The organism is Pseudomonas sp. FW215-R2 (assembly GCF_058789255.1).
Window position 1 is genome coordinate 1 of record NZ_JBYTBO010000030.1, and the last position, 56458, is coordinate 56458.

At 61.2% G+C, this 56458-nt stretch carries 56 protein-coding genes (1 of these 56 cut by a window edge); 33 read left to right on the forward strand and 23 right to left on the reverse strand.

The window, feature by feature from the left end:
• On the reverse strand, positions 1-281 hold a 281-nt coding region (locus AC3WRD_RS27750; RefSeq protein ID WP_102650873.1), incomplete at its 3' end, for a general secretion pathway protein GspC.
• 133 nt (positions 282-414) lie between these two features.
• Between AC3WRD_RS27750 and gspH the strand changes: the two genes are divergently transcribed.
• Positions 415-867: a type II secretion system minor pseudopilin GspH gene (gspH, locus tag AC3WRD_RS27755; RefSeq protein ID WP_011334577.1), complete on the forward strand. Its 453-nt coding sequence runs from the start codon at positions 415-417 to the stop codon at positions 865-867.
• Positions 864-1472, forward strand: a complete 609-nt coding sequence (locus AC3WRD_RS27760; protein ID WP_102650872.1) for a type II secretion system protein GspJ — start codon at positions 864-866, stop codon at positions 1470-1472. The genes gspH and AC3WRD_RS27760 overlap by 4 nt, the downstream gene beginning before the upstream one ends.
• Here AC3WRD_RS27760 and AC3WRD_RS27765 read toward each other — a convergent pair whose 3' ends face one another.
• The 3 genes from AC3WRD_RS27765 to AC3WRD_RS27775 are packed head-to-tail and all read right to left on the reverse strand — an operon-like array spanning position 1473 to position 3667.
• A complete protein-coding gene (locus AC3WRD_RS27765) occupies positions 1473-2411 on the reverse strand; it encodes a FecR family protein (protein ID WP_102620987.1) in 939 nt (312 codons plus the stop codon).
• A gap of 33 nt (positions 2412-2444) precedes the next feature.
• Entirely contained in the window at positions 2445-2996 is a 552-nt protein-coding gene (locus AC3WRD_RS27770) for an RNA polymerase sigma factor (RefSeq protein ID WP_102620981.1), read from the reverse strand.
• On the reverse strand, positions 2993-3667 hold the full coding sequence (locus AC3WRD_RS27775) for an STN domain-containing protein (RefSeq protein ID WP_102620980.1): 675 nt from the start codon (positions 3665-3667) through the stop codon (positions 2993-2995). Before AC3WRD_RS27775 ends, AC3WRD_RS27770 begins: the two co-directional genes overlap by 4 nt.
• Before the next feature lie 195 nt (positions 3668-3862).
• Here AC3WRD_RS27775 and AC3WRD_RS27780 point away from each other — a divergent pair, with 195 nt between their 5' ends.
• Entirely contained in the window at positions 3863-4177 is a 315-nt protein-coding gene (locus AC3WRD_RS27780) for a hypothetical protein (protein WP_102620979.1), read from the forward strand.
• A 159-nt stretch (positions 4178-4336) separates the two neighbouring features.
• On the opposite strand, the gene AC3WRD_RS27785 is transcribed toward AC3WRD_RS27780, so the two are convergent.
• A complete protein-coding gene (locus AC3WRD_RS27785) occupies positions 4337-4777 on the reverse strand; it encodes a carboxymuconolactone decarboxylase family protein (RefSeq protein WP_096820026.1) in 441 nt (146 codons plus the stop codon).
• 197 nt (positions 4778-4974) lie between these two features.
• Here AC3WRD_RS27785 and pdxR point away from each other — a divergent pair, with 197 nt between their 5' ends.
• The 4 genes from pdxR to AC3WRD_RS27805 all read left to right on the forward strand — a co-directional run bounded on the left by pdxR (position 4975) and on the right by AC3WRD_RS27805 (position 8367).
• On the forward strand, positions 4975-6408 hold the full coding sequence (gene pdxR, locus AC3WRD_RS27790; RefSeq protein WP_102620978.1) for a MocR-like pyridoxine biosynthesis transcription factor PdxR: 1434 nt from the start codon (positions 4975-4977) through the stop codon (positions 6406-6408).
• 123 nt (positions 6409-6531) lie between these two features.
• Entirely contained in the window at positions 6532-6825 is a 294-nt protein-coding gene (locus AC3WRD_RS27795; protein WP_096820028.1) for a putative quinol monooxygenase, read from the forward strand.
• 185 nt (positions 6826-7010) lie between these two features.
• Positions 7011-7412, forward strand: coding sequence for a cupin domain-containing protein (locus AC3WRD_RS27800; protein WP_102620977.1), 402 nt, complete (start codon positions 7011-7013; stop codon positions 7410-7412).
• A gap of 241 nt (positions 7413-7653) precedes the next feature.
• The gene (locus tag AC3WRD_RS27805; RefSeq protein WP_102620976.1) at positions 7654-8367 is read left to right on the forward strand and encodes an ATPase; all 714 of its coding nucleotides are present in this window, start codon (positions 7654-7656) and stop codon (positions 8365-8367) included.
• Between the two features lie 414 nt (positions 8368-8781).
• On the opposite strand, the gene AC3WRD_RS27810 is transcribed toward AC3WRD_RS27805, so the two are convergent.
• Positions 8782-13668, reverse strand: coding sequence for an NAD-glutamate dehydrogenase (locus AC3WRD_RS27810; RefSeq protein WP_096820031.1), 4887 nt, complete (start codon positions 13666-13668; stop codon positions 8782-8784).
• A 504-nt stretch (positions 13669-14172) separates the two neighbouring features.
• Here AC3WRD_RS27810 and AC3WRD_RS27815 point away from each other — a divergent pair.
• From AC3WRD_RS27815 to AC3WRD_RS27845, 7 genes are all read left to right on the forward strand, one after another.
• On the forward strand, positions 14173-14526 hold the full coding sequence (locus AC3WRD_RS27815; RefSeq protein WP_096820032.1) for a hypothetical protein: 354 nt from the start codon (positions 14173-14175) through the stop codon (positions 14524-14526).
• 211 nt (positions 14527-14737) lie between these two features.
• Positions 14738-15697, forward strand: coding sequence for an AAA family ATPase (locus AC3WRD_RS27820; protein WP_007913915.1), 960 nt, complete (start codon positions 14738-14740; stop codon positions 15695-15697).
• A 5-nt stretch (positions 15698-15702) separates the two neighbouring features.
• Entirely contained in the window at positions 15703-16647 is a 945-nt protein-coding gene (locus tag AC3WRD_RS27825; RefSeq protein ID WP_096820033.1) for a DUF58 domain-containing protein, read from the forward strand.
• Entirely contained in the window at positions 16644-17141 is a 498-nt protein-coding gene (locus tag AC3WRD_RS27830; protein WP_102620975.1) for a DUF4381 domain-containing protein, read from the forward strand. The genes AC3WRD_RS27825 and AC3WRD_RS27830 overlap by 4 nt, the downstream gene beginning before the upstream one ends.
• Positions 17134-18213, forward strand: coding sequence for a vWA domain-containing protein (locus AC3WRD_RS27835; RefSeq protein WP_102620974.1), 1080 nt, complete (start codon positions 17134-17136; stop codon positions 18211-18213). The genes AC3WRD_RS27830 and AC3WRD_RS27835 overlap by 8 nt, the downstream gene beginning before the upstream one ends.
• Complete coding sequence (locus AC3WRD_RS27840; protein ID WP_102620973.1) at positions 18210-19946, forward strand: tetratricopeptide repeat protein; 1737 nt, start codon at positions 18210-18212, stop codon at positions 19944-19946. The genes AC3WRD_RS27835 and AC3WRD_RS27840 overlap by 4 nt, the downstream gene beginning before the upstream one ends.
• Positions 19943-21583 (forward strand): BatD family protein, encoded by a 1641-nt coding sequence (locus AC3WRD_RS27845; RefSeq protein WP_102620972.1) that lies wholly within the window; start codon positions 19943-19945, stop codon positions 21581-21583. Before AC3WRD_RS27840 ends, AC3WRD_RS27845 begins: the two co-directional genes overlap by 4 nt.
• A 103-nt stretch (positions 21584-21686) precedes the next feature.
• On the opposite strand, the gene AC3WRD_RS27850 is transcribed toward AC3WRD_RS27845, so the two are convergent.
• The 4 genes from AC3WRD_RS27850 to AC3WRD_RS27865 form a co-directional block, all read right to left on the reverse strand.
• The gene (locus tag AC3WRD_RS27850; RefSeq protein ID WP_102620971.1) at positions 21687-22118 is read right to left on the reverse strand and encodes a HEAT repeat domain-containing protein; all 432 of its coding nucleotides are present in this window, start codon (positions 22116-22118) and stop codon (positions 21687-21689) included.
• Positions 22119-22137: 19 nt separating this feature from the next.
• Positions 22138-22560 (reverse strand): hypothetical protein, encoded by a 423-nt coding sequence (locus AC3WRD_RS27855; protein WP_102620970.1) that lies wholly within the window; start codon positions 22558-22560, stop codon positions 22138-22140.
• An 85-nt stretch (positions 22561-22645) separates the two neighbouring features.
• Entirely contained in the window at positions 22646-23014 is a 369-nt protein-coding gene (locus AC3WRD_RS27860) for a hypothetical protein (RefSeq protein ID WP_102620969.1), read from the reverse strand.
• Positions 23015-23263: 249 nt separating this feature from the next.
• Positions 23264-23476 (reverse strand): zf-TFIIB domain-containing protein, encoded by a 213-nt coding sequence (locus AC3WRD_RS27865; protein ID WP_102620968.1) that lies wholly within the window; start codon positions 23474-23476, stop codon positions 23264-23266.
• A 295-nt stretch (positions 23477-23771) separates the two neighbouring features.
• Between AC3WRD_RS27865 and AC3WRD_RS27870 the strand changes: the two genes are divergently transcribed.
• Genes AC3WRD_RS27870 through AC3WRD_RS27880 form a run of 3 tightly spaced genes read left to right on the forward strand, consistent with a single transcriptional unit; the run spans position 23772 to position 29235 of the window.
• Positions 23772-25016: an exonuclease SbcCD subunit D C-terminal domain-containing protein gene (locus AC3WRD_RS27870; RefSeq protein WP_102620966.1), complete on the forward strand. Its 1245-nt coding sequence runs from the start codon at positions 23772-23774 to the stop codon at positions 25014-25016.
• Positions 25013-28654, forward strand: a complete 3642-nt coding sequence (locus AC3WRD_RS27875; RefSeq protein ID WP_102620965.1) for an AAA family ATPase — start codon at positions 25013-25015, stop codon at positions 28652-28654. The genes AC3WRD_RS27870 and AC3WRD_RS27875 overlap by 4 nt, the downstream gene beginning before the upstream one ends.
• The gene (locus AC3WRD_RS27880) at positions 28651-29235 is read left to right on the forward strand and encodes a glutathione S-transferase (protein WP_102620964.1); all 585 of its coding nucleotides are present in this window, start codon (positions 28651-28653) and stop codon (positions 29233-29235) included. The genes AC3WRD_RS27875 and AC3WRD_RS27880 overlap by 4 nt, the downstream gene beginning before the upstream one ends.
• Positions 29236-29239: 4 nt before the next feature.
• Here the strand turns inward: AC3WRD_RS27880 and AC3WRD_RS27885 are convergent, their stop codons facing one another.
• The 8 genes from AC3WRD_RS27885 to AC3WRD_RS27920 form a co-directional block, all read right to left on the reverse strand.
• Positions 29240-29497 carry a hypothetical protein gene (locus AC3WRD_RS27885; protein ID WP_096820052.1) on the reverse strand — a complete coding sequence of 86 codons (258 nt, stop codon included), beginning with the start codon at positions 29495-29497 and terminating at the stop codon, positions 29240-29242.
• Complete coding sequence (locus AC3WRD_RS27890; protein WP_102620963.1) at positions 29494-29706, reverse strand: hypothetical protein; 213 nt, start codon at positions 29704-29706, stop codon at positions 29494-29496. The genes AC3WRD_RS27885 and AC3WRD_RS27890 overlap by 4 nt, the downstream gene beginning before the upstream one ends.
• 254 nt (positions 29707-29960) lie before the next feature.
• Positions 29961-30140 (reverse strand): hypothetical protein, encoded by a 180-nt coding sequence (locus AC3WRD_RS27895; protein ID WP_011334602.1) that lies wholly within the window; start codon positions 30138-30140, stop codon positions 29961-29963.
• Between the two features lie 156 nt (positions 30141-30296).
• Entirely contained in the window at positions 30297-31472 is a 1176-nt protein-coding gene (locus AC3WRD_RS27900) for a lactonase family protein (RefSeq protein WP_102620962.1), read from the reverse strand.
• The gene (locus tag AC3WRD_RS27905) at positions 31469-31777 is read right to left on the reverse strand and encodes a DUF5629 family protein (RefSeq protein ID WP_102620986.1); all 309 of its coding nucleotides are present in this window, start codon (positions 31775-31777) and stop codon (positions 31469-31471) included. Before AC3WRD_RS27905 ends, AC3WRD_RS27900 begins: the two co-directional genes overlap by 4 nt.
• A gap of 196 nt (positions 31778-31973) precedes the next feature.
• Positions 31974-33554 carry an aldehyde dehydrogenase (NADP(+)) gene (locus tag AC3WRD_RS27910; RefSeq protein ID WP_102620961.1) on the reverse strand — a complete coding sequence of 527 codons (1581 nt, stop codon included), beginning with the start codon at positions 33552-33554 and terminating at the stop codon, positions 31974-31976.
• A gap of 9 nt (positions 33555-33563) precedes the next feature.
• Entirely contained in the window at positions 33564-34556 is a 993-nt protein-coding gene (gene araD1 / locus AC3WRD_RS27915; RefSeq protein WP_102620960.1) for an AraD1 family protein, read from the reverse strand.
• 35 nt (positions 34557-34591) lie between these two features.
• Positions 34592-35914, reverse strand: coding sequence for an MFS transporter (locus tag AC3WRD_RS27920; RefSeq protein ID WP_096820057.1), 1323 nt, complete (start codon positions 35912-35914; stop codon positions 34592-34594).
• Positions 35915-36107: 193 nt separating this feature from the next.
• On the opposite strand from AC3WRD_RS27920, the gene AC3WRD_RS27925 reads away from it, so the two are divergent.
• Complete coding sequence (locus AC3WRD_RS27925) at positions 36108-37844, forward strand: IlvD/Edd family dehydratase (RefSeq protein ID WP_102620959.1); 1737 nt, start codon at positions 36108-36110, stop codon at positions 37842-37844.
• 200 nt (positions 37845-38044) lie between these two features.
• Positions 38045-38764: a FadR/GntR family transcriptional regulator gene (locus AC3WRD_RS27930; protein WP_102620958.1), complete on the forward strand. Its 720-nt coding sequence runs from the start codon at positions 38045-38047 to the stop codon at positions 38762-38764.
• 261 nt (positions 38765-39025) lie between these two features.
• On the opposite strand, the gene AC3WRD_RS27935 is transcribed toward AC3WRD_RS27930, so the two are convergent.
• On the reverse strand, positions 39026-41410 hold the full coding sequence (locus tag AC3WRD_RS27935; RefSeq protein WP_096820060.1) for an efflux RND transporter permease subunit: 2385 nt from the start codon (positions 41408-41410) through the stop codon (positions 39026-39028).
• Between the two features lie 28 nt (positions 41411-41438).
• On the reverse strand, positions 41439-42467 hold the full coding sequence (locus AC3WRD_RS27940) for a WD40/YVTN/BNR-like repeat-containing protein (protein WP_102620957.1): 1029 nt from the start codon (positions 42465-42467) through the stop codon (positions 41439-41441).
• Between the two features lie 326 nt (positions 42468-42793).
• Here AC3WRD_RS27940 and AC3WRD_RS27945 point away from each other — a divergent pair, with 326 nt between their 5' ends.
• Genes AC3WRD_RS27945 through AC3WRD_RS27975 form a run of 7 tightly spaced genes read left to right on the forward strand, consistent with a single transcriptional unit; the run spans position 42794 to position 48014 of the window.
• Positions 42794-43384, forward strand: coding sequence for an amino acid synthesis family protein (locus AC3WRD_RS27945; RefSeq protein WP_102620956.1), 591 nt, complete (start codon positions 42794-42796; stop codon positions 43382-43384).
• Positions 43385-43415: 31 nt separating this feature from the next.
• Positions 43416-44249: an alpha/beta fold hydrolase gene (locus AC3WRD_RS27950; protein WP_102620955.1), complete on the forward strand. Its 834-nt coding sequence runs from the start codon at positions 43416-43418 to the stop codon at positions 44247-44249.
• Positions 44246-45727: an aldehyde dehydrogenase gene (locus tag AC3WRD_RS27955; RefSeq protein WP_096820063.1), complete on the forward strand. Its 1482-nt coding sequence runs from the start codon at positions 44246-44248 to the stop codon at positions 45725-45727. Before AC3WRD_RS27950 ends, AC3WRD_RS27955 begins: the two co-directional genes overlap by 4 nt.
• Positions 45728-45739: 12 nt before the next feature.
• Complete coding sequence (locus tag AC3WRD_RS27960) at positions 45740-46225, forward strand: flavin reductase family protein (RefSeq protein ID WP_085711335.1); 486 nt, start codon at positions 45740-45742, stop codon at positions 46223-46225.
• Positions 46226-46236: 11 nt separating this feature from the next.
• Positions 46237-46626 carry a carboxymuconolactone decarboxylase family protein gene (locus AC3WRD_RS27965; protein ID WP_096820065.1) on the forward strand — a complete coding sequence of 130 codons (390 nt, stop codon included), beginning with the start codon at positions 46237-46239 and terminating at the stop codon, positions 46624-46626.
• A 58-nt stretch (positions 46627-46684) separates the two neighbouring features.
• The gene (locus tag AC3WRD_RS27970) at positions 46685-47449 is read left to right on the forward strand and encodes a GntR family transcriptional regulator (RefSeq protein WP_096820066.1); all 765 of its coding nucleotides are present in this window, start codon (positions 46685-46687) and stop codon (positions 47447-47449) included.
• Between the two features lies 1 nt (position 47450).
• Positions 47451-48014, forward strand: coding sequence for an NUDIX hydrolase (locus AC3WRD_RS27975; RefSeq protein WP_096820067.1), 564 nt, complete (start codon positions 47451-47453; stop codon positions 48012-48014).
• A gap of 9 nt (positions 48015-48023) precedes the next feature.
• On the opposite strand, the gene AC3WRD_RS27980 is transcribed toward AC3WRD_RS27975, so the two are convergent.
• Complete coding sequence (locus AC3WRD_RS27980) at positions 48024-48317, reverse strand: DUF1330 domain-containing protein (RefSeq protein WP_102620954.1); 294 nt, start codon at positions 48315-48317, stop codon at positions 48024-48026.
• Positions 48318-48382: 65 nt separating this feature from the next.
• Here AC3WRD_RS27980 and ribBA point away from each other — a divergent pair, with 65 nt between their 5' ends.
• From ribBA to AC3WRD_RS28005, 5 genes are all read left to right on the forward strand, one after another.
• A complete protein-coding gene (gene ribBA, locus AC3WRD_RS27985) occupies positions 48383-49492 on the forward strand; it encodes a bifunctional 3,4-dihydroxy-2-butanone-4-phosphate synthase/GTP cyclohydrolase II (RefSeq protein WP_085711338.1) in 1110 nt (369 codons plus the stop codon).
• 165 nt (positions 49493-49657) lie between these two features.
• On the forward strand, positions 49658-50683 hold the full coding sequence (locus AC3WRD_RS27990; RefSeq protein WP_096820069.1) for an ABC transporter substrate-binding protein: 1026 nt from the start codon (positions 49658-49660) through the stop codon (positions 50681-50683).
• Positions 50680-51627 carry an ABC transporter permease gene (locus AC3WRD_RS27995; RefSeq protein WP_173861402.1) on the forward strand — a complete coding sequence of 316 codons (948 nt, stop codon included), beginning with the start codon at positions 50680-50682 and terminating at the stop codon, positions 51625-51627. The genes AC3WRD_RS27990 and AC3WRD_RS27995 overlap by 4 nt, the downstream gene beginning before the upstream one ends.
• 6 nt (positions 51628-51633) lie before the next feature.
• A complete protein-coding gene (locus AC3WRD_RS28000) occupies positions 51634-52443 on the forward strand; it encodes an ABC transporter permease (RefSeq protein ID WP_096820071.1) in 810 nt (269 codons plus the stop codon).
• A 17-nt stretch (positions 52444-52460) separates the two neighbouring features.
• The gene (locus AC3WRD_RS28005) at positions 52461-53615 is read left to right on the forward strand and encodes an ABC transporter ATP-binding protein (RefSeq protein WP_102620952.1); all 1155 of its coding nucleotides are present in this window, start codon (positions 52461-52463) and stop codon (positions 53613-53615) included.
• Positions 53616-53862: 247 nt separating this feature from the next.
• Here AC3WRD_RS28005 and map read toward each other — a convergent pair whose 3' ends face one another.
• Complete coding sequence (map, locus tag AC3WRD_RS28010) at positions 53863-54654, reverse strand: type I methionyl aminopeptidase (protein WP_102620951.1); 792 nt, start codon at positions 54652-54654, stop codon at positions 53863-53865.
• Complete coding sequence (locus AC3WRD_RS28015; protein WP_085711344.1) at positions 54651-54911, reverse strand: ParD-like family protein; 261 nt, start codon at positions 54909-54911, stop codon at positions 54651-54653. Before AC3WRD_RS28015 ends, map begins: the two co-directional genes overlap by 4 nt.
• A gap of 296 nt (positions 54912-55207) precedes the next feature.
• On the opposite strand from AC3WRD_RS28015, the gene AC3WRD_RS28020 reads away from it, so the two are divergent.
• Positions 55208-56143 carry a Ppx/GppA family phosphatase gene (locus AC3WRD_RS28020; RefSeq protein WP_096820075.1) on the forward strand — a complete coding sequence of 312 codons (936 nt, stop codon included), beginning with the start codon at positions 55208-55210 and terminating at the stop codon, positions 56141-56143.
• 259 nt (positions 56144-56402) lie between these two features.
• A protein-coding gene (locus AC3WRD_RS28025) for a pyridoxal-phosphate dependent enzyme (RefSeq protein ID WP_102620950.1) crosses the window boundary here: on the forward strand, positions 56403-56458 show its beginning. 1321 nt of this gene lie beyond the right edge of the window; only the first 56 of its 1377 coding nucleotides appear in the window; the start codon lies at positions 56403-56405; the stop codon falls past the right edge of the window.

Consider the following 56458-nt stretch of genomic DNA (forward strand, 5'->3'; position numbering starts at 1 on the left):
CTCCTCGGCGGCCCATCGTTCAAACTCAAAATCGCCACCGCCCCGCGACTCCCCGCCATCACGCCACTGACCTTGATCTCCACCGGTGCCGTGCGGTTGGAAAACCACTGCAACGCCGGGTTATCGCTGCGCGCCGCGAGCAATTGCGGGGTGGCCGCCGGGGTGTGGGATTCGGCGGTGGTCAGGAGCAGGGATGACCAGGTGGCGATGCCGACCAAGGCGGCCAGCAGTGCGGCGGCCTGGATGAGTTGGGGGGGTGAAAAGCGTGCGGTGAATCTCATGGGCTGAATCTCCTTTTAGTCCCGTTGACCAGACTACGCGGCAATTCTCACGGTTTTATTTCACACGCCTTACATGTTGGCCGTGCAGGATGGTTTTTTGGGACGGGACTGGACGCAAAGGAGTGCGCATTCGATGAACCGGTGCAGGCAGCAGGGTTTTACGCTGATCGAGTTGATGGTGGTGCTGGTGATCATCGGCATCGCCAGTGCGGCGATCAGTCTGAGTATCAAGCCCGATCCGTTGCAGTTGTTGCGCAAGGACGCCGAGCGCGTGGCGCAGTTGCTGCAGATTGCCCAGGCCGAGGCCCGCGCCGATGGCCGGCCGATTGCGTGGTTGAGCGATGGCAAGGGGTTTCGGTTCAGTCGGCGCAGTGACAGTGGCAAGGGGTTTGATCATTTCGATCGGGACCCGCAGTTGCGGCCGCGTCCCTGGCAGAGTCCGAAGCTGGAGGTTCGGGTGGAGCCGAAGCAGAAAGTGGTGCTCAACGCGGAGTGGATCAATCCGCCGCTGCAGTTGACGCTGTCTGACGGGCTCAATCGGTTGAGTGTGCTGCGGGATGCTTCGGGCCGGATTAGCGTGCAATGAACAGACAACAAGGTTTTACGCTGATCGAGGTGATGGTCGCGATTCTGTTGATGGCGGTGGTCAGTCTGATTGCCTGGAAGGGGCTGGACAGTGTCACCCGCGCCGACAGCCATTTGCAGGCCAGTGGTGAGCAGAGCGACAGCCTGTTGCGGGCGTTGAATCAGATGCAGCGGGATGTGGAGATGCGCGCCGGGATCGAGTTGACGGAGCCGAAGAAGGTCGGCACGGAGGATGAACCGGCGACGGCCCCGCCTGCCGTTACGGTGCGCAGCAGTGACAGCAAGGGGTTTCGGCTGGACATTATTCGTAGCGCGGCGGATCAGCCGGGGGCGTTGCAGCGGGTGCGCTGGTGGCTCAAGGGGGACACGTTGTATCGCGCGGTGGCGCCGGCGCGGAGTCGTTATCCGTTGCCGGCGCCGACGGCGGGGGTGGCGGTGTTGGGTGATGTGAGTGATTTGCAGGTGCGGGTTTGGGAGACGGACAAGGGGTGGCGGCAGTTGAGTGGGAATCGGCGGGAGGATCCGTTGGGGTTGGAGGTGCGGTTGACTCGGCAAACACCGCAAGGGCCGGAGAAGTACCGGCAGGTCATGGGGCCCTTGCAGTGATCAGCTAAGAACGACTACACCGCCCGGCAGTTCGGTGCATTTGACGCCGTAGGCATCACGGATCAGTGCACCTACGCCGGCCAGTTGATCGAGGGAGAACCGCGCCTGCACCCGACGCTGGCCGAGATCGCGATTCAGCAGCAACAACATCCCCGGGCGATAGCGGTTGATCTCATCAATCATCTGGCTCAGCGTCGCACCGTTGAACACCAGCACTTGCTGACGCCAGTTCATCACCGCCGCCGTGTCGACGCTTTGCACCGTGCCAACCTGTTGCGCGTCATAGGTCAATTGCTGGCCCGGTTCCAGTCGCAGGCTGCGGCCTTCAACTTCCACTTCTACTGCGCCATCCAGGCAAGTCACACAGACCTGTTGATCGAGGTTTCGCAAGTTGAATCGCGCCCTGCTCGCCCGTAGCCAACCACCACCCGCCTGCATCGCCATCGGCAGCCGTGCGGTTTGCACTTCGACTTCGCCGCTGACCAGTTCAAAGCCTTGCACGCCCTCATCCACCGAGCGCTGGTTGATGCGGGTCTGGGTGTTCAATTCCAGGCTCAGGCCATCGGCCGGTTCGACCCGACGTTGCTGGCCGACTTCAGTGATGTAATCGGCGCCGAGCCCGGAGAACCCGCCCGGAATCGTGCCGCGTACCAGCAGGAACGCCGCCGATGCGGCAATCGCGCCACCGAGAAAGGCCCGGCGTCCAAACCGACGTGGCGCCTGCGTCGCTTCGGCCGCCGGTTGCAGCAGGTGCCACAAGGCTTTGCACTCTTCGAAGGCGCGGGCGTGTTCGGGGCTTTGGGCGCACCACTGGCGCAACGCTCGGGCGTCGGCGACCGTGGCGCGGCCGGAGGTCAGCAGGATCAGCCAGTCGCGGGCTTCGCTTTGCAGACGCTCGGCAGGCGTGGGCTCGGCAGGTGTCAGACGGAAGATGTTCAAACGCACAGGTACTCGACGGGTTGATCGGGAGCTTCATTCACTAGACGGTTTTCCGGCCCCGCGACCGAACCGCTGAAACACTTTTCTTTCCAGTTTGGCCGCGCAGTGTCCGAGGGCAGCCTTGATTTCCTTCTCGACCATGCGCGTGGAGATGCCGAAACGCTGGGAGATTTCCAGGTGTGGCGCTTCTTCCAGGCGTGCGGCGATGAAGATCCGGCGGCGCCGGGCCGGCAGCTCGTAGAGGGCGCTGAGCAGGGACTGGATTTCCTTTTGGCCGCCGACTACGCGCATCGGGTCCAGCGCTTCGTCGCTGACTTGCAGCAGTTCTTCGATTTCGCTGCCGGTGAGCAGCCGCGCATCGGCCTGGCGGCGGTCGGCGGCGATGTTCAGGGCCATGCGATAGAGGTAGGCGTTGGGCCGCAGCAGGTTCGGCGGCGCTTCCATGCGGTCGACCCGCAGGTAGGTTTCGTGCAGCACGTCGTTGGCCAGGTCCTCCGAGCCGAGACGGCGTCGCAGGCGCACCCGAAAGTCCTCGTAGGACGTCAGGAACAGCTGGACCATCGAACTTTGTCCGGCGTCTTTCATCCCCCGGAAACTCCTTCCCATTGTGTGCATTCCATGCGCTTTCCTGACGATTCGGGTAACAACAGCAAGGTGACTGGCTGGCGCAATGCGCCGGGTGTCGGCCGGTCGATCCTGAGCGTGTGAAAACTGTCTACCAGCGCTGCATCGCGCCGAACATCGCCGGTGGTGGTGACCAACCGGTTGTGCTGCACCACGCCGTCGCGGCCGATCCACAGCTGCAACACCGCGCGAAAACTGCCGGGCCGGGTCAGCGGCGAGCGGCACAGGTTGCGTTCAATCGCAGCCTGCACCGCCGTGGCGTAACTGCGGTTGACCGCTGCGCTGGCGGGGGTTGGTTTCTCCGCCAGCAATGGCACTTCCTCGACTTGCGCCACCTGCAAGGTGAACGCGTCGTCGCGGCTGTACTTGGCCATCAACCCGCTGCCGCCGAGCATCCGGCGCAACGCTTCGGCGGCGGTGAATTCGCCATCCACCGCCAACGAGCGGCGACCGCGACTCAACTGACTATCGACCAGCACCGCCATGCCGGTGGCGCGGCTGAACTGATCGAGGGCGCGGGCCAGTTCCTGGGCCGGGATGTGCAGCGTCATGCGCATCGACGCCGGCACCGGGTCGGCGCTGGCGCGGCTCAGAAACAAGCCAAGCAGCAGCCCCAGACAGAGCTGGCGCATGAGCGCTGAGCGCACAACATCCTCCCTGGCACGGCCTCGCTGCACGGCTGATGTATCCCTGAAAACCGTCATCCTGAGGGCTGTTTATGAATCTGGTGTGACGGCCACTGCAAAAAAACCATCACGGGATCGGCGCCGCCATTGCACTAGACTCTTGAGCTAGAGCGGCCCCTTCGGGCCGGCCAGGAGGCCAGCATGAAATCACTGTGGACATTGGCGCTGAGCGGGCTGTTGTTGACGCTGTCGGGCGGCGTGCATGCCGAGCAGGCGGTGGGTTGCGTCGAAGTGACCGTGGGCGGTTACAAGGCGCCGAATTACGACTGCCTGAGCCAGCAGATGGGCAACAACCCCGACGGCGCGGCGGCTGCGCAGAAGAATCAGGAAGCGATGAATGTGCCGGTCAACAAGCGCCCGCCGAATCAGGTGGGGCTGGCGACGCCGGCGGCCACGTCGACGCGGATGGGCAATACGTTTGGCACGTCGGTGAAACCGCAGCGGTCACCGAACTAGCTTTGATCGTTCCCACGCTCCTGCGTGGGAATGCAGCCCGTGACGCTCTGCGTCACTGGACGCGGAGCGTCCCCAGAGGCATTCCCACGCGGACGGTTCGACGCCTCGACGTGGGAACGATCAACGTGTGGGGGCGTGGGAGCGATCAACGGCTAGTGATCAGTCACTGGGAATCTGCCGAAAACTCACCGCCAGACGATTCCAGCTGTTGATGGTGCTGACAGCCATGGTCAGGTCCACCAGTTCCGTCTCGTTGAACTGTTCCCGCGCCTGCTGATAAACATCGTCAGGCACCCGGCTATCCGCCAGCAGCGTCACCGCCTCGGTCCAGGCCAGCGCGGCCCGCTCGCGCAGATTGAAGAAGCCGCTGTCGCGCCAGACCGCGATGGCGTACAGCCGCCGATCCGTCTCCCCTGCCCGCCGCGCTTCCACCGAATGCATGTCGGTGCAGAACGCGCAGCCGTTGAGTTGCGAGGCGCGGATCTTGATCAGGTGCAGCAACGGCGCCTCGATGCTCAGGCTGCTGGTCAGCGCTTCCAGGGCAATCATCGCTTTCATGGCTTTGGGTGAAGCGCTGTAGTAATCCAGACGCGGGGACATGGGCGGGCCTCGGGCAGCAGAAGAGTGATTTCACGGTAAGCGCTGGTGCGCCAGGGTTACAGCCCCAATTCCACGGAAAACCGGCAGACCACTGAACCTTGACCAATTTCCGGTTTTTGCTCCACGCAACTTCTGCCCCGCGTGCATTCGGGAGTAATCTGGCCGGCACACTCAATTTCCCGGAGAGCCCCGTCGGTATGGAACTTCATGTCGTGATCAACGGCCGCAAGGATCTGGCCGGTCAGTTGTATCAGCAGCTGCGGGGCGCCATTGAATCCGGGCGTCTGGCCGCCGGCACGCAACTGCCGCCCAGCCGCTTGCTCGCCGAGCAACTGGGGATTTCGCGCAAGACCATTTCCGACACTTACGCGCAGCTGACTTACGAAAATTTCCTCACCGGGGTGATCGGCAAAGGCACTTACGTCAACGCTCGCGCCACGCCGGTGCAGCGCAAGCAAAGCCATTCCGAGCTGGCCAGTTCCGAGGTGATCGAGAGCTGGTGCAACCTGCCGGTGTTCTTGCGCCATCCGACGCTGGAAGGCTCGCTGCGCTACGACTTCATCGGCGGCGCCACCAGCAAGGGCCAGTTCCCCCACGATGACTGGCGCCGCTGTGTATCCCATGCGATGCGGCAAATGGCGGGTTCCAAAGGTTTTTACAGCGTTGCGGAAGGCTTGCCGGCGCTGCGCAATGCGATTGCCCGGCACATCGCGTTTTCCCGTGGCGTGAACTGCCAGGACGAAGACATTGTGGTGTGCAACGGCGCGCAGCAGGCGCTGGACCTGATCGCCCGGGTGCTGCTGCGCCCCGGAAGTCTGGTGGCGATGGAAGATCCGGGCTATCCGCCGGCACGGCTGCTGTTCGGTACTCACGGCGCCACCGTGGTCGGGGTGCCGGTGGATGCGGAAGGGATTCAGGTGCAGCACATTCCCGACGGCACCCGGTTGATCTATGTAACGCCGTCGCACCAGTTCCCGCTGGGCATGTCGATGAGCCAGGCGCGGCGCGAGGCCTTGCTGGCCCGGGCCTACGAGCTCGGCGCGATCATCATCGAGGACGACTATGACAGCGAGTTCCGCTACGAGGGCCGGCCGACGGATTCGCTGCACAACCTCGATCAGCGCGGCATCGTCGCCTACGTCGGCACCTTCTCCAAGACCCTGCTGCCAGAGCTGCGGCTCGGTTACGCGATCCTGCCGCCAGCGATCCTCGAAGCGGTGATCCGTGCCAAGCAGCTCACCGATCTGCACGCTTCCACCCTGCCGCAATGGGCGCTGGCCAAGTTCATCGCCGAGGGCTGCCTGCTCAAGCACATTCGCCGCTGCCACACCATTTACGCCCAGCGCCGCGAGCGGATCCTGGCGCGCATGGCCACCGACCTCGCGCCGTGGCTGGAGGCCGTGCCGGCGAGCGCGGGCTTTCATATGGCGGTGTTCTGCCGGGTGCCGATCGACTTGCCGCTGGTGATCGAACTGGCGAAAAAGGTCGAAGTCGGCCTATACGCCATCGACGGCTTCTATTACCAGCAGCCGGCCAGAAGCGGGATGTACTTCGGCTTCGGCGCCATCGAGACGCTGGACATCGATATCGCGCTGGATCGCCTGCGCGACATTCTGCAACAGGTCGCCTGATAGATTGGTCTAACGGATTACCCGCCGATTGGTTATTGGTGATCCGGGGGTGCAGGCCTATTCTGCACAGGCGTTATCCCTCAATGAGCAGGATTCGTCCGGCCTGATTCAGGAGTGTGAGCAATGTCCAACGAAGTGATCAACACCGTACAGGTGCAGGCTGCTGCCGGCCGCTCCGAGGAGCTGGGCAAGCAGTTGCAGAAGATCGTCGAAACCCTGCGCGAAACACCGGGCTGCGATTCCTATATGGTCGACCGCTGCCCCGACGACAGCCACCGCTGGACGGTCAGTGCCCATTGGCAGTCGGAAGCGGCGATGCAGGCGCATTTCAACCGGCCTGAGGCGCAGGGGTTTATCGATCTGATCGACAGTCGGCTGGCCAACAGCGTCGATTTCAACTCGTTTCCTATCGTTTGAAACTCCAGAAAATTGCAGCCTTCGGCAGCCTCGGGGAAACCCGCGAGGCTGCCGAAGGCTTTGGTTTTTCTGGTTTGCGGGGAATCAGGATTGGTCACCCGATCTTCCCGAATATTGGCCGTTTGATTAGACCGGCACGCGGACTACTGTGAAGACCGACTCCCCCACTTCACAGGTGACCCACCATGAAACTCCTGCACTGCTTCGCCGCCGCGCTTGCCCTGAGCATCTCCGTTCCAGTTCTGGCCCACGATGCCTCCGAGAAAATCTCGGTCTTGCAGGACCAGATGCTGAAAAATGTCCCGGGCAAAAAAGCCATGATGATCGAAGTCGACTACAAACCCGGCCAGTCCTCCATCGCCCACAAACACGACGGCACGGCCATGGCGTATGTGCTCGAAGGCGAAGTGACTTCCCAGGTCAAGGGCGAACAAGCGATCACCTACAAGAAGGGCCAGTTCTGGTACGAACCCGCCGGCTCCGAACATCTGGTGTCGAAAAACGCCAGCAAAACCAAGCCAGCCAAGTTGCTGGTGTTCATGGTGCTGTCGCCGGACGAGCAAGTGCTGATCCCATTGAAAAACTGATGGTTGTTTAACCAGCCATAAATAAAAGGCGCAAATCGTTGATTGGCGCCTTTTTTATTTCCCGCGGCAATTAATCAAAAACGCTTACAGCCAATAAAACTATTGCATGACAGTCATTCAGCAAATTGTCAGGTTGTTTTCAGTTTCGCGGGAGTAGTCTGAGGCAACTGTCGCCGGTTCCATTTAATCAACCCCGACACCTCTGACTTTCCGACTGAAGTTGCTTCACGGGAGACTCACCATGAAACTTGCCTTTGCCAGTACCTTGGCGATATCAGTTTTAGCGTTGTCCGCCTGTTCCGTTCCCACCGCTCCAAAAGCGGTTTCTTCCCTCGACACGCTGTTCACCCAACCGGTCGGCCGCAGCAGCGCCGCCCAGGTCAAAAGCGGTCCCGGTGTCTCGCTGGGCGTCGTCTACAGCCCGAGCACCCAGACCAACCGCGAATACCTGCGCGACTATCAGGCCAACGCCGGCACCGGTTTCGGCCAGAGTTTATTGGTGCAGCCGATCCATGACGCCTACGTCGCCACTTCGAAACCGGACATGGCCGTGGACTGGGTAAAAGCCTCGCTGCAACGCCAGTTCGGCTCGGTCACGGTGTACCCGGACATGCAAAGCCTGCGTGCGGCCAACCCGGATGTGGTGGCGATCGTCGACACTCACAGCCAATTGATTACCTCGCGCAGTTCGGACATCAAGGCGGATGTGAGTGCGGACTTTTATGACGGGAAGTTGAACTATATCGGGACGGCCAAGGGCTCCGAGGCGAAAGAGTTGACGCCGGTCTGGGCTGACTTCAAGCGTTCGGAGGAGATTGTCGCGGATATAAATCAGCAGCAGGAAGTTCAGGTTCGGGCGTTGCAGAAGTTTGACCAGTCGCTCAGTAATTTGTTGACCAGGCCGGCAGGTAATGTGTCGATGCTCGATACTAAACAAACACATAAGTTGCAGTGACAATCAGACCGCTGCCCTCACCCTAACCCTCCCGAAACGTCGGACCGCCCGTAGGGAGAGGGAACTGACCGAGGTGCTTGTTAGAGCTACACCGACTTGAAACATCGAGTCGAATTCAGGCTTGAAAGGCATGAAGATCAGTTCCCTTGTGGTGATAGTTAGACTGCTGCCCTCACCCTAGCCCTCTCCCGGGGGGAGAGGGGACTGACCGAGGTGATTGCTGGAGTTACACCGACTTGAAATATCGAGTCGAACTTGAGTTTGAAAAGCATGAAGATCTGCTCCCTTTCCCCCTCGCCCCCTTGGGGGAGAGGGCTGGGGTGAGGGGGTAGGATCTAAAGGACAACGAAAAACCTAACAGGCATAAAAAACCCCGCCTCTTTCGAGAGCGGGGCTTTTTCATTCAACGGCTACTCAAGCAAGCTCAAGCTCCGCAGTCGCCGCAGCAGGCACAACGGCCTGACCGCTCAGCGCCACGTCGTTCAGCTCGCGGTTGGCCACCGCGTACATGGCGTAGTCGGTGCCGCTGGCGGCACGGATTTCCACCAGCATGGCGCGCCAGCGCTGGATCATCGCGTCGTGTTGCGCCATCCACAGAGCCAGACGCGCTTCCACGTCCAGATCACCGCCGCCCGCTTGCAGAACGGCGATGGTGATCGCACGTTGCTGCCAGTCGACGTCGTCGCGGAACGCTTCGCGGGCCAGGGCTTGCCAGTTGTTTTCAACCGGCAAGGCGCTGATCTGCGAAATGTACCAGGTGATGTCCAGCGCGCTGCCCACGGCGAAGTACGCCTTGGCCACTTCGGCTGGGTCCTGACCGGTCACGTCGGCAGCCTCGATGATCGGCAGCAGCGTGTAGAGGTGGGTAGTCCCCGCCACCATACGTGCCAACAGCTCCGGTACACCGGCTGCGACGTAAGCCTGATAACGCGCCTGCCAGTTTTCGCGGATTTCGCCGCTCAGCAGCTCGTCCAGCTTCAGGCCCAGCTCCTTCAGGTGCGGACCGAAATGCGCGACGTCACGGGCAGCGTTCTGCTCGTTGCGACGGGCACGCAGGAACCAGCGCGTAGCGCGACGGCCCAGACGCATCAGCTCGTCCATCAGCTCCAGTTGCACGTCAGCGGAGACCTGGTAGTCCAGGGCTTCGATCTGACGGAACCAGTGCGGGAGGTGGAAGATGTCACGCACGATCACGTAAGCGCCAGCCACGTTCGCCGGGGTCATGCCGGTCGACTCTTTGAGTCGCTGAACGAAGGTGATGCCCATGTGGTTGACCAGATCGTTGGCGATCTGGGTGCTGACAATTTCGCGCTTCAGACGGTGACGGCGCATGGCTTCGGCGAACTTGCTGACCAGGGTCGGCGGGAACGCGGTTTCCATGTCGCGGGTCAGGTAATCGTCGTCCGGCACCAGGGAGCCCAGCAACTGCTCCTTGAGGTCGATCTTGCTGTACGAGATCAGCACCGACAGTTCAGGACGGGTCAGACCGTGGCCTTCGGCAACGCGTTCAGCCAGTTGCTCTTCGGTCGGCAGGAACTCGATGGCACGATCCAGCTTGCCACGGCCTTCCAGGTCGCTCATCAGACGCTTGTACTCGGCGATGCGCGCATAAGCGCGACGGGCCGCCAGGGACAGGGCCTGAGTCTGCTTGTAGTTGTTGCCCAGCACCAGACCACCGACTTCGTCGGTCATGCTCGCCAGCAACTGGTCGCGTTGCTTGCCGGTCATGTCGCCAGCCTGAACCACTTCGTTCAGCAGGATCTTGATGTTCACTTCGTGGTCGGAGCAGTCCACGCCACCGGCGTTGTCGATGAAGTCGGTGTTGGAACCGCCGCCATTGAGACCGAATTCCACACGACCCAGTTGGGTCATGCCGAGGTTACCGCCCTCGCCCACGACTTTGCAGCGCAGTTCGTTGCCGTTCACGCGCAGCGCATCGTTGGCCTTGTCGCCGACATCGGCGTGGCTTTCGGTGCTGGCTTTCACGTAAGTACCGATACCGCCGTTCCACAGCAGATCCACCGGCGCCTTGAGCAAGGCGTTCAGCAGTTCGGTCGGGGTCAGCTTGTCGGCCTTGATGTCGAAGCGTTCCTGCATCTGCGGGGAGATGGCAATGCTCTTCGCGCTGCGCGAGAAGATACCGCCGCCTTCGGACATGATGCTGGTGTCGTAGTCGGACCATGCCGAACGCGGCAGGTCGAACATGCGCTGACGCTCGACGAAGCTGGTGGCCGGGTTCGGGTTCGGGTCGATGAAGATGTGCATGTGGTTGAACGCAGCAACCAGTTGCAGCTTGTCGGACATCAGCAAGCCGTTGCCGAACACGTCACCGGCCATGTCGCCCACGCCGACCACAGTGATGCTGTCTTCCTGGACATTGATGCCGCGCTCGCGGAAGTGGCGCTGTACGCCAACCCACGCGCCCTTGGCGGTGATGCCCATTTTCTTGTGGTCGTAACCGGCCGAACCACCGGACGCGAACGCGTCACCCAGCCAGAAGCCGTAGTCGATGGCGATGCCGTTGGCGATGTCGGAGAAGGTTGCAGTGCCCTTGTCCGCCGCGACCACCAGGTACGGGTCATCGTCGTCATGACGCACGACGTTGGCCGGCGGTACCAGTTTGCCGTCCTTCAGGTTGTCGGTGATGTCCAACAGACCCGAGATGAAGATGCGGTAGCAGGCGATGCCCTCGGCCGCGATCTCGTCACGGCTGCCGCCCAGTGGCAGGCGACGCGGCAGGAAGCCGCCCTTCGCACCCACCGGCACGATGACCGAGTTCTTCACTTGCTGGGCTTTTACCAGGCCGAGGACTTCGGTACGGAAGTCTTCTTCACGGTCGGACCAGCGCAGGCCGCCGCGAGCGACGTTGCCGAAGCGCAGGTGCACACCTTCGACGCGTGGCGAGTAAACGAAGATTTCGAATTTCGGAACAGGCTTCGGCAGTTCAGGGATCAAGTGCGGGTTGAACTTGAAGCTGAAGTACGACTTGTTCTGGCCGTTGGCGTCGGTCTGGTAGAAGTTGGTACGCAGGGTCGCTTTGATCAGGTCCAGGTAACGACGCAGGATGCGGTCTTCGTTGAGGACTTGAACGTCGTCCAGCGCGGTCAGGATCGCTTGTTCCAGACGCAGTTGCTTGTCGTCCAGATCATCGCTGCCCAGCTTGCGTGCCAGGTAGAAGCGGGTCTTGAACAACCGGGTCAGTTCGCGAGCGATGTCGGTGTGGTTGTTCAGGGTGCTGGCGATGTAGCCGAGGTCGAAGCCCAGACGAATCTGCTTCAGGTAGCGAGCGTAGGCACGCAGCAGCGCAACGTCGCGCCATGGCAGGCCGGCGGTCAGCACCAGACGGTTGAACGCATCGTTTTCGGCGTCGCCGCGCACGATGTGGACGAACGCGTCCTGCAGGGTGTCATTGAGCTGCTGGATGTCCAGGTCCATGCCTTCAGCGGCAGTGAACGCGAAGTCGTGGATCCAGAACTCGCGGCCGTTGTTGTGACGCAGGCGATACGGGAACTCGCCCAGCACGCGCAGGCCGAGGTTTTCCAGGATCGGCAGCACGTCGGACAGTGCCAGCGGGGTATCGGCGTGATACAGCTTGCAGTGCAGCTCGCGCGGGCCGGAAGCCAGCGGCTGGTAGAAGCTCATGGCCAGCGGCTTCTTCTCGCTCAGGTTCAGCAGGTGCTGCATGTCGACCACGGCCGAGTGCGCAGCGAAACGCTCGCGGTAACCGGCCGGGAAGCCTTTCGGGAAGTCGGCCAGCACGTTGGTGCCGTTGGCTTCGCCGAAGGTCTCAACGGTCAGGGCGGCGTAGTCGTCCTGCCAGCTGCGGCAGGCCTGGATCACTTCGTTTTCCAGTTGCAGCGGGTCGATGTCGATGCGGTTTTTCGGGTCTACGCGCAGGATCAGTTGCACGCGGGCCAGCACGGACTCGGAGAAGAAGGTCCAAAACTCGCAGTCGGTCGCCTTCAGGCGCTCCATCAGCACTTGCTGGATTTTCTGACGGACTTCGGTGGAGTAGATGTCGCGCGGCACGTAAGCCAGGCAGTAGCAGAAACGGCCGTACGGGTCTTTGCGCAGGAACACGCGGATCTTGTTGCGTTCCTGGATCTGCACGATCGACATCACGGTGCTGAACAGTTCGTCGACCGGGGTCTGGAACAGGTCGTCACGCGGCAGCACTTCCAGAACCTGTGCCAGTTCCTTGCCCAGGTGAGCCTTGGACTGGAAGCCGGAACGGCGCTCGATCTCTTCGACCTTGCGGCGGATGTACGGGATGACACGTACGCTTTCGCCATACACCGACGAGGTGTACAGGCCCATGAAGCGGTGTTCCTTGATGACTTTGCCGTCGGCATCGATTTCGCGGATCGACACATAGTCCGGGTAAGCCGGACGGTGGACGCGGCTCGGGTGCGCAGCCTTGGCGAACGACAGCAGCGTCGGTTCGCGCAGGTAGTTCACGGCGTAGTCTTCGATGTGACGGTCTTCGTTGGTCAGACCGGTGCGCAGCATCCGGGTCAGGCCGAGGAAGGAGTTCTGGTCGTATTCGATATGGCCGCCATCGGCCTGATCGACAACGGTGAACTCTTCGTAGCCGAGGAAGGTGAAGTGGTTGCCCACCAGCCATTCCAGGAAGCTCTTGATTTCGGTCTTCTCGTCGGCTTCGACGGCGAATGCGCTGTTATCGAGCTTGGTGAGGATTTCCTGCACCTTGGCCTTCATCGGCTCGAAATCGGCAACCGCGACGCGGACTTCACCCAGGACCTGTTCCAGTTCCTTGGTCAGCACATTCAGTTCGGCCGCGTTGGCGCAGCGGTCGATTTCCAGGTACATCAGCGATTCGTGTTGTACGCCTTCGCCGGTCGAACCTTTAGGCAGGATTTCCAGCAATTCGCCCTTGCTGCCACGACGCACGCTGAGCACGGTGGTCTGCAGGGTGTGGATGCTGTAGCCGCGGCGGTTCAGCTCGGTACGCACCGAGTCCACCAGGAATGGCAGGTCGTGGTGCAGCACTTCGACCGCGGTGTGGGTCGACTGCCAGCCGTGACGTTCGTAATCGGGGTTGTAGACGCGCACTTGCGGTTGCGCGTGATCGAAGCGCTCAAGCAGGCGCCACGCAGAAAGAGTACAGCCAGCGAGGTCGGAGAGGCGACGTTGAGTCAGCTCGTCCAGGGAAATGATGCCGAAGAATTGTTCAGAGAACAGCGCCACTTGTGGCAGTGCCTGTTCACTGATGTGCTGCGCCAGTGCCGCTTGCAGTTGGTGCTGGAAGTCGGCTTTGCTGGCTGCGGTGAAGAACGCCATCTGTGGTACTCCGCTTGGGCTTGTTATTGATGGAAAGCGTCGCGTACAAAACCCCTTTCGGGGCGTTCTGTCGCCCTGTTCCTGAATCTCGGGCAGAGGAAACAGGGTGACAGGTGGGTGAAGCTGGACGAGACACTCAGGTCACATTCACCTTCCATGAATGGGCATCTGCAAAAACGACTGTCCGGGCTGCCGACAATGTCTTTACGGGTGCTCATCCGTTGCGCAGCTTAATGGGTGCGACAATGTGTCTGCTTGCGGTGCTGCGACATATTCGGTCATTGGCACGTAAACCAAGGCAGGCGCATCGGTAAACACTAGCATTCATGGGGCAGAACGCCGGTCTGAATCCCCGGTTTTACGGTACATGCGTGCCAGAAATGACCATTGACCTGCGTCGCGTTCACGACACATCCTCTGACACTCAGGCGAGCAGAAATTCCCGAGGGCTGGCAGAATCGCGCTTTATTGCGACCACCGAGCCCGCCGAGGCAGGAATTTCCCATGCAAATGACCACCGCCCTTTTGATCGTCAACCCGTGCGACGACGAAGAAGACAACATGGCCATGCTCTGCTGCCACAGCGACAAGGGCGACATGTTTCTGATGAGCCGCTATCCGGACGAGGATGAGCTGGAGATCACGCTGGATGGCGAGCCGTCCACCCTCGATGGCGTGAAAGTCACCTTGACCAAGACCCTGCTGAAAATCGAAATCGCGGCGGCGGATGCCGATGCGTTGAATGGTGATGATGTGCTGGAAATCACCTACAACCCGGACATGGTGGATCTGGCCGAGGTCGAGGAAACCCTGAAGAACATTCTTGACGGTACTGGCACCTTTATCAGCCAGATTTGATGGCGTCTGGGCCGGCCCTTTCGCCTGCGAAAGGGCCTCAAAGAACACCGCATCTCCCCCGCCCTACAAAATTCCAACAATTGCCCCGGTCATTTCCCGCACTTTGCGCAAAATGCCGTTAGTCGCCACCCCCTGCGATGGATTAAAGTAACGCCCCCAGCCCCGGCGTTATCCGAACGCCTGTGGCCACCCTTTCCAGGAACAGTCATCGATGGAACATCGTGAAGCGCTGCTGGCGCTGCGAACCTTTCTTTCAACGCAGATTCTCGGCCAGGAAAAACTCATCGAGCGCTTGCTCATCGCCCTGCTCGCCGACGGCCACATGCTGGTCGAGGGCGCTCCGGGTCTGGCCAAGACCAAAGCGATCAAAGAGCTCGCCGAGGGCATCGAAGCCCAGTTCCATCGCATTCAGTTCACCCCGGACCTGCTGCCCGCCGACATCACCGGCACCGAGATCTATCGCCCGGAAACCGGCAGTTTCGTGTTCCAGCAAGGCCCGATCTTCCACAACCTGGTGCTGGCGGACGAAATCAACCGTGCCCCGGCCAAGGTGCAATCAGCCTTGCTCGAAGCGATGGCCGAACGTCAGGTCAGTGTCGGGCGCAGCACCTATGAGCTGTCGCCGCTGTTCCTGGTGATGGCCACGCAGAACCCGATCGAGCAGGAAGGCACCTACCCGCTGCCCGAAGCGCAGCTCGACCGGTTCCTGATGCACGTAAAAATCGGTTTTCCGGACGCGGCCGTCGAACGCCGAATCCTGCAACAGGCTCGGGGCGAAGCCCTGAACGGCGAAACCAAGCCAGAACGTCGGGTCAGCCAGCAGGCGATCTTCGCCGCACGCAAGGAAATCCTTGGTCTGTACATGGCGGACGCCGTGGAGGAATACCTCGTGCAACTGGTCATGGCCACGCGCAACCCGGCCAAGTTCGACCCGGAAATGGCCGAATGGATTGCCTACGGCGCCAGTCCGCGTGGCTCGATCGCCCTCGACCGCTGTGCCCGCGCTCACGCCTGGCTGGCCGGTCGCGACTTCGTCAGCCCGGAAGACATCCAGGCGGTACTGTTCGACGTGTTGCGTCACCGCATCATTCTGTCGTTCGAGGCGGAAGCCGCCGGCATCGACCAGGATCGGGTGGTGCAACGGATTCTCGACGTCGTAGCCGTCGCTTGACCCCGATGAACGCCTCTCTGCCGTCCGAACCGGGTATTCGCGTCAGCCTCGCCGAGCTGATCGAGATGCGTCACCGCGTGCGCGAAGTGCAGCTGTTTTCCACGCCGAGCCAGCGCAGCCCGCTGATCGGCCTGCACCACTCGAAATTCCGTGGCCGTGGCGTGGACTTCGATCAGGTGCGGGTCTATCAGGCCGGCGACGACGTGCGCACCATCGACTGGCGCGTGACCGCGCGGACTCAGGAGCCGCACACCAAGCTGTTCCATGAAGAGCGCGAGCGGCCGATTTTCATCATGGTCGAGCAAAGCACGCGGCTGTTCTTTGGCTCCGGACTAATGTTCAAATCAGTGCTCGCGGCGCAGGCGGCGGCGCTGATCGGCTGGGCCGCGCTGGGCCACAACGACCGGGTCGGCGGGCTGGTGTTCGGCGACAACGAGCATTACGAAATCAAGCCGCGCCGCAGCAAGCAGAGCCTGCTGCAACTGCTCAACCGGCTGGTGAAGGTCAATCAGTCGCTGCACAGCGAGCGAGAGCCGGATCGCGATGCGTTTGGCGTGGCGTTGCGCCGGGCTCGTGAAGTGCTGCGCCCGGGCAGTCTGGTGATCGTGATCTGTGACGAGCGCGCACTGACTGACAGTGCCGAGCAGCAATTGAGCCTGCTGTCGCGTCATTGCGACCTGCTGATGCTGCCGCTGTCCGATCCGCTGGATCACGCCCTGCCCGCTGCCGGGCTGCTGAGATTCGCTGAACGCGGCGCGCAACTGGAACTCGACACCCTCAACTTCGACCTGCGCCAGACCTATCGCGCCCAGGCCGAAGCACGCATCGCCCGCTGGGAACTGCTCGCGCAGAAACTGCGGGTGTTGCTGATGCCGTTGAGTACCCAAAGCGAAATGGTCGAGCAGATGCGCGAGTTCCTCAATCCGCAGCGCCCGGGGAAAGTTCGATGAACGGCCTCGAACAACTGCAACCGCTGATTTCCCCGCCACCGATTGCCTTCTGGCCGCCGGCGCCGGGCTGGTGGCTGCTGCTTTTGTTGCTGCCGCTGATCGGCATCGTGCTGTGGCGTCTGCGCCGCTTCATCCCGATCAAGAAGAAACCCATCGTGCGCGCTGAACTGCCGCTCGATCCGGTGCGCATCGCCGCGCTCGCCGAGCTGGCGCAAATGGTCAAGCCTTACGACGGCGCCCCAGCCGGCGCGTGGCTGCAACAACTCAACGGCCTGCTCAAACGCCTGTGCCGCAACCACTATCCCTACAGCCAGAGTCACACCCTCAACGGGCGCAAATGGCTGGCGTTTCTCGACAACCGCTGCCCCGCGGCCGGCCTGACCCGCTGGATGGTGTTGGTCGAGGGCGCCTACAAACCCGAGTGCAAACTCGACGACAAGGCCATTGCCGGCCTGACGCAAGCCGTCGACACCTGGATCCGCAAGCATGTTTGAGTTCGCCTGGCCGTGGATCTTTGTGCTGTTGCCACTGCCGTGGCTGATGCGTCTCGTGCTGCCTGTCGCCGACAGTGGCGAGCCGGCGTTGAAGGTGAGTTTCCTCGGTGACCTGGAAGGCCTCGCACGCCGCCGTGCCCGCGCCAATCTGCCCGCCTGGCGCCAGCAGGCACCCTTCATGCTGTTGTGGCTGTTTCTGCTGATCGCTGCCGCCCGCCCGCAATGGCTCGGCGAACCGCTGCCGATTGCTGCGAGCGGTCGTGATCTGCTGGTGGCGGTGGACGTGTCCGGCTCGATGGACTTCCCCGACATGCAATGGAACGACGAGGACGTCAGTCGTCTGTCACTGGTTCAGCATTTGCTCGGTGACTTTCTGGAAAGCCGCGATGGCGACCGGGTCGGTTTGATCCTGTTCGGCAGCCAGGCTTATCTGCAAGCACCGCTGACGTTTGACCGACGCACCGTGCGGGTGTGGCTCGACGAAGCGCGGATCGGCATCGCCGGCAAGAACACCGCCATTGGCGACGCCATCGGTCTGGCGCTGAAACGTCTGCGCATGCGCCCGGCGCAGAGCCGCGTGTTGATTCTGGTCACCGACGGCGCCAACAACGGCGGCGAAATCGATCCGCTGACCGCCGCAAAACTGGCCGCCAACGAAGGCGTGAAAATCTATCCGATCGGCATCGGTGCCGACCCCGAAGAAAGCGGCGCCACGGCACTGCTCGGCGGCAATCCGACCCTCGATCTCGACGAGCCGGCACTCAAGGCGATTGCCGACGCTACCGGCGGCCGCTACTTCCGCGCCCGCGACGGCAAGGAACTGCAAGCGATCAAGGGCACCCTCGACCAACTGGAACCCGTGGCCCAGCAACCGACCCAGGCACGCCCGGCCCAGGCGTTGTATCAATGGCCTCTGGCATTGGCGTTGCTGTTGAGCATGTTGCTGGTTACCCGTGAATTGTGGCCGGACAACCCGTTGCAACGGCTGTTCACCAAGGAGCTGTATCTGCAAAGCCCCCTGCCTGACTGGCGCGCGCGCCTCAAGCGTTTGCGTCTGCGGAGGCGCCGATGATCGCCCTCTGGCCGCACTGGTTCCGTCCCTGGTGGTTACTGTTGTTGCCGCTGCTCGGCTGGTTGATCTGGCAGCTCTGGCACCGGCAGAAACGCGCCGGGCGCTGGCAGATGATTCTGCCGCCGGCGTTCCATGCCGCATTGCTCAGTGGCGGCAGCGGTCGCGACAGCAAACTGCCGTGGGTTGCGTTGGGCGTTGCGTGGTTGCTGACGATCCTGGCGCTGCTCGGGCCGAGCTGGGAGCGCGTCGAGCAGACCAGTCAGAAACCGGCGGATCCGCTAGTAGTTGTGCTGGAGCTGACCCCGGAAATGCTCGCCACCGACTCGCCGCCGACGCGTCTGGAGCAAGCCCGGCGCAAGCTGTTCGATCTGTTGAAGGCGCGCAGCGATGCGCAGACCGCCATCGTGGTTTACGCGGGCAGCGCTCATACGTTGGTGCCGCTGTCGGACGACCTGGCGACCAGTCGCAACCTGCTTGACGCCCTCAAGCCGTCGCTGATGCCGGAGAGCGGTCATCGCGCCGATCTTGCGGTGAGCAAGGCGCTGGCCTTGCTGGAACAGGGGGCGCTGGGTCAGGGACGAATCCTGCTGATCGGCTCTTCGCTGTCCGATGAGGAACGCCAAGGCATTCGCCATGCGTTGAGCGGGCAATCGGCGCAGTTGCTGATGCTCGGCATCGGCACCGCCGAGGGCGCGCCGATTGCTCAGGAGGACGGCAGTTTCCTCAAGGACGCCCAGGGTGCGATCCGCGTGCCGCAACTCGACAGTCCCGGCCTCGGCGCCTTCCTCAATTCGGTGGGCGGCGAGTACCACAGCGCACGGCTGGATGAGTCGGATCTGGGCAGCCTTGGACTGCTCAATGGCCCGCGCAGCCTGCGCAACGACGGCCAGACCCTGCGCCTCGATACCTGGGCCGATCAGGGTTACTGGCTGCTGTTGCCGCTGTTGCTGCTTGCCGCGTGTGCCGGGCGGCGTGGCTGGTTGTTCTGCCTGCCGCTGCTGTTTTGCCTGCCACAGCCGAGCTACGCTTTTGATTTCGAAGACCTGTGGCTGCGCCCCGATCAACAGGGTTTGCACCTGCTCAAGCAGAAGCGTCCTGCCGAAGCGGCGAAACACTTCGAAGATCATCAGTGGCAAGGGCTGGCGTTGTACGAGGCCGGCGACTACAGTGGCGCCGCCCAGCGTTTCGCCGAAGGCAGCGATGCCCGCGCCCACTACAATCGTGGCAACGCATTGGCGAAAAGCGGTGAGCTGGAAGCGGCGATCGATGCCTACGAACAGGCTCTGGAGTTGCAGCCGGATTTGCGCCCGGCGCTGACCAACAAGGCGCTGGTGGAAAACCTGCTCAAGCAGAAAAACACTCCGCCGCCGACCGAGCCCGAGAAGCAACCGACGCAGCAGAACGTGCCGGGCGACGAACCACCGCCCGCCACTGCACCGCCACCGGCGGTCAAGAATGATGCGCCAAGCGAAGCCCAGCCCGCGGAGTCGGCCAGTGAACCACCGCCGACCACCCCGCCGCAGCCAGGCCCCAACGAAGTGCCCAACAGCGCGCCGGACGAAGAACAGAACACCAGCCCGACGCTGCGCCCCAGCGAAGACAACGTCGAAGGCGAGCAACGCCAGGCACTGGAACAGTGGCTGGGCAAGATCCCGGATGATCCGGGCGAACTGCTGCGACGCAAATTCTGGTACGAACAGCAACAACATCAGGATCAGGAAAACACTCGATGACCCGTTTCACCGCTCTCTTGCTGCCCCTGCTGATCTGCACGGCCACCGCCCAGGCGGCCGGGCTGACAGCCAGTGTGGATCGCAGTCGCCTGAACTCCGGCGAGACGGTCGAACTCACCCTCGAATCCAACGATGTCACGCAGTTCGGCAAACCTGATCTGACCCCGCTGGAACCGTTGTTCGAAGTGCGCGGCACGCGCCAGGTCAACCAGCTGAACACCCTCAATAACGAGAACCGCGCCACCACCCGCTGGATCATCACTCTGTTGCCGAAACAGAACGGCAGCGTGGAAATTCCGCCGTTGAAACTCGGCGAAACCGAGAGCCAGCCGATCACCGTGCAGGTGGTCGAAAGCGACGTTCACGAAGAAAAGAATGCGCTCGACCCGGTGTTCATCGAGTCCAGCCTCGACCAGTCCAGCGTCTACGTGCAGGCCCAGGCCGTCCTGACCCTGCGCATCTACCATTCGGTTTCGCTGTACGACGACAGCAGCGTGACTCCGTTGCAGATCGCCGACGCGCGCATCGAGCAACTGGGCGACACGCGCACCTACGAAAAAGACATCAACGGTGTTCGGCATGGCGTGATCGAGATGCGCTATGCGATCTATCCGCAGCACAGTGGTTTGCTGACCATCACCCCGCAGACCTTCAGCGCCACATTGGTCGACACCCAGCCGGCAAAAGATCCCACCGCCCAAGGGCCGAAAACCGGCAAATTGCTGCGCGTCGCGTCCTCGGAAATCCCGCTGACCGTCAAACCCAAACCGATCACTTATCCGAGCGATGCGCCGTGGTTGCCGGCCCGCAGCCTGAGCCTGAGCGAGAGCTGGAACCCGGAGCCGGATCACACGCAGGTCGGCGACTCTCTGACCCGCAGCCTGACCCTCAAGGTCGAAGGCCTCGCCAGTTCACAACTGCCCGCCCTGCCCGCCACCGAGGCCAATGGCTTGCGCCGCTATCCGGATCAGCCGGTGCTCAACAATCAGAGCAGCGAGCGCGGTCTGATCGGCAGCCGTGAAGAACGCGAAGCGCTGGTGCCGAGTCGCAGTGGTTCGATCGAACTGCCGACCGTGGACGTGGTGTGGTGGAACACCTTCGAAGATCACCTGGAACACACCAGCCTGCCGGCGCGCACTCTGCAAGTGGTGAACAACCCGAGCCTGCAAGTCGACACCCCGGCGGGCAGCGCACAACCACTCAGCGGCGCCGACAGTGAAGCGCTGTGGTGGTGGAAACTCAGCACACTGATTCTGGCCTGTACCACCCTGCTCGGCTTCGGCCTGTGGTGGCGTGCCCGCTGGCAACCGGCGATCCTGCGCGCCGCGCAAACCGGCCCGAGCCCGCGCACCCTGCTCGACGACATCAAACGCGCCAGCCAGGCCAACGACCCCCACGCCACCCGCCAGGCCCTCGACGCCTGGGCCCGTCAGCAGCCGGAAACCCTGGCGGATATGGCGGCGCGATTTGTGCCGCTGTCGGATGCGCTCGACGGTTTGAACGGCGCGCTGTATAGCGAGACCGGGCAGCATTGGCAGGGTGAGGATCTGTGGCGGGCGATCCGGACGATTCCGACGGCGGAGCGGGTGCAGGATCCGGTTGGGGACAGTGGGTTACCGCCGCTTTATCCGAAGTAAGCGAAAGAACACCAGCAAACGACATCAAACGATGCCGCACGTCGCGCTCGAATTCGTTTCTGGCAAGATCAGCAGACCACTCGACGTGGTCTGCCCTCCTCCTTCATCTGCTTGTAAGCAGATGCTCGAGATTCAATACCGACACCCGCCCTGCCTGGTTGTTTTCCTGCTTTGCTCGCTCGATGGCCGACGCAATCAGAGCGAAGCACTTTCCCGCTTCCACACCTGAGCTTGTCATCGACCTGATAGCGTCCAGCGCCGCATACCTGACGGTTTCGCTTTCGTGAAACATGAGATCCAGCAATACAGCCAGGGCGCGCTCATCAGCAACGCTCCCCATGGATTCACACATGCGCAAAATCCAGAATTCACTCTTGCCATTGACGGCCGCCAGCAGTTCCGACCAGTCGGTGTCGGAAAACTCTTCAAGTATCCCGGACGCGTTCACAACTTCGACATCCGACCAGTAATCGGTCGGAACCTCATCATCAGCGTATCGGCTTATACAAACATCAAACCTGGAATACATACTCATAGGTCATCCCCGGCTACGCTCAGTCGACACCAGTAAAGTCCACATAAACAGCCTCGACGATAGCGTCCTCCTCACCCATTTCAGGTGCGTAGAACCGCAGGCCCAGACGGGCCACATTGAAGCCTGAGTTATTGAAAACCAGAAACTCGCCTTGCTCTATCAGAGACTGTTGAACGACAAGCACTTCTTCGCCTGCCAACCGCTGACCGCGCCAGGCGAATTGAGCCCATTTCAAAAACTCAACGCCGACGACCATCAAGGCATTATCGAAGTAGACATGAAGTCCCAAATCATCATATGCATCGGTTGGGATAGCGGAATCCGGACTTTTCAAAAACTCGTCAAAGGGGCTTTCGAGGGCCGACCTCGAATCTTCACGGGTCATACCTGCGCGAATCAGTCCAAGGTCTCCTGGGCCAAGCAAGTCAAAATCAATGGTCATTCATTAAAGCCTTTCGAGTTATTGATCGATTACTCACTAAAAGGGGACGGTTTTATTGGCACTAAAAGGGGACAGATTTATTAAATCAAATAAATCCGTCCCCTTTTAGGAGTCCCCTTTTAGTGTTTCCATAACTGAAACCATCTGGAATCTCTGGCCAGCCTGGACCTAAAAGCAGGGCCTCCAGATCGTCACGGATATCCCGGAAAAACCCCGATAAATTCATGAGATGTATACATGAGTGCATCAACGCCGCTTGCAACATGACGTCATCTCCTCTCTCTCTGGCGGATGCTGCTTTAGACATATTGAAGAGGACGAACTCCAGCATTTCCGACAGTTCGTCCTTCCAGTTCAGCTTGTAATCAGCCTCCAGACCATCACCATCGAAATCACCTGTCTTCTCCTTCACTGTCTGGATGATCAGGTTTTTCACCGACTCAAGATCATTCATCTCAGCTCACTTTCATTGATCTTACTTGTTGAAAAGCTCATACACCCATTTAGCCAACATTTCCGGTAATGTTGATTCTTTCCTGAAACATTCTTCACCGCGATCTTTCGCAACAATGGCCAGCGTCCCCGATGCAGAAATTTCAATATAGGGCGCACCAAACTCCTCTATCTCGGCTCCCAAAGTGCACAAATAGGGGACAGATTTATTTAATAAAACAACCCCTCCTTTTTTTGCTCTTCGCGCCCCCTACAAATCTTCCGAAACAACTTCCAATTCATCCCACAGCATGGAAAGTCCAATACCTTTCATATAAGTCCCGTAATCTACAAAACCGGGAAACCCAATACTTTCGATCGAGAACCACGTCGCATCGCACTCTGGGCAAATAAAAATAATCGTCTTATTCGCCTTAATCATCGCCTTGACAACATTATCCTGCTGACATCTTGGGCAGATCATATAAACCTCTCCATCATCAAAAAAGGAACAATCAAAAAAAATGGACAAATTTATGGTCGGGTTGGCACTGATTGCGGAGGTTGAAGCCCGGCGGACCGCTCGATCAAAAAATGATATCAATATAGTGGCCAGACGGTCGATACCCGGTATATGGCCGTCAATTAAAGGATTCGCCGAGATCGTCCCACCCCACCTCCCGGACAAGCCTGCCCGTCGCAATAATCTGTAAACTCTCCCCTCTTTCGCCGCCCTCTCCTTCAGGCGGCCATCACCTCTTTATATTGCGGAGTCAGCCTTGCGTCTGTTTCACACCTCCGACTGGCACCTTGGGCAAAACCTGCACGGCCAGGAGCGCGATTTCGAGCATGCATGCTTCCTCGAGTGGCTGCTGCGCCAATTGAAGCTGGCGCAGCCGGACGTGCTGCTGATCGCCGGCGACATCTTCGACACGGTGAACCCGCCGGTCAAAGCCCAGGAACGCCTTTACGATTTCATCGTCAGCGCCCACGAGCAGCAGCCGTTGCTGACCATCGTGATGATCGCTGGCAACCACGATTCCGGCTCGCGGATAGAGTTGCCCGCGCCGCTGATGCGGCGTTTGCGCACCCATGCGTTGGGTCGGGTATTGTGGCTCGACGACGGCCAGCTCGATGCGGAACGCTTGTTGCTGCCGCTGCCGAATGCGTCCGGCGAGATCGCCGCGTGGTGCCTCGCGCTGCCGTTCCTGCGGCCTGCCGAAGTGACCGGCGCGCATCTGGGTGACAACTATCTGCGCGGTATTGGCCAGGTGCATGAATGGCTGATCGAAGCGGCCAACGCCAAGCGCCAGCCGGGCCAGGCACTGGTCGCCATCAGTCATGCGCACATGGCCGGTGGGTCGGTGTCGGAAGACTCCGAACGCAGCCTGATCATCGGCAACGCCGAAGCCCTGCCGGCCAGCCTGTTCGGGCCGAGCATCAGCTATGTCGCCCTTGGCCATTTGCACAAGCCGCAGAAGGTCAACGGTGAAGAACGGATTCGCTACAGCGGCTCGCCGATCCCGTTGTCGTTTTCGGAAATCAGTTATCAGCATCAGGTGCTCGACGTCGTTCTGGACGGCGAAACCCTGGTCAGCGTCGAGCCAATGCTGATTCCCCGCTCCGTCAACCTGCAACGTCTCGGCCCTGCGCCGTTGGCGGAAATCCTGCTGCAACTGGCCGACCTGCCGAACATCGACCTGCTGGCCGAAACCCAGCGCCAGCCGTGGCTGGAAGTCCGTGTTCGTCTCGATGAGCCACAACCAGACTTGCGCCATCAAGTCGAAAGCGCCCTGCAAGGCAAAGCCGTGCGACTGGTGCGGATCGCGGCGGAGTACGCGGGCAACCGTGGCGCTGACGGCACAGAAGACAGCAGCGCGCTGATCGAACTGGACCAACTCACCCCGCAGGAATTGTTCAGCCGCGCCTGGCTCGACAATTACGGCAACGAGGTCGATGAGCAAACCCTCAAGGACTTCGCCGAACTGCTGCAAGACGTACAAATGGAGGGCGAGCAGCCATGAAGATTCTCGCCATTCGTTTGAAGAACCTTGCTTCGCTGGCCGGCCCGTTCGAGATCGACTTCACCGCCGAGCCGCTGGCCAGCGCCGGTCTGTTCGCCATCACCGGCCCGACGGGCGCCGGCAAAAGTACCTTGCTCGATGCCCTGTGCCTGGCGTTGTTTGGCTCTGTGCCGCGTTTGAACAACACCAGCCGTGACGCCAAGGTGCCGGACGCCGACGGCGAAATCGCCACTGGCGACCCACGCACACTGCTGCGGCGCGGCACGGGTGAAGGTTTTGCCGAAGTGGATTTTGTCGGCGTCGATGGCCGCCGTTATCGCGCTCGCTGGGAAGCCAACCGCGCCCGGGAAAAGGCCGGCGGCAAGTTGCAGGCCAGCCGCCAGAGCCTGCGTGACATCGATCAGGATCAACTGCTCGCCAGCCAGAAAGGCGAATACAAGGTTCAGCTCGAAGCGGCGCTGGGCCTGAATTTCGAACAGTTCACCCGCGCCGTGCTGCTGGCCCAGAGCGAGTTCAGTGCGTTCCTCAAGGCCGATGACAACGACCGCAGCGAACTGCTGGAAAAACTCACCGATACGGCGCTCTACACCCGCCTCGGCCGACGCGCGTTCGACAAGACCAAAGAGGCGCGCGAAGCCCACAAGCAGTTGCAGGATCAAGCCACCGGCGTGACCCCGCTGCCGCCCGAGGCTCGCGCCGAACTCGACGAGCGCTTCAACGCTGCCCAACAGCAACTGAAGTTGCAGCAGGCCCAGCTCAAACAGCTTGAGCAACAACACACCTGGCTCAAGGATCTGCACCTGTTGCAGGACGCGCAGCAGGCGGCCGCCGAGCAACTGCAGAGCGCCGAACACGAGCGCGAAACGCTGGCCGGCGAACGCCTGCGATTGACGCGTCTGGAACAACTCGCCCCGCAACGGCATCAGTTCGCCCGCAAGGCTGAGATCGATTCACTACTGACGCCATTGGCGGCGCAAATCAGCGCGCACACCCAGCAACAAGGCGAGCTGACTGAACGCCAGACTCAACTTGAGCAAGACCTCAGTGCCGCACAAATCGCCCTGACCCAGGCACAGACGCAACAGAGCGAAAGTGCGCCGCTGTTGCGTCAGGCCTTCGATGAGCAAAGCACCCTCGCCCGCCTCGCCAGGGAAGTCGCCTCCGGCGCCGAAGCGAAGCAGAGCGCCGAACAGGCCTGCACTCAGGGCCAGAGCGCAATCCAGACCCTGCTCGACCAACAGAAAATGGTCGCCGAACGCTTGCAACGTATTGCCACCGATCTTGAGCAAAGTGCTCACCTGGCACCGTTGAGCGAAGCGTGGAATGCCTACCGCGACCGCTTGCAGCAACTGATGCTGATCGGCAACCGGTTGAACAAGGGCGAGAGCGAACTGGCGAATCTCGAACAGAACGCCGCCCGCGCCACCGAAGAGCTGGCCACGCAAAAGCAGCAACTTGAAGTGCTGTTCAAGGAGGCCGGCGCCGAGCCGGACGCCGTCGCCGAGCAGATCGGCATCCTCGGCACGCTGTTGCAGGACAACCGCAAGCAACTGCGCGCCGTCGAAGACCTGACACGCCTTTGGGCCAGTCAGCAGGATCTGGACAAACGTGGTGCCGAGCTGCAACAGCGCCAGCTCGATGCGCAACAGGAGCGCGAGCGCCTGACCCAGGACGGGGTGAAAACCAAGTCTGAACTGACCGTCGCCGAACAGACCTTCAACGTCACCCGCGAACTGCTCGAACGCCAGCGCCTGGCCCGCAGTGCCAGTGTCGAAGAGCTGCGTGCGCAATTGCAGGACGACCAGCCGTGCCCGGTCTGCGGCAGCAACGAGCATCCGTATCACCAGCCGGAAGCTTTGCTGCAAAGCCTCGGCCGTCACGATGAAAGCGAGCAGGCCAGCGCGCAGCAAGCGGTCGATCAACTGAAGGAAAAACTCACCGAGCTGCGAACCAGCGTCGGTGGTGTGATTGCCCAACAGAAAGAGTTGCTGCAACAACAGGAACAACTGGCGACACAACAGCAAACGCTGACGCCGAGCATCGAGGCTCATCCGCTGGCCGCGCCGTTGCTGAATCAGGACAGCGACAAGCGCGCTGCCTGGCTCACTCGCCAGAACGATCAATTGAACCAGAGCATCACCCAGGACGAACAGCGTCAGGCGGCCCTGCTCACCTTGCAACAGGATGCGGCGCGCCTGACCCAGCAATTGCGTCACGCCGAAACCGCACACCAGCAAGCGGCGCAGCACCTGAGCAATCAGCAGCGCGAGCTGAGCGCTGACCGGCAGCGTCTGGACGAAGAGCTCGCAGCCTTCGCCACGCTGCTGCCCTCCGAGACTCACGAAGCCCTGCGCGCCGAGCCGGCCGCGACCTTCATGCAGCTTGACCGGCAGATCGCCGAGCGACTGGCGCAAGTCGATCAGCAAAAGGAAGAACTGGCTGAGCAACAACAACGCCAGCAGACGCTTGAGAAGGAACAGGATCGTCAGCAAAGCCGCGTGCAGCAACTGCAAAACGCTGAACAGCAACTCAACGCGCTGACCGCTCAGCAACAGGCCAGCCAAGAGAAACTGACGCAATTGCTGGGCGATCACAACTGCGCCGAGCACTGGCAACAGCAGCTTGAACTGGCGGTAGAACAGGCACGCAACGCCGAATCCACCACGACTCAGGCACTGCAAGGCGTGCACACGCAACTCGTGCAAATCGCCGCCGAACTCAAAGCGCAGCAGGAACGGCTGCTCGCGCTGGAAACCGAAGACCGCGATCTGGCCGGCAAGATTGCCGACTGGCGTGCTCGCCATCCGGAACTGGATGACGGCGGCCTCGAAGATCTGTTGCGGGTCGATGACGCGCAGGTCGGCGAGTTGCGCGAGCGTTTGCAGCGCAACGAAAAAGCCCTGGAACACGCCAAGGTGCTGTTGCAGGAACGTGATCGCCAGTTGCTCGAACATCAGGCGCAGCACAACGGCAACCTCGAAGCCGAACAACTCACTGTCGCCCTCGCCGACGTACAGAACCAGTGCAGCGCGAGCGAACAGCTCTGCGCCGAGCTGCGTGCCGAGCAAGTCGAAGATCAGCGCCGGCAAAACGCCAATTCCGCGCTGGCGCAGCAGATCGCCGACGCCTATGCCGAGTATCAGCGCTGGGCGCGACTCAATGCCTTGATCGGCTCGGCCACCGGCGACACCTTCCGCAAGATCGCACAGGCCTACAACCTCGACCTGCTGGTGCATCACGCCAACGTGCAGCTGCGGCAACTGGTCAAGCGCTACCGCCTGAAACGTGGTGGCAGCATGCTCGGCCTGCTGGTGATGGACACCGAAATGGGCGACGAGCTGCGCTCGGTGCATTCGCTGTCCGGCGGTGAAACCTTCCTGGTGTCGCTGGCGCTTGCACTGGGCCTGGCCTCGATGGCGTCGAGCACGCTGAAAATCGAATCGCTGTTTATCGACGAAGGCTTCGGCAGCCTTGATCCGGAATCCCTGCAACTGGCGATGGACGCCCTCGACGGCTTGCAGGCTCAGGGTCGCAAGGTCGCGGTGATTTCCCACGTGCAGGAAATGCACGAGCGGATTCCGGTGCAGATTCAGGTGCAGCGCCAGGGCAATGGTTTGAGCACACTGGAGGTGAAATGAACACGCTGTATTCGTTCCGCCGCTGCCCGTATGCGATGCGCGCGCGGATGGCCCTGCGTTATTCGGGCGTGCCGGTGGAGATCGTCGAAGTCAGCCTCAAGGCCAAACCGGCCGAGATGCTGGCGATCTCGCCCAAAGGTACGGTGCCGGTGCTGGATGCGGAGGGTCAGGTAATCGATGAGAGTCTGGAGATCATGCGCTGGGCACTGGCGCAGAACGATCCGCAGGGCTGGTTGCTGGGTGGGGACTCACGGATTGCCGAGTTGATCGAAACCAACGATCAAGTGTTCAAGGTGCACCTGAATCGCTACAAGTACGCCGAGCGTTATCCGGAACAACCGATGGAGGTTTATCGCGCCGAAGGTGCGTTGTTCCTGCAGAAGCTGGATGAGTTGCTCGAAGGCTACGACTACTTGTTGACCGATCATCCTTGCCTGGCCGATATCGCGCTGCTGCCCTTCGTTCGCCAGTTCGCCCATGTCGATCGCGAATGGTTTGCTCAGACACCTTACGTGCGGTTGCAGGGTTGGTTGCAGCGGTTCCTGGAATCAGATCTGTTCACCGCCATCATGAAAAAGTAAGCGCTTACGCCAACACTTCGCACATCCCTATCGCCGAGCAATCCACCTCGAACGGCCCGAAGAACTCGGCCGAGGTTTTCACGGGTGGATTGCCGGCCAGCAGCCCCAACGCATTGGCGCGTTCGATGTTGTGGGCGATGGTGTGGTTGGCCTCTATGGCCCGGGCCAGACCGCCGACCGAGCCCTGACCGAATCCCAGAAGAGACGTGCCGTTGGTCATGATCGCCAGACCGGCGATGATCCAGAATCTGTAGCCTTTCATGCTCCGACGGCTCCCGCGAGTTCAACTGAATCCACCGCTGCGCTTTGCGAGCGGAGTTCGAACTGGACGCCGGGATGCGCGATCTGGATCGGTGCATCGAAGCTGTGTTGCGATTGGGACGAGAGGCTGACGAACAGCACCATGACCAGGTACAGACCGATGGCCAGGTAGGCGCCGCGTTTGGCGGAAGTGATGATTGAACTGGCCATGATGTGTGCTCCGTGGACAATGTTTCGACGCCCACAGAATCAATCAAAAAAGCCGGGGTAACCACTCAGGGTTTGGCATAGTAACCATCAGCTTCGTTGATTATTTAGCCGGTCTATCCCGCCGTTTGAAAATACCTATTACCTGTCGGTGCGCACGCAAAAAACTGCCCAAGGCTGCGATCTTTTGATTTTGCTTTTGATAAACAAGATCAAAGGATCGCAGCCTTGGGCAGTTCCAGGACGTGACGGAAATTTCAGTGTTGAGCTTTGTGATCCAGCGCGGCGTAGAAGTTGGCGCTCTGTTGCAGGTATTTCTGGGTGTAGCTCTGGGTGTGGGATTTTTTGTCGCTGATTTCAACGTTGGCGCTGGCTGGCAGAGCAACGGTGGCGGAGATGGCGGAAGCGGCGATGATCGAGAAGAGATTGAAGTTCATGGCGGTAACCCTCGTGTTCGGTTGGCTTGCTTGCCCGGTTGGGCCGTGAAGCAAACTTAACGCTCGAGGGTCGCTCGCTTGAAATGCTTTGCACCATTACCTGTTATCAGCAGGATTAATACAAAGCTTCAGGCCCCGTAGACCGGGGCCTGCGGCTTATTGACGCAGCAGAAACTTGAGGTCGCTCGGGGCGTCCATCGGCAGTTTTTGCACGGTTTTACCGAGCAGTCCGGTCTTGCCGTCGCGTTCAACCACGACAATCTGGTTGCTTTTCTGGTTGGCGATCAGCAGGAATTTACCGCTCGGATCGAGGCTGAACTCGCGCGGGTGATCGCCTTCCACCGAACGCCGTTGCAGCTCCTTGAGCTGGCCGGTAGCCGGGTCGATGGCGAACACCAGCAGCTGATTGGCAGTGCCACGGTTGCTGACGTAGAGGAATTTGCCATCGGCAGACGCGTGCAGCGCCGCAGCGGCTTTGTCCGAGGTCGGCTGGCCGGCTGCCAGGTCGACCATTTGCGTCTGGGTCAGCACGCCGTCGTTGTAGTCGAACACCGCAACCTGCGCGCTCATTTCCATGGTCAGCCAGGCATGCTTGCCGTCAGCGCTGAACAACAGATGACGCGGCCCGCTGCCCGCTGGCAATTGCACCGAAACGGTTTTCGCCGGGGTCAGCGGCAGGTCCGGATTGGCTTTCGGGTCGAATTGGTAGACAAAGACTTTGTCTGCGCCCAGGTCGTTGGAGAACACATAACGACCGTCCGGCGAGGAAATCGTCGAGTGCACATGGTTCGAGGCCTGACGTTCAGGGTTGACCCGGCTCGCCGGGTGAGCACTCATCTGCACCACCGGTTTGAGTTTGCCGTCGCTGCCGACCGGCAACACCGCGAGGGTGCCGCCCGGATCTTCGACTACCGAATAGTTGCTGACGAACAGATGGCTGGCGTCGCCGCTGAGGCTCGAATGGGTCGGCTCGTTGCCCAGGCTCTGGACCTGATTGATCAGGGTCAGCGCATGAGTTTTCGGATCGATGGAATAGCTGCTGACGCGACCGACCGGGTCTTTCTGGCCAGGGCCGTTTTCATTGACCACGAACACCCGGTGCTGATCCTTGGACAGGGTCAGCCACGACGGGTTTTCGCTCTTGATCACTTGCAGCGGCTTGGCATCGATCTGGCCGGTGGCGCTGTCGAAGTTCATCCGGTAGAGGCCCTGGCTGGTGCCGGCGGTGTAGGAGCCGACCAGCAACTGGAAGCTCTCGGCTGACGCGCTGGAAAGGCCCATCGCACCGACGCTGCCGGCCATCAACAATGGCCAGAATTTACGCATGTTCATTCGGCTTCATCCTCGTCGTCGGCGCTGCTGAGTACATCGCCGAGGCAGACCAGACGGTGTTCGCCGACGGTTTTGGTGTCGCTGGCAAAACCGACGATCAACCAGCTCTGCAGGTCCTGGTCAAACGTCGCCGCTTCAACCTGAGCCGGCGTGAACTCCCAATGCCTGGCCGTTCGGCCATCGATGCACTCGATGTGCAGATTGTCGTCTTCATCGAGGGCGAATTCGAAGGCGTGCAGGCCGTCGATTTCGACCATACCGCAATGTTCGAGGGCGTTGAGAAGGGTGTCGGTTACGGCAGTCATGGCAATCATGTCTTTCAGGGGGAAAGTGGCAATGATAGCTCAAAGCCCCGCTCTTGATCGTTCCCACGCTCCGCGTGGGAATGCCTCAAGGGACGCTCCGCGTTCCAGCTCTCGAATGGGACGCAGAGCGTCCCGGGCTGCATTCCCACGCAGACGGTTCGACGCCTCGACGTGGGAACGATCGATCCAGTTCGGCTTAGAGAGCCTCGCGCGAGGGTTTGCCATCCACCAGCCGCTGAATGCGCAGCGGGTTGGCATTTTTCAGCGGTTCCGGCAGCAGGCTGTCGGGATAGTTCTGGAAGCACACCGGGCGCAGGAAACGATCGATCGCCAGGGTGCCGACCGAGGTGCCGCGAGCATCGGACGTCGCCGGATACGGCCCGCCGTGGACCATCGAGTCACACACTTCGACACCGGTCGGGTAACCGTTGAGCAGGATCCGCCCGACCTTCTGTTCCAGCAACGGCGTCAGTTCCGGGAACTGCATGAAGTCCGCCGGCTCGCCGATGATCGTCGCGGTGAGTTGCCCATGAAGCCCCTTCAACGCCGCGTTCAGTTGCGCCTGATCCGCCACTTCAACGATCACTGTGGTCGGGCCGAACACTTCTTCCTGAAGCACTTCATCGCCGCTGATCAACAGGCTGGCATCAGCCTTGAACAGCTGCGGCCGCGCCTGATTGCCCTGCTGCGGATTACCGGCCAGATGCTCGATGCCGGCATGCGCCAAGAGTTCTTCCAGGCCCTTGCCATAGCTGCCGAGGGTGCCGGCATTGAGCATCGTTTGCGCCGGTTGGTCGCCGATCAACGCCGCGACCTGCTCAATGAATGCCGTGAACTGCGGTGAGCGAATGCCGATCACCAGGCCCGGATTGGTACAGAACTGACCGCAGCCCTGCACCACCGACGCGGTCAGATCACGGGCAACAGTTTCCGAACGAACTGTCAGGGCCTGGGGCAGAACGATTACCGGGTTGATGCTCGACATCTCGGCGAACACCGGGATCGGCTGTGGACGCGCGGCGGCCATGTCACACAGTGCCCGTCCACCTCGCAGCGAACCAGTGAAGCCCACGGCCTGAATCGCCGGATGCTTGACCAGCCACTCGCCGACTCCGCCGCCGTAGATCATGTTGAACACACCGGCCGGCATCGCGGTTTTCTCCGCCGCCCGAATCACCGCGTCAGCCACGAATTCGGCCGTGGCCATATGGCCGCTGTGGGCCTTGAACACCACCGGGCACCCGGCGGCCAGCGCCGACGCGGTGTCGCCGCCAGCGGTGGAGAATGCCAGTGGAAAGTTGCTCGCACCGAACACCGCCACCGGGCCGAGGCCGATGCGGTACTGGCGCAGATCCGGACGCGGCAGCGGCTGACGATCCGGCAGCGGCAGGTCGATGCGCGCACCGTAGAAATCGCCACGCCGCAGCACTTTGGCGAACAGCCGCATCTGGCCACTGGTGCGTCCGCGTTCACCCTGAATCCGCCCGGCAGGCAACGCTGTTTCGCGACAGACCACTGCGACGAAATCGTCGCCCAGCGCATCCAGCTCATCGGCAATCGCATCGAGAAACTGCGCGCGGCGTTCGGCGCTCAGGCTGCGATAGGCGGAATACGCCGCAGCCGCCGCTTTGGCAGCGGCGTCCACTTCCTCTTGCGTCGCCTGGATGAAATCGTGAGGCAATGCCTCGCCCGTCGTGGCATCGATGCTGTGCAGTTTGACGCTACCCGCCGCGCTGCGACGCCCGCCGATGTAGTTGTGACCGAGAATCTGAGTCATGGGATCTCCTTAAAGGGTGCCGATGCTGTCCGGTTGGAAAACGGCTTCAACCGGGGCGATGCCATTGATCAGCGGCGCGCCGAATTCGGCCTGGCTGATCTCGAACACATCGCCCGGCTGAGTGCGGATGCCATCGGCGAACGACAGGGTCGCCGTGCCGAAAAAGTGAATGTGCACGTCGCCGGGACGCAGGAACTGGCGGTACTTGAAGTGGTGGTATTCGAGGTTCGCCAGGCTGTGGCACATGTTGGCCTCGCCGCTGAGGAACTCGTTCTGCCACAGCACTTCGCCGTCGCGCAGGATGCGGCTGGTACCGGCCAAGTGCTGCGGCAATTCACCCACGCGCAGCTCCGGGCCGTAGCTGCAACTGCGCAATTTCGAGTGGGCCAGGTACAGGTAGTTCTTGCGCTCCATGACGTGATCGGAGAACTCGTTGCCCACCGCGAAACCGAGGCGATACGGCTTGCCGTCGTGACCGATGATGTAGAGGCCGGCCATCTCAGGCTCCTCGCCGGCGTCTTCGGCAAATGGCGGTAGCGGGAACGGCTGACCGGGGCGCACAACGATGCTGCCGTCACCCTTGTAGAACCATTCCGGTTGCACCCCGGCCTGCCCCGCCGCTGGTTTGCCACCCTCCACGCCCCATTTGAAGATGCGCATGGTGTCGGTCATCGCCGCTTCGTCGCCGGCCTGCTGGTGCATCTTGTCTCGGGCCGACGCGCTACCGAGGTGCGTGAGGCCGGTGCCGCTGACCAGCAGGTGCGCCGGGTCCGGGTGATCCAGCGGCGGCAGGATGCGCAGCTTGGCCAACAGTTCGGCGTAATCGTGGCTGATGCAGAGACCGAGGGTCTGCACCTGTTGCGCCAGCGTGCCGCCAGCCTCGATCGCCGCCAGTGCCAGATCGCGCACCGTGCGCGCATCCTGCACTTCACGCACCAGACCGCCCTCGACTACCCCGACGCGGCGCTCGCCGTTACTCAATTCGAATTGAACCAGATGCATGATGTTCTCCTGTTAAGACAAATCCTGGATCGATATCAGGTGCGGGTCGCACCGCGAGCACTGGCGGCGAACTGATCAACCGGCAATACGTGTTTGCGCTCCAGCAAGCGATAGACGATGCCCGTCAGAACCAGCCCGAACACCATCACCCCGGACAGGAAGTACAGGCCCGAAGCGAGGTTGCCGGTGTATTCCTTCAACGCGCCGATCACGAACGGGCCGATGTAGCCGCCGAGGTTGCCCACCGAGTTGATCAAGGCAATACCCGCCGCCGCACTGGCGCCGGCAAAGAAGCGCCCCGGCAAGGTCCAGAACACCGCCGTGCAGGAAAACAGCGCGAACGCCACCAGACACAACGCCGCCAGTTGCGCCACCGGCAAGGACAACCAGGCACTGAGGAACAGGCCGATGGCGCCCAGCACATAGAGCACCGCCAGATGCCCGTAGCGATCGTTCATGCGGTCGGAACTGCGCGGCACGATCAGCAGCCCGACAATGCCGAAGATGTATGGCACCGAAGACACGAAACCGGTCACCAGATCGCTGCCGCCGAACTGTTTGATCAGGGTCGGCAGCCACAGGCCCAGACCATAGATGCTCAGGGTCACCGGCAGATAGAACAGCGCCAGCAGCAACACGCGTTTGTCCTTGAGCGCATGCAGCGGATTGCCGTGGCGGGTCTGGCCGTATTCCTGCAGATCCTTTTTCAGCTCGCCGGTCAGCCAGTCCTTCTCGGCCTGATCCATCCATTTCACTTGCTGCGGGCCGTCCGGCAGCCAGCGCAGCACGGGCCAGGTCAGCAGGATCGCCGGGGTGCCGATGACGATGAACAGCCACTGCCAGCCATGCAGACCGAGAATGCCGTCCATGCCCAGCAAGCCGCCGGACACGGGGCCGGTGATCATCATCGCGATGGGTTGGGAAAGGATGAACAGCCCGAGGATCTTGCCGCGATGGCGCACCGGGAACCATTGGGTGATGTAGTACAGAACGCCGGGAAAGAACCCCGCCTCCGCCGCGCCGAGCAGAAAGCGCATCACGTAGAAACTGTGCGGGCCCTGGACGAACGCCATGCCGATGGTGATCGCGCCCCAGGTGATCATGATCCGCGCGAACCAACGCCGTGCACCAAAGCGTTCGAGCATCAGGTTGCTGGGGATTTCCAACAGAAAGTAGCCAATGAAAAACAGCCCGGCACCAAGGCCGTAGGCGGCATCGCCGATGCCGATGTCGGCGCCCATGTGCAGCTTGGCGAAGCCGACGGCGGAGCGATCCACATAGGCGATCAGGTACAGCAGGATCAGGAAGGGAATCAGTTTCAGCGTGATGCGCCGGACAAGCCGCAGTTCCTGGCTCATGAGATCGGTCTCCGATTGTTGTTTTTATGGAACCTCGGGGGACGCCTCTCGCGGAAAACCGCCAGGGCCATCCCTCCGTCGAAAACGACTATATAGTAATACTAATTACCCAACAACACTTCCAAACTGCCGATTTTGCGCTTATGTTTAGCCGAAGCTCGCAAACAATAGTCTTACAATAAGAGAATCGATCATGTCTGATAAGCAACCCACCCTGCGCTCCGCCCAATGGTTTGGCACGGCCGACAAGAACGGCTTCATGTACCGCAGCTGGATGAAGAATCAGGGCATCGCCGACCATCAGTTCCATGGCAAACCGATCATCGGTATCTGCAACACCTGGTCGGAACTGACGCCGTGCAACGCGCACTTCCGCCAGATCGCCGAGCACGTCAAACGTGGGGTGATCGAGGCTGGCGGGTTTCCGGTGGAGTTCCCGGTGTTCTCCAATGGCGAATCGAACCTGCGCCCGACTGCCATGCTTACCCGCAACCTGGCGAGCATGGATGTCGAGGAAGCGATTCGCGGCAACCCGATTGACGGCGTGGTGCTGCTGACCGGTTGCGACAAGACCACCCCGGCGCTGTTGATGGGCGCGGCCAGTTGCGACGTGCCGGCCATCGTCGTCACCGGCGGGCCGATGCTCAACGGCAAGCACAAGGGCAAGGACATTGGCTCCGGCACGGTGGTCTGGCAGCTCAGTGAACAGGTCAAGGCCGGCACCATCACCATCGACGATTTCCTCGCCGCCGAGGGCGGCATGTCCCGCTCGGCCGGCACCTGCAACACCATGGGCACCGCCTCGACCATGGCCTGCATGGCCGAAGCACTGGGCACGTCCCTGCCCCACAACGCGGCGATTCCGGCGGTGGATGCGCGGCGTTATGTACTGGCGCACATGTCCGGCATGCGCGCGGTGGAAATGGTGCGCGAAGACTTGAAGCTGTCGAAGATCCTGACCAAGGAGGCTTTCGAAAACGCGATCCGGGTCAACGCGGCGATTGGCGGTTCGACCAACGCGGTGATCCACCTGAAAGCCATCGCCGGGCGCATTGGCGTCGAGCTGGATCTGGACGACTGGACGCGCATCGGTCGCGGCATGCCGACCATCGTCGACCTGCAACCGTCGGGACGTTTTCTGATGGAAGAGTTCTACTACGCGGGCGGCTTGCCTGCGGTGCTGCGTCGCCTCGGCGAGGCCAATCTGATTCCGAATCCGAACGCGCTGACCGTCAACGGCAAATCCATCGGCGAGAACACCAAGGACGCACCGATCTACGGCGAGGACGAAGTGATCCGCACCCTCGACAATCCGATCCGCGCTGACGGCGGCATCTGTGTGTTGCGCGGCAATCTGGCGCCACTGGGCGCAGTGCTCAAGCCATCCGCCGCCACGTCAGAACTGATGCAACACCGTGGCCGCGCGGTCGTATTCGAGAACTTCGACATGTACAAGGCACGGATCAACGACCCGGAGCTGGACGTCGATGCGAACTCGATTCTGGTGATGAAAAACTGCGGGCCGAAGGGTTATCCGGGCATGGCCGAAGTCGGCAACATGGGGTTGCCGGCCAAGCTGCTGGCACAGGGTGTGACGGACATGGTGCGCATCTCCGACGCGCGCATGAGCGGCACGGCGTACGGCACTGTCGTGTTGCACGTCGCCCCGGAAGCAGCGGCCGGCGGGCCTTTGGCGGCAGTGAAAGAAGGCGACTGGATCGAGCTGGACTGCGCCAGCGGGCGTTTGCACCTGGATATTCCGGACGCCGAACTGGCGGCACGCATGGCAGATCTGCAACCGCCGCAGCCGTTGTTGGTGGGGGGGTATCGTCAGTTGTACATCGACCATGTGTTGCAGGCGGATCAGGGGTGTGATTTTGATTTTCTGGTGGGTTGCCGAGGTGCGGAAGTGCCCCGCCATTCCCACTGACACCGCCACCCTGATCGTTCCCACGCTCTGCGTGGGAATGCCTCAAGGGACGCTCCGCGTTCCAGCTCTCGAATGGGACGCAGAGCATCCCGGGATGCGTTCCCACGCAGAGCGTGGGAACGATCATTGCGTAGCTCCAGATTCCGTCGTGCCTGCTATGATGCGCGGCATCTCCATCGCTCAGGATCGCGCCACTCCCCATGGATTACCGCAAACCTTCCGACCGCAAAAGCATGCACTCGCGCATCGTCCAGGAACTGGGCATGCAGATTGTTTCCGGACGCTTTTTGCCTTGCGACAAACTGCCCGCCGAAGCCTTGCTCTGCGAGGAGTACGCGGTCAGTCGGCCGGTGTTGCGCGAAGCCACGCGGGTGTTGGTGGCCAAGGGGCTGGTGTACTCGAAGCCGCGTGTCGGCACGGTGGTAAAGCCGCGCCGCGAATGGCACATGCTCGACCCGGACGTATTGCACTGGCTGATGCAAAGCAGCCCGCAAAATGAATTCTTCAATGTGCTGACCAGCGTGCGCAGCATCATCGAACCCGCCGCTGCCGCCCTCGCCGCCCAACACGCCACCGATGCCGACATCGCCGCCATCGGCGAAGCCTACCAGCGCATGGAAGCCGCGCCGACGCCGGAAGCGTTGCTGCAACCGGATCTGGATTTCCACAGTCGGATTGCCGATGCGACCCATAACGACTTGCTGGCGAATCTGTGCGACATGCTGTCGGTGGCGATTGCCGAGGCGTTGAAGCATTCGAATCAGCGACCGAATCTGCATGAACTGGCGTTACCTCGGCACAAGGCGATTCTCACCGCGATCGAAAATCGTGATGCGCTGGGGGCTCGGCATGCGACGTTGGTGCAGCTGGATGATGCGCGGAGTGCTTTGAGTGTGGTGCTTGGTACTGAACTTTCGTAAGACTTGAGACCGCTTGCCCTCACCCTAGCCCTCTCCCGGAGGGAGAGGGAACCGATCGGGGGATATTGGAGAGATACACCGACTTGAACGATCCTCTTTGAATCCATAATCGACTCGGTTTTTCAGGTCGATGTATCACGCGAGACATTGCGGTCAGTTCCCTCTCCCTCCGGGAGAGGGCTAGGGTGAGGGGCTTTTGATCTTGACTCACAAAAAAGCCGCAACCCTAAGGTTGCGGCTTTGTCGTTTCAGAAGCCCGGATCAGTGAGCAAACAGAGAATTCCCCTTCTGCCCCGCCAGCTTCTCCGGCTTGATCAGGAACTTGGCCAGGGCCGGCAGCAGCCACAGCGCACCGAACATGTTCCACAGCAGCATGAAGGTCAGCATCAGGCCCATGTCGGCCTGGAACTTGATCGCCGAGAAAATCCAGGTGCACACACCGATGGCCAGGCACAGACCAGTGAACAGCACCGCTTTACCGGTGGATTTCAGGGTCTGGTAATAGGCTTCCTGCAACGGCAGGCCGGCACGCAGGAAACTTTCCAGACGGCTGTAGATGTAGATGCCGTAGTCCACGCCGATCCCCACACCCAGCGCCACCACCGGCAACGTCGCAACCTTCACGCCGATGCCCATGAACGCCATCAGTGCGTTGCCAAGTACCGAGGTCAGTACCAGCGGCAGCACGATGCACAGGGTCGCCGCCCAGGAACGGAAGGTGATCATGCACATCACCGCCACGCAGATGTACACCAGCACCAGGATGGTCAGTTCGGCCTGTTTGATGACTTCGTTGGTCGCAGCCTCGATCCCGGCGTTACCGGCCGCCAGGATGAATTCCAGACCTTCTTTGTTGTTGTCCTTGGCGAATTCCTGCACCGCATGCACCGCACGATCCAGGGTTTCAGCCTTGTGATCGTTGAGGAACACCAGCACCGGCGCCAGCGAGCAACTGTTGTTGTACAGGCCGTCGGCACGGGCGATGGAGTTGTTCAGCACGTCCGGGTTGCGCGACAGGGTTTCCCATTTCAGGTTGCCCTCGTTCATGCCCTTGATCATCTGCTTGGACACGGTCACCAGCGAGATCGCCGACTGCACGCCCTCGGTGTTCTGCATCTTCCACATCAGCTCATCGATCGGCGCCATGGCCTCATAGCGCGAGCAGCCTTCGGACTTGGTCTTGACCATCACCACCAGTACGTCGGAACTGGTGGAGTAGTTGTTGATGATGAAGTTGTTGTCCTTGTTATAGCGCGAGTCCGGACGCAGTTCCGGCGCGCCCTGGTCGAGGTCGCCGATCTTCAGGTTCTGGCTGTACCAGAGGCCGCCACCGAAGGCGATCAGAGCGAGCGCAATGGACACCGGTGCGACTTTCGGGCTGGCAAAGTTCGACAGCAGGCGCCAGAACGGGTGTTCGCGGTTGGCGTCCTTCTTGCTCTTGGCCACCGCACGCTTGCTGATGCCGACATAGGAAATCGCCACCGGTAGCAGAATCAGATTGGTGAACACGATCACCGCCACGCCGATGGACGCGCCGATGGCCAGTTCACGGATCACGCCGATGTCGATGATCAGCAGCGTGATGAAGCCCACCGCATCCGCCAGAATCGCGATCATCCCCGGCAGGAACAGTTGCCGGAATGTGCGCCGCGCGGCGGTCAGGGCGTTGTCCGCCTCGCTCGATTGCAGGGCGATACCGTTGATCTTTTGCACGCCGTGGGAAATCCCGATGGCGAAGATCAGGAACGGCACCAGCATCGAATACGGATCGAGGCCGAAACCGAAGAAGTGCATCAACCCCAGTTGCCAGACCACCGCCACCAGCGTGGTGCTCAACACCGCCACCGTACTGCGCAGGCAGTTGGTGAACCACAGCAGCAAAATCAGGGTGATGACGAAGGCGACGCCGAAGAACATCACCACCATCACCAGACCGTCGATCAGGTCACCGACCTTCTTGGCGAAACCGACGATGTGGATCTTGACGTTGGGGTTCTGCGCTTCGAACTTGTTGCGGATCTTGTCTTCCAGTTCATGGGAGAACTGGCGGTAGTCCAACGCCAGCAACTTGCCCTGGTCCTGCGGGTCCGGGTAGGACTCCAGCAGCGGGATGTCGACGATGCTCGACTTGAAGTCGTTGGCCACCAGACGCCCGACCTGACCCGACTTGAGCACGTTGTTGCGCAGCATGTCGAGGCTGTCCTGGGAACCGTCGTAGCTCTGCGGAATTACTTCACCGCCGGCAAAGCCTTCCTCGGTCACTTCGGTCCAGCGTACGCTCGGGCTCCACAGCGACTTCAGGCCGGAACGGTCGACGCCGGAGATGTAGAACACCTCGTCGTTGATCTGGCGCAGCGTCTCCATGTACTCCTTGGAGAAGATGTCACCGTCCTTGGCCTCCACCGAAATGCGTACGGTGTTGCCCAGGTTCGTCAGATCGTTGCGGTGCTCCATCATCTTCTCGATGAACGGATGCTTGAGCGGGATCATTTTTTCGAAACTGGTGGACGGCCGGATCAGCGTCGCCTGCCAGAACAGGAAAATACTGACCAGCAGGCAGATCACGATCACTGCCGGGCGGTTGTTGAAGATCAGGCGTTCGAGAAACGTCGCCTTGTCCTGATGATGAGTGCTCAAGGAAGTCATAGCCCCGCCTTCTTATTATTGATTCGGCTCATTTGCCCAGCTCGGTGCCGTTGGGCGTGGTGGTGTGGACGCCACCCTGCCCGCTCAGGATCAGATTGCCGTTGCCGGCGGCGGTGACCGACGACAGCGAGATGCGATCCGGGCGGTTGAACACGCTGAAGGTTTCGCCGTTGTCGCTGCTGCTGATCACCGTGCCGCCGTTGCCGACGATGACGATCGAGCCGTCTTCGAGGAGCGTGGCGCCGGACAGGCCGAATTCCAGCGCACCGCGCGCCGCCTTGAGTTCGACTTGCTGCCAGGTGCCGCCGAAATCAGTGGAGCGGTAGAGGTTGCCGCGCAGCCCGTAGGCCAGCAGCGTGGAAGGCTGGGCGGTGCCGATCACACCGAACAGCGAGCCCTGATACGGACCTTCGATTTTTTCCCAGGTCTGGCCCCAGTCGGCGGAGCGGAACATCGCGCCCTGTTCACCCACGATGAACAGCCCGGCGTCTTTCACGGCGGCGATGGCGTTGAGGTGAAACTGATCCTGGTTGTCGAGGCGGTCGCTGACGTCTTGCCAGTTCTTGCCGCCGTCGGTGGTTTCGAGCAATGCGCCGTAGGCACCCACGGCCAGGCCGTTGTTGACGTCCTTGAACCAGAGGTCGAGCAGCGGCGATTCGCGCTTGAGGTCTTCGAACTGTTTGGTCCAGGTCTGGCCGCCGTCTTCGCTGGCGAGGATCTGTGCGTCATGGCCGACGGCCCAGCCGTGTTTGTCGTCGACGAAATACACGGCCGTCAGCAACTGGCGGCTTGGCACCTTGGCCTGGGTCCAGGTCTTGCCCTGGTCGTCGGAGTAGAGAATGTGCCCGCGATCACCGACCGCCACCAGCCGTGAACCGGCGTGAACGACATCGAGCATCAGGCTTTTCGGGGCCTTGGCCGATTCGATGGCGTAGACCACGTCGGCTGGCGCTTCGGCGGCCAGTACGGGCGCCGACAAGGTGGCAAAGCCCAGCAGAGAGAGTGCTGTGGCCAGCAACGCGGTGTTGCGAAACGCCGGCGGGCGGCAACGACTCATAGACCTTCCCCTATTTATTATTGTTAGGCCATTCGGCCTTCAAGGGCGCCGCAAGTGTGCTCCAGCGACGGTTGGTCAGAAGCATAGTCCTGAAACCCGCAATCCAGAGCCACTTCGGAAGCTGGCTCATCCTATCGGGCATTCGAAACGTCTGACAATCGGCGCAACGTTATCTTTTGTTAACCGAAAGGGATTACAGCCGCGGCTGAATGCACGGGCATTCGTCCGACTGATGGGCGGGAATCTTGCGTGGGGGACTTGCACGATCGGTATTATGGTATACCATCAGACGCACAGACACTCTTTATCCCCCTACGGAGCAGCTCATGAGTTTCGAAATTCGCAAGATCGTCAGCTATGTCGAAGAGACCTTCATCGAAGGCGGCAAGGCTTCCGACACCCCGGTGACCATGGTGGGCCTGGCCGTCGTGATGAAGAACCCGTGGGTCGGCAATGGCTTTGTCGAAGACCTCAAGCCGCAGATCCGCGCCAACTGCTCCGACCTCGGCGCGATGATGGTCGAGCGTCTGGTGCGCATCATCGGCGGCGCCGAGAAGATCGAGGCTTACGGCAAAGCGGCAGTCGTCGGCGCGGACGGCGAGATCGAACACGCCTCGGCGGTGATCCACACCCTGCGCTTCGGCAATCACTACCGCGAAGCGGTCAAGGCCAAGAGTTACCTGAGCTTCACCAACAAGCGCGGCGGTCCGGGCACCTCGATCCAGATCCCGATGATGCACAAGGACGACGAAGGCCTGCGCTCGCACTACATCACCCTGGAAATGCAGATCGAAGATGCCCCGCGCGCCGACGAAATCGTCGTGGTACTCGGTTGCGCCGACGGTGGCCGTCTGCACCCGCGCATCGGCAACCGCTACATCGATCTGGAAGAACTGGCCGCCGAAAAAGCCCAGTAATCAAAACAAGAAGGCATTGCAGGAGCGCTCCATGATTCGGCATACCGCTGAACTCACCCCGGCCGGCACCAGTTATCTGGCGACCGGCCAGGGCCACCCCGTGGTGTTGATCCACGGCGTGGGCCTGAACAAAGAAATGTGGGGCGGCCAGATCGTTGGCCTGGCCACGCAATACCGGGTGATCGCCTACGACATGCTCGGACACGGCGCCAGCCCGCGACCGGCCAGCGGCACCGCCCTGCTCGGTTATGCCGATCAGTTGCTGGAGCTGCTCGACCACCTGCAATTGCCGCTGGCGTCGGTGATCGGTTTTTCCATGGGCGGTCTGGTGGCGCGGGCCTTTGCCCTGCATTACCCGCAGCGCCTGAAAAGCCTGGTGGTGCTCAACAGTGTGTTCAACCGTAGCGAAGAGCAGCGCGCCGGGGTCATCGCCCGCACCGCGCAGGCCGCCGAACATGGACCGGACGCGAATGCCGAAGCGGCGCTGTCGCGGTGGTTCAGCCGCGAATATCAGGCGGCCAATCCGGCGCAGATCGCCGCGATCCGCCAGACCCTCGCCGGCAATGACCCGCAGGGCTACCTGACCACCTACGAATTGTTCGCCACCCAGGACATGTACCGCGCCGACGACCTGGCCAGCATCCAGGCGCCGACGCTGATCGCCACCGGCGAGCTGGACCCCGGATCGACCCCGGAAATGGCCGAGCAACTGGCCGCGCGCATTCCCGGCGCGAAGGTTGCGGTGCTGCCCGAGCAACGGCATATGATGCCGGTAGAGTCGCCGCGACTGGTCAATCAGCTGCTGCTGGAATTTCTCGAAACCGCACACGCCCGACAAAACCCTATAAAGGGGATCGTTGCATGACACTCGCACGCTTCCAGATGTGCATCGGCGGAGAATGGGTCGACGCCCTCTCCGGCAAGACCTTCGAAAGCCTCAACCCGGCGCTGGCCGAGCCCTGGGCCGAACTGCCCGACGCGGATGAAGCCGACGTCGAACGCGCCGTGCAAGCTGCGCAAACCGCTTTCGACAGCCCGGCGTGGCGCGGCCTGACCGCCACCGCGCGCGGCAAACTGTTGCGTCGTCTCGGTGACCTGATCGCTGAAAACAAGGAACAACTGGCGCAGCTGGAAAGCCGCGACAACGGCAAACTGATCCGTGAAACCCGGGGTCAGGTCGGTTATCTGCCGGAGTTCTTCCACTACACCGCGGGCCTTGCCGACAAGCTTGAAGGCGGCACCCTGCCGCTGGATAAGCCCGACCTGTTTGCCTACACCGTGCACGAAGCCATGGGTGTGGTCGCCGCGATCATTCCGTGGAACAGCCCGCTCTATCTGACCGCGATCAAACTGGCGCCGGCGCTGGCGGCGGGCAACACCATCGTGATCAAACCGTCCGAGCATGCCTCGGCGACCATTCTGGAACTGGCGCGCCTGGCCCTCGAAGCCGGGATTCCACCGGGCGTGGTCAACGTTGTCACCGGTTACGGCCCGAGCACCGGCGCTGCCCTCACCCGTCATCCGCTGATCCGCAAGATCGCCTTCACCGGCGGCGCAGCCACGGCGCGGCATGTGGTGCGCAGCAGCGCCGAGAACTTCGCCAAGCTGTCGCTGGAACTGGGCGGCAAGTCACCGAACATCATCTTCGCCGACGCTGATCTGGACAGTGCGATCAATGGTGCGATTGCCGGGATCTACGCGGCGTCCGGGCAGAGCTGTGTATCCGGTTCGCGACTGCTGGTGCAGGACGAGATCTACGACGAGTTCGTCAGCCGACTGGTGGAACGCGCCCGGCGCATCCGCATCGGCAACCCGCAGGACGACAGCAGCGAAATGGGCCCGATGGCCACCGCGCAGCAACTGGCCGTGGTGGAAGGTCTGGTGGCCGACGCCATCGCTGAAGGTGCGCGTCTGCGACTGGGCGGCAAGCGGCCGAGTGGCGTGGGCGACGGCTGGTTCTACGAACCGACGCTGTTCGAGTGCGACCGCAATTCGATGAAGATCATGCAGGAAGAAGTGTTCGGCCCGGTGGCCTCGGTCATCCGCTTCAAGGATGAAGCCGAAGCGCTGGCGATTGCCAACGACTCGCAGTTCGGCCTCGCCGCCGGCATATGGACCCGCGACCTGGGTCGCGCCCATCGACTGGCCCGGGACGTGCGCTCGGGGATCATCTGGGTCAACACCTACCGCGCGGTGTCGGCGATGGCACCGATCGGCGGCTTCAAGAACAGTGGCTATGGACGCGAAAGCGGCATCGATTCGGTGCTGGCCTACACCGAACTGAAAACGGTGTGGATCAACCTCTCTCAGGCGCCGATGCCTGATCCGTTTGTGATGCGCTAGGAGTCCTGCGACATGATCGAACCCGGCATTTACAAAGACGTCATGAGCTCGTTTCCGTCCGGGGTCACGGTGGTCACCACCCTCGACCCGGATGGCGGCATCGTCGGCATCACCGCCAGCGCCTTCAGTGCGCTGTCGATTGACCCGGCGCTGGTGCTGTTCTGCCCCAACTATGCTTCCGACACCTACCCGGTGCTGCGCGACAGCAAGCGTTTCGCGATCCATTTGCTGTCCGCCGACCAGACCGCCGAGGCCTACGCCTTCGCCGGCAAAGGCAAGGACAAGGCCAACGGCATCGACTGGCATTTGAGCGAGCTCGGTAACCCGATCCTCGCCAAGGCCACGGCGATCATCGAGTGCGAACTGTGGCGCGAATACGACGGTGGCGACCACGCGATCATCGTCGGCGCGGTGAAGAACCTGATCCTGCCGGCGCAACCGGTGACGCCGATGATCTATCACAAGGGCAAGCTCGGCGCCCTGCCGACACTGGGTTGAGCGGAGGACACATGAGCCACGAAAAGTATGAGCAAGGCCTGAAGATCCGCACCCAGGTGCTCGGCGAAGCCTATGTGCAGCGCTCGATCGAGAACGCCGACGACTTCACCCGCCCGCTGCAGGAAATGGTCACCGAATACTGCTGGGGTCATGTCTGGGGGCGCGAGGGCCTGTCGCTCAAGGAGCGCAGCATGATCAACCTGGCGATGATCTCCGCGCTGAACCGCCCGCATGAACTGAAACTGCATGTGCGCGGCGCCTTGCGTAACGGCCTGAGTCGTGAGCAAATACGCGAAATTCTGCTTCAGGTCGGTATTTATTGCGGCGTCCCGGCAGCCGTGGACAGTTTCCGGCTCGCCCGTGAAGCCTTCGCCGAAGCCGACGCCGAGGCCTCCAGTTAACCCCTCGGCTGTTTGAATGCCCGTCTGGCATGGACAGCCACACTAAAGAGCGGACCCCATGAAACGCCTGCCACTCGACGACAGCTTCAAGGTCAATCGCAACCCCGTCACCCTGCGCGAAATCGTGCTGGATAAACTGCGAAGCGCCATCATGAACTTCCAGCTGCTGCCGGGCGATCGCCTGGTGGAGCGCGATCTGTGCGATCGCCTGGGTGTCAGCCGTACGTCTGTGCGTGAAGCCTTGCGTCACCTGGAATCCGAGGGCCTGGTGGAGTTCGCCGACGCCAAGGGCCCGCGTGTGGCAATCATCACCCTCGCCGATGCGGTCGACATCTATGAACTGCGCTGCGTGCTCGAAGGCCTGATCGTCCAGCTGTTCACCCTGCGCGCCAAGGCCAAGGACATCAAGGCCCTGGAAAAAGCCCTCGACGAGAACCGCAAGGCGCTCAAGGACGGCGAACTGCAACAGGTAATCGACTCGGTGCAGGGTTTCTACGACGTGCTGCTGGAAGGCTCCGGCAACCATGTCGCGGCCACTCAACTGCGCCAGTTGCAGGCACGCATCAGCTACCTGCGGGCGACGTCGGTGTCCCAGGAAAACCGTCGTGGTGCGAGTAACCAGGAAATGGAAAAAATGGTCGAGGCGATCAAGAGCGGCGATCCGCTGGCGGCGCATCAGGCGTGCGTCGATCACGTTCGCGCCGCCGCTGCGGTGGCCCTCGATTATCTCAAGCGCAAACAGGAAGAAACCGGCACCGTACTCAAAGGCACGCCGCCGATCACCCTGCCCATTCCGCTGAAAGAACCGCGCATAGGTCACTGACATGTTCAGCCCGAGCTTTTGCCCGAAATGCGGTGGCGCTGACCTCGGTCAGCAGGTGCCGCCGGGCGATACGCACGAGCGCCTGATGTGCCGCGGCTGCGGCTACATCCACTATGTGAACCCGAAGATCATCGCCGGCTGCATCATCGAGCAGGACGGCAAATACCTCTTGTGCCAACGGGCGATCCCCCCGCGCGCCGGCACCTGGACTTTGCCCGCCGGTTTCATGGAAAGCGGCGAGACCACCGAACAGGCGGCCCTGCGCGAAGTCTGGGAAGAAAGCGGTGTACGCGCGGAAATCGTCTCGCCGTACTCGATCTTCAGCGTGCCGAAGATCAGCGAGGTCTACATCATCTTCCGCGCCCTCGCGCTGGAGATCACCGGCCAGTACGGCCCGGAAACCCTCGACTACAAATTCTTCGCCCCCGAAGACATTCCGTGGGACCAGATCTACTACCCGGCGATCCGGCAGATCCTCGAACGCTACATCGAGGAACGCCAGGCCGGGGTGTATGGCATGTACATGGGCAATGACGACAGCGGCAAGATTCATTTCATGCGTTGATCGTGCTGCTTACGGCGCCATCCCTTCCACAATAACGATCTCCGCCTTCGCCCATTCCTCGCGATAACTTTTCGCCTCCTGATACGCCGCCGAGCGATAGCACGCCACCGCCTGCTCATAGCTATCGAATTCAATCACCACGCTGCGCTGCGGCGTCGTCCGCCCTTCCATCGCTTCGCTGCGCCCGCCTCTGGCTAAAAACTTCGCGCCGAACTCGGCGAACGCTTTCGGCGCGCGCTGGGTGTATTGGCTGTAGTGATCGGGATCGGTGATGTCCACGTGAGCAATCCAGTACGCCTTCATAGTGACCTCTCAGTTGAATTTGTATTATGGTATACCACGAATTTCATCCACATCGAGAGTCCAGCATGGCCTTCAACAGCATCGAAGAAATCATCGAAGATTATCGCCTCGGCAAAATGGTGTTGCTGGTCGATGACGAAGACCGGGAAAACGAAGGCGACCTGCTGCTGGCCGCTGATCGTTGCACGCCCGAGGCGATCAGTTTCATGGCCCGTGAGGCTCGGGGGCTGATCTGCCTGACGTTGACTGACGATCATTGCCAGCGCCTGGGGCTGGAGCAAATGGTGCCGAGCAATGGCAGCGTGTTCAGTACCGCGTTCACGGTTTCCATCGAAGCGGCAGTCGGCGTGACCACCGGCATTTCCGCTGCTGACCGCGCCTGCACGGTTGCTGCTGCGGTGGCGCCCAATGCTCGCGCAGAAGACCTGGTGCAGCCCGGCCATATCTTTCCGTTGCGCGCCAAGGAAGGTGGCGTGCTGACCCGTGCCGGTCACACCGAGGCCGGTTGTGATCTGGCGCGGCTGGCGGGTTTCACACCTGCTTCGGTGATCGTCGAAGTGATGAACGACGACGGCACCATGGCCCGCCGCCCGGATCTGGAAGTCTTCGCGCGCAAACACGGGATCAAGATCGGCACCATTGCCGACCTGATCCACTATCGCCTGAGCACCGAACATACCATCGAGCGCATCGGCGAACGGGAGTTGCCGACGGTGCATGGCACCTTCCGTTTGATCACTTTCGAAGATCGCATCGAGGGTGGTGTGCACATGGCGATGGTCATGGGCGAATTGCGTCGCGAAGAACCGACGCTGGTGCGCGTGCATGTGATCGATCCGCTACGGGATCTGGTCGGCGCCGAGTACAGCGGGCCAACGAACTGGACGCTATGGGCAGCGCTGCAACGTGTCGCCGCCGAAGGGCATGGCGTGGTCGTGGTGCTGGCCAATCATGAGTCTTCCCAGGCTTTGCTGGAGCGGGTGCCGCAACTGACTCAGCCGCCACGGCAGTTCAGTCGTTCGCAATCGCGGATCTATTCCGAGGTGGGAACCGGGGCGCAGATTCTGCAGAACCTGGGCGTCGGCAAGCTGCGTCACCTGGGCCCACCGCTCAAATACGCCGGTTTGACCGGCTACGATCTTGAGGTAGTCGAGAGCATTCCGTTCACCGAATAACCCCGTTTGCCAGATAGCCGGTAAGGCAAAGTGCTTGCACAATGTTTGGAATACCATAATATGATATTCCATAGACCGGACGACCTGAAAACCGTCCAGCTACTGCTCCCGACAGGCGGGCAACAACGCAAGCCCGCTCAAAAACACAACAATGAGGGCGTAAAAATGGTGTTGAACAAAGCTGCAACCGCGATCTTTCTTGCGGGACTGCTGAGCGTGACCGGTCAGGCCGCGATGGCCGCCGAGAGTGTGAACTTTGTCAGCTGGGGCGGTAGCACCCAGGATGCGCAGAAACAGGCCTGGGCCGATCCGTTCAGCAAGGCCAGCGGCATCACCGTCGTGCAGGACGGCCCGACCGACTACGGCAAACTCAAAGCCATGGTCGAAAGCGGCAACGTGCAATGGGACGTCGTTGATGTCGAAGCCGACTTTGCCCTGCGTGCCGCGTCCGAAGGCCTGCTCGAACCCCTCGATTTCAAACAGATTCAGCGCGACAAGATCGACCCGCGTTTCGTCAGCGACTACGGCGTCGGTTCGTTCTTCTTCTCCTTCGTCCTCGGCTACAACGAGGGCAAACTCGGCGCCAACAAGCCACAGGACTGGAGCGCGCTGTTCGACACCAAAACCTTCCCCGGCAAACGCGCCCTGTACAAATGGCCGAGCCCCGGCGTGCTTGAACTGGCGTTGCTCGCCGACGGCGTACCCGCCGACAAGCTCTATCCGCTGGACCTCGATCGCGCCTTCAAGAAACTCGACACCATCAAGAAAGACATCGTCTGGTGGGGCGGCGGCGCGCAGTCGCAGCAACTGCTGGCCTCCGGTGAAGCGAGCATGGGCCAGTTCTGGAACGGCCGGATTCACGCCTTGCAAGAAGACGGCGCACCGGTCGGCGTGAGCTGGAAGCAAAACCTGGTCATGGCCGACATTCTGGTGGTGCCAAAGGGTTCGAAAAACAAGGACGCGGCGATGAAGTTCCTGGCCAGCGCCAGCAGTGCCAAAGGCCAGGCCGACTTCTCCAACCTGACCGCCTACGCCCCGGTCAACGTCGACAGTGTGGCGCGTCTGGACTCGACGCTGGCCCCGAACCTGCCGACTGCCTACGCTAAGGATCAGATCACTCTTGATTTCGCGTACTGGGCCAAGAACGGCCAGGCCATCGCGACACGGTGGAACGAATGGCTGGTCAAATGAAAATGGCGGCCACCGCGTCCCGTCCCTCCACTGCCACCGGGAGCGCCGCCAGCGCTGCCGGGTCGGCCGCCGGAAAAAAGGCCAGTGCCATGGCGCAAGCCCCGTCCCTGAAACAACGCTGGCGCGGCGCCGGCAATCTGCTGCCGGCGCTGCTGTTCCTCGGTCTGTTCTTTCTTGCGCCGTTGATTGGCCTGCTGTTGCGCGGCGTGCTGGAACCGGTGCCGGGCCTTGGCAACTATGAACAACTGTTCGCCAACTCGGCGTACACCCGGGTGCTGTTCAACACCTTCTCGGTAGCGGGACTGGTGACGGTGTTCAGCCTGCTGCTCGGTTTTCCGCTGGCCTGGGCAATCACCCTGGTACCACGAGGCTGGGGCCGCTGGATCCTCAACATCGTGCTGCTGTCGATGTGGACCAGCCTCCTCGCCCGCACCTATTCCTGGCTGGTGCTGTTGCAGGCTTCGGGCGTCATCAATAAAGCCCTGATGGCCATGGGCATCATCGATCAGCCACTGGAAATGGTGCACAACCTGACCGGCGTGGTGATCGGTATGAGCTACATCATGATCCCGTTCATCGTGCTGCCATTGCAGGCGACCATGCAGGCCATCGACCCGATGATTCTGCAGGCCGGTTCGATCTGTGGCGCCAGCCCGTGGACCAACTTCTTCCGGGTGTTCCTGCCGCTGTGCCGGCCGGGTCTGGCGTCCGGCGGGTTGATGGTGTTCGTGATGTCGCTCGGTTACTACGTCACCCCGGCGCTGCTGGGCGGGGCGCAGAACATGATGCTGCCGGAATTCATCATTCAGCAGGTGCAGTCGTTCCTCAACTGGGGTCTGGCCAGCGCCGGCGCCGCGTTGCTGATCGTCATCACCCTGGTGCTGTTCTACTTCTACCTGAAGCTTCAACCGGAATCCCCGGTTGGCGCCAGTAACGCGAGGTAAGCCGACATGCTCCTGACTCCCAACGCCATGAGCCGCCGGATGCGCTTCGGCCTGTACGCCACCACCGGGCTGATCGCGCTGTTTCTGCTGCTGCCGATCGTCTTCATTGTCCTGCTGTCGTTCGGCTCGTCCCAGTGGCTGGTGTTCCCGCCACCGGGCTGGACGCTGAAATGGTACGGCCAGTTCTTCTCCAATGCCGACTGGATGAGCGCAGCGCTGGCCAGCCTCAAGGTCGCGGTACTGACCACGATCTGCGCCGTCGCCCTCGGTTTGCCGACTGCCTTCGCGCTGGTGCGCGGACGCTTCCCCGGCCGGGAAATGCTCTACGGCCTGTTCACCCTGCCGATGATTGTGCCGCTGGTGATCATCGCCGTGGCGGTGTACGCGCTGTTCCTCAAGCTCGGCTACACCGGGACGATGTTCGCCTTCGTCGTCAGCCATGTGATCGTCGCACTGCCGTTCACCATTATCTCGATCATCAACTCACTGAAGCTGTTCGATCAGTCGATTGAGGACGCAGCAGTGATCTGCGGTGCGTCACGCCTGCAAGCGGTGTTCAAGGTGACCTTTCCGGCGATTCGTCCGGGGATGGTGGCCGGTGCCCTCTTCGCCTTTCTGGTTTCGTGGGACGAAGTGGTACTCAGCGTGATGATGGCCAGCCCGACCCTGCAAACCCTTCCCGTGAAAATGTGGACCACCCTGCGCCAGGACCTGACGCCCGTGATCGCCGTCGCCTCGACGCTGCTGATCGGCCTGTCGGTATTGGTCATGGTGATCGCCGCCGCCCTGCGCCGGCGCAACGAAATCAGCGCCTGAGCGCCCAGGAGTACGACATGAGTGCCGTGATCAAAGACGCATCCCAGCAGAACGACAAACCCCTGGTCAGCCTGCGCAACCTGAACAAGCACTACGGCGATTTCGCGGCCGTGGACAACATCTCGCTGGACATCAAGGACGGCGAATTCCTGACCTTCCTCGGCTCCAGTGGCTCGGGCAAAAGCACCACGCTGTCGATGCTCGCCGGCTTCGAAACCCCGAGCAGCGGCGAGATCCTGGTCAACGGCCAGTCGCTGGTCAACGTGCCGCCGCACAAGCGCGACATCGGCATGGTGTTCCAGCGTTATTCGCTGTTCCCGCATCTGTCGGTGCGCGACAACATCGCGTTCCCGCTGGCGATCCGCAAACTCGCTGCGGCCGAACGCGACAAACGTGTCGATGCGATGCTGAAACTGGTGCAGCTCGAGCAATTCGCCCATCGCCGCCCTTCGCAACTGTCCGGCGGCCAGCAGCAACGGGTCGCCATCGCTCGCGCTCTGGTCTATGAGCCACGCATTCTATTGATGGATGAACCTCTTGGTGCACTGGACAAGAAACTGCGCGAAGACTTGCAGGATGAGTTGCGCCAGCTGCACCGTCGCCTCGGCATCACCATCGTCTACGTGACCCACGACCAGGAAGAAGCCATGCGCCTGTCACAGCGCATCGCGATTTTCAGTCACGGCAAGATTGTCGGGCTCGGCAGCGGTTATGACCTGTACCAGAATCCGCCGAATGCGTTCGTGGCGTCGTTCCTTGGCAACTCGAACTTCCTCAAGCTCAAGGCTCAGGGCAACGGGGCGGCGAGTTTTGAGGGCCAGCCGCTGTCGATTCGCCTGACCGCCGGATTGCAGACTAGTCAGGATGTGCTGCTGATGGTGCGCCCGGAAAAGGCTTTGGCGTTGAGTGTGCAGCAGGCGGCGAGTGAGCCGTTGGCGGCAGGTTGGAATGAGGTGTCGGCGAAGGTGGTCGAGGTGCTGTTTCTGGGTGAAAGTCAGACGTGCAGTGTGGTCACGTCGGGTGGCACGTCCATGACCGTGAAAGCATTGTCGGCGGCTGGGATGCCGTTGAAGGCCGGGGATCCGGTGCAGGTGCGCTGGGCGACTGCTGATGCATGCGTCTATACCGAGTGGGCGGAGAGTGATTTGAACAAAGCTGCTGGCGCTCATTAAGAACGCGTCACCTGCCCGCCCTCACCCCAGCCCTCTCCCGGAGGGAGAGGGAGCCGACCGAGGTGTCTTGCGCTGTACATCGACCTGAAAAACCGAGTTGATTATGGATTCGGCACAGCATTCTGGTCGGCGGCGGTTATGGATTCACTGCGGAGCTTTCAGGTCGGCGTAATTCTCCAATATTCCCCAATCGGCTCCCTCTCCCTCCGGGAGAGGGCTGGGGTGAGGGCCAGCGGCCGACGCGCTCTCATTTGATAGCCGCAAACCCCTCAATCTGATCAGGCCAAGCCGTCAACACTTCAAACCCGTCTTCCGTCACCGCAATCATGTGCTCCCACTGTGCCGACAACGATTGATCCTTGGTCACGACAGTCCAGCCATCCGCCAGGCTCTTCACATGGCGCTTGCCGGCATTGAGCATCGGTTCGATGGTGAAGATCATCCCCGCCTTCAGCTTCAGGCCCTGCTCCGGATAACCGTAATGCAGCACTTGCGGCTCATCGTGATAGACCTTGCCAATCCCGTGCCCGCAATACTCGCGCACCACGCTGAATCCTTCCTTTTCCGCCAGGCTTTGAATCGCATGGCCGATGTCGCCCAGCGTCGCGCCCGGCCGCACCATACGGATGCCGGCGCACATGGCGTCGTAAGTGGTCTTGATCAGGTGCCGCGCCTCGGGCGTCGGTTCGCCGACCACGTACATGCGGCTGGTGTCGCCGAACCAGCCATCCTTGATGACGGCGATGTCGAGGTTGACGATGTCGCCATCCTTCAGCACCCGGCTCGATGGAATGCCATGGCAGACCACTTCGTTGACCGACGCGCAGACGGTTTTCGGGAAGCCGTGATAACCGACGTTGGCCGGAATGGCTTTCTGCACGTTGACGATGTAGTCGTTGCACAGCCGGTCGAGCTGATCGGTGGTGACGCCAGCCTTGACGTGCGGCACCAGCATCGCCAGTACCTCGGCGGCCAGTTGGCCGGCCACGCGGGACTGGGCGATCTCGGCCCGGGTGTTGATCTTGATCGGGTTTCTCATGCCTTGGCTGCCTCTTGAACCGGGATGTTCTGCGCGGCATCGGCCAGGGCACAGATTTGTTGCAGATCCAGACCACCCGCCTGCTCGGCGCGAATCAGCAACCGGCAGATGGCGTGGTGATCAAGGTCGGGATAGAGCTCGGCGAGCATGCCGATGCGCATCCAGTGCTCGGCCTGCGCGTTGATCGAGCGGCTGAGTGCGTTGCTGGAGATGCGCAGATTTTCGTGCATGTCCTCTGAAATCTTCACAATGCCCATGGCAATTTCCGATACGAAGTGTATATGGTTCGTATATTAATCGTACGCCACCACGGATTGCAAACTTTGCTCGTCCACTAAATCGCAGGCAAAAAAAAGCTGCCGAAGTTGGCAGCCAAATCATGAAAAGCACGCGATGTATTGGAGCCGAGTATGGGCGGCCGATAATGACAGTGTCATGACAGCGATGAATTCATTGAACCGCCCCGCCCGCGTCATCAGGTTGTCATCGAACTCACGGCAGAATCCTCGCAAACCGTCCCGAGCCTCCCGACGGAAGATTTGCAAGGACTCCCATGAAAGAAGACACCTCGCTGTTTGCTGCCATCGACCTGGGCTCGAATGCGTTTCGCATGATGATTGGCCAGTCGGTACGCAGCAGAAAGGGCTTCATGATTCAGGAGGTCAAAACCTTGCGCGAGCCGGTGCGGCTGGCCGAAGGTTTCGACGGCCGGGCATTGGACGAAATGGCGCTGGATCGCGGTTGGCAGGCCTTGGCGCGGTTCGGCAAGAAGCTGCGCGGTTTCGAGCCCGGTCGTGTGCGAGCAGTCGCTACGAGCGCTGTACGCGAGGCAGACAATGCGCAGTTGTTCCTGGCCAGCGCTGAGCGGCACCTGGGGTTTCGCATCGATGTGATTTCCGGGCATGAAGAAGCGCGCCTGGTCTACGCCGGTGTGGCCCACACCCTGCCGGTCGCCGATGACATGCGACTGGTGGTCGATATTGGCGGCGGCTCCACCGAACTGATTCTCGGCCAGGGCTCGCAGCCGCTGCTGACCGAAAGCATTGCCATCGGCAGCGGCACCTTGAGCGCGCGCTACTTTCGCAATGGCGAGATTTCCGCCGGCGCCCTGCAAGAAGCCGAACGGGTCGCCATCCTGCAATTCGAAAAAGTCGCCCGTCGCTATCGCGCCCAGGGCTGGCAGCAGACGATCGGCTCTTCGGGCACCGCGCGGATGCTCGCCAAAGTGCTCAAGGCCAATCGCCTGAACGATTACGGCCAAAGCGGTATCACCTACGGTGGCCTGCTGCGGCTGTCGTTGCGCCTGCTGGAAGTCAGTAATGTTCAACAGCTGAAACTGGCCGGCCTGCAACCCCATCGCCAGAGCATTCTGCCCGGCGGCCTGGTCGTCATGCTGGCGGCATTCAAGGTGTTCGGGATCGCGCAAATGGTGCCGTCCGAACCGGGATTGCGACTGGGGGTTCTGCACGGCCTGATGAGCAATCACTGAGCGATTTTCGCTGCAGGATTTTCACTGCCGAATCAAGCCATCCGTGACGCTGAAGACGCCCTTTGAATACTCAATGACGCCTCTGTGTAAACCTCTGTAAATCGCTCCCTTCCCCTCTCTGATTTCGTTCTATCGTTAGATCGAAATGGCTGAATTGCACGCTGACTAAAGGTTGCGACAGTTGATGTCTGCGCCTATGTTGCACGCGAGCTTTTCCCCCGCGAATGGAACGCGATCAACACCACAAAGAGGTGAAGAAATGTCAAAGGAATCACGCCCTGCCGTACTTGGGCTGATCGGCAATACTCCGCTGGT

Coding starts and splice junctions, on each gene's coding strand:
- gspH (WP_011334577.1), top strand. CDS start 415: ATGAACCGGTGCAGGCAGCAGGGTTTTACGCTGATCGAGTTGATGGTG.
- AC3WRD_RS27760 (WP_102650872.1), top strand. CDS start 864: ATGAACAGACAACAAGGTTTTACGCTGATCGAGGTGATGGTCGCGATT.
- AC3WRD_RS27770 (WP_102620981.1), bottom strand. CDS start 2,996: ATGAAAGACGCCGGACAAAGTTCGATGGTCCAGCTGTTCCTGACGTCC.
- AC3WRD_RS27775 (WP_102620980.1), bottom strand. CDS start 3,667: ATGCGCCAGCTCTGTCTGGGGCTGCTGCTTGGCTTGTTTCTGAGCCGC.
- AC3WRD_RS27780 (WP_102620979.1), top strand. CDS start 3,863: ATGAAATCACTGTGGACATTGGCGCTGAGCGGGCTGTTGTTGACGCTG.
- AC3WRD_RS27785 (WP_096820026.1), bottom strand. CDS start 4,777: ATGTCCCCGCGTCTGGATTACTACAGCGCTTCACCCAAAGCCATGAAA.
- pdxR (WP_102620978.1), top strand. CDS start 4,975: ATGGAACTTCATGTCGTGATCAACGGCCGCAAGGATCTGGCCGGTCAG.
- AC3WRD_RS27795 (WP_096820028.1), top strand. CDS start 6,532: ATGTCCAACGAAGTGATCAACACCGTACAGGTGCAGGCTGCTGCCGGC.
- AC3WRD_RS27800 (WP_102620977.1), top strand. CDS start 7,011: ATGAAACTCCTGCACTGCTTCGCCGCCGCGCTTGCCCTGAGCATCTCC.
- AC3WRD_RS27805 (WP_102620976.1), top strand. CDS start 7,654: ATGAAACTTGCCTTTGCCAGTACCTTGGCGATATCAGTTTTAGCGTTG.
- AC3WRD_RS27810 (WP_096820031.1), bottom strand. CDS start 13,668: ATGGCGTTCTTCACCGCAGCCAGCAAAGCCGACTTCCAGCACCAACTG.
- AC3WRD_RS27815 (WP_096820032.1), top strand. CDS start 14,173: ATGCAAATGACCACCGCCCTTTTGATCGTCAACCCGTGCGACGACGAA.
- AC3WRD_RS27820 (WP_007913915.1), top strand. CDS start 14,738: ATGGAACATCGTGAAGCGCTGCTGGCGCTGCGAACCTTTCTTTCAACG.
- AC3WRD_RS27825 (WP_096820033.1), top strand. CDS start 15,703: ATGAACGCCTCTCTGCCGTCCGAACCGGGTATTCGCGTCAGCCTCGCC.
- AC3WRD_RS27830 (WP_102620975.1), top strand. CDS start 16,644: ATGAACGGCCTCGAACAACTGCAACCGCTGATTTCCCCGCCACCGATT.
- AC3WRD_RS27835 (WP_102620974.1), top strand. CDS start 17,134: ATGTTTGAGTTCGCCTGGCCGTGGATCTTTGTGCTGTTGCCACTGCCG.
- AC3WRD_RS27840 (WP_102620973.1), top strand. CDS start 18,210: ATGATCGCCCTCTGGCCGCACTGGTTCCGTCCCTGGTGGTTACTGTTG.
- AC3WRD_RS27845 (WP_102620972.1), top strand. CDS start 19,943: ATGACCCGTTTCACCGCTCTCTTGCTGCCCCTGCTGATCTGCACGGCC.
- AC3WRD_RS27850 (WP_102620971.1), bottom strand. CDS start 22,118: ATGAGTATGTATTCCAGGTTTGATGTTTGTATAAGCCGATACGCTGAT.
- AC3WRD_RS27855 (WP_102620970.1), bottom strand. CDS start 22,560: ATGACCATTGATTTTGACTTGCTTGGCCCAGGAGACCTTGGACTGATT.
- AC3WRD_RS27860 (WP_102620969.1), bottom strand. CDS start 23,014: ATGAATGATCTTGAGTCGGTGAAAAACCTGATCATCCAGACAGTGAAG.
- AC3WRD_RS27865 (WP_102620968.1), bottom strand. CDS start 23,476: ATGATCTGCCCAAGATGTCAGCAGGATAATGTTGTCAAGGCGATGATT.
- AC3WRD_RS27875 (WP_102620965.1), top strand. CDS start 25,013: ATGAAGATTCTCGCCATTCGTTTGAAGAACCTTGCTTCGCTGGCCGGC.
- AC3WRD_RS27880 (WP_102620964.1), top strand. CDS start 28,651: ATGAACACGCTGTATTCGTTCCGCCGCTGCCCGTATGCGATGCGCGCG.
- AC3WRD_RS27885 (WP_096820052.1), bottom strand. CDS start 29,497: ATGAAAGGCTACAGATTCTGGATCATCGCCGGTCTGGCGATCATGACC.
- AC3WRD_RS27890 (WP_102620963.1), bottom strand. CDS start 29,706: ATGGCCAGTTCAATCATCACTTCCGCCAAACGCGGCGCCTACCTGGCC.
- AC3WRD_RS27895 (WP_011334602.1), bottom strand. CDS start 30,140: ATGAACTTCAATCTCTTCTCGATCATCGCCGCTTCCGCCATCTCCGCC.
- AC3WRD_RS27900 (WP_102620962.1), bottom strand. CDS start 31,472: ATGAACATGCGTAAATTCTGGCCATTGTTGATGGCCGGCAGCGTCGGT.
- AC3WRD_RS27905 (WP_102620986.1), bottom strand. CDS start 31,777: ATGACTGCCGTAACCGACACCCTTCTCAACGCCCTCGAACATTGCGGT.
- AC3WRD_RS27910 (WP_102620961.1), bottom strand. CDS start 33,554: ATGACTCAGATTCTCGGTCACAACTACATCGGCGGGCGTCGCAGCGCG.
- araD1 (WP_102620960.1), bottom strand. CDS start 34,556: ATGCATCTGGTTCAATTCGAATTGAGTAACGGCGAGCGCCGCGTCGGG.
- AC3WRD_RS27920 (WP_096820057.1), bottom strand. CDS start 35,914: ATGAGCCAGGAACTGCGGCTTGTCCGGCGCATCACGCTGAAACTGATT.
- AC3WRD_RS27925 (WP_102620959.1), top strand. CDS start 36,108: ATGTCTGATAAGCAACCCACCCTGCGCTCCGCCCAATGGTTTGGCACG.
- AC3WRD_RS27930 (WP_102620958.1), top strand. CDS start 38,045: ATGGATTACCGCAAACCTTCCGACCGCAAAAGCATGCACTCGCGCATC.
- AC3WRD_RS27935 (WP_096820060.1), bottom strand. CDS start 41,410: ATGACTTCCTTGAGCACTCATCATCAGGACAAGGCGACGTTTCTCGAA.
- AC3WRD_RS27940 (WP_102620957.1), bottom strand. CDS start 42,467: ATGAGTCGTTGCCGCCCGCCGGCGTTTCGCAACACCGCGTTGCTGGCC.
- AC3WRD_RS27945 (WP_102620956.1), top strand. CDS start 42,794: ATGAGTTTCGAAATTCGCAAGATCGTCAGCTATGTCGAAGAGACCTTC.
- AC3WRD_RS27950 (WP_102620955.1), top strand. CDS start 43,416: ATGATTCGGCATACCGCTGAACTCACCCCGGCCGGCACCAGTTATCTG.
- AC3WRD_RS27955 (WP_096820063.1), top strand. CDS start 44,246: ATGACACTCGCACGCTTCCAGATGTGCATCGGCGGAGAATGGGTCGAC.
- AC3WRD_RS27960 (WP_085711335.1), top strand. CDS start 45,740: ATGATCGAACCCGGCATTTACAAAGACGTCATGAGCTCGTTTCCGTCC.
- AC3WRD_RS27965 (WP_096820065.1), top strand. CDS start 46,237: ATGAGCCACGAAAAGTATGAGCAAGGCCTGAAGATCCGCACCCAGGTG.
- AC3WRD_RS27970 (WP_096820066.1), top strand. CDS start 46,685: ATGAAACGCCTGCCACTCGACGACAGCTTCAAGGTCAATCGCAACCCC.
- AC3WRD_RS27975 (WP_096820067.1), top strand. CDS start 47,451: ATGTTCAGCCCGAGCTTTTGCCCGAAATGCGGTGGCGCTGACCTCGGT.
- AC3WRD_RS27980 (WP_102620954.1), bottom strand. CDS start 48,317: ATGAAGGCGTACTGGATTGCTCACGTGGACATCACCGATCCCGATCAC.
- ribBA (WP_085711338.1), top strand. CDS start 48,383: ATGGCCTTCAACAGCATCGAAGAAATCATCGAAGATTATCGCCTCGGC.
- AC3WRD_RS27990 (WP_096820069.1), top strand. CDS start 49,658: ATGGTGTTGAACAAAGCTGCAACCGCGATCTTTCTTGCGGGACTGCTG.
- AC3WRD_RS27995 (WP_173861402.1), top strand. CDS start 50,680: ATGAAAATGGCGGCCACCGCGTCCCGTCCCTCCACTGCCACCGGGAGC.
- AC3WRD_RS28000 (WP_096820071.1), top strand. CDS start 51,634: ATGCTCCTGACTCCCAACGCCATGAGCCGCCGGATGCGCTTCGGCCTG.
- AC3WRD_RS28005 (WP_102620952.1), top strand. CDS start 52,461: ATGAGTGCCGTGATCAAAGACGCATCCCAGCAGAACGACAAACCCCTG.
- map (WP_102620951.1), bottom strand. CDS start 54,654: ATGAGAAACCCGATCAAGATCAACACCCGGGCCGAGATCGCCCAGTCC.
- AC3WRD_RS28015 (WP_085711344.1), bottom strand. CDS start 54,911: ATGGGCATTGTGAAGATTTCAGAGGACATGCACGAAAATCTGCGCATC.
- AC3WRD_RS28020 (WP_096820075.1), top strand. CDS start 55,208: ATGAAAGAAGACACCTCGCTGTTTGCTGCCATCGACCTGGGCTCGAAT.